The organism is Halobellus sp., from assembly GCF_042218505.1.
Taxonomy (GTDB): domain Archaea; phylum Halobacteriota; class Halobacteria; order Halobacteriales; family Haloferacaceae; genus Haloquadratum.
In genome coordinates this window covers 101738-156048 of record NZ_JBDGQZ010000017.1, presented here as the reverse complement: position 1 = coordinate 156048, position 54311 = coordinate 101738, and the positions used below count along the sequence as shown (strand labels likewise).

Here is a 54311-nt window from a genome sequence, read left to right as displayed (position 1 = left end):
GGGGCGTCGGTCCCCTCGTCGGCGACGGCCACGTACCACGGATACTCGTCGGCCGCGCGCTTTTCGCGAATCGTTCGTCGCATCCGCTCGACGGATGGGACCTCGGTTCGGAACGTCGCCGGCGAGTCGCGGACGTAGGGCGCGTAGATCTGCCGGAGGGCGGCCGCGTCCTCGGGCGTGGCGGCGCGAAGCCGAACGTCGGGATTGACGCTGTCGTCCATACCGTGCCGAGGCCGCCCGACGGTTACTGTTTTTCCGATTAGACGGCGGGCCCAGAGGGTCAGAGCGCGTACAGCGATGGGACCAGTGCGGGACCGACTAACAGTCCGAGGAGGTTGTACAGCGCGTGAAACAGCCAGGCGCCGACGAGGTTGTCGAAGCGGAGTTGGAGCCACGTGAGCACCGAGCCAAGGAGGGGGGCGTTGAGAACCCCGGCGTCGCCGCCGGTGAAGATATAACCGACGGCGAAGACGAACAGCGACGCGACGCCGACTGCCGTTGCACCCGGTCCGGCAGCCTCGATGTGGACCCTTCGCTCGCTGCCGAAGCGGTTCCGGTCCAGAGAGTGAGCGTTTTACCGCTCGGCCGTCTTTGCTCCGGTATGATTGATCCGGCCGACCTCTCTGTCACGCTCGTCGACGGGTACGTCGACGAGCCGGCGCACTTCGGCGTGCCGCCATACATTTCGACGTACCCGCGGTTCACGGCCGGTGCGATCGTCGACGCCGGCGTTCCGGAGTCGAACGTCACGTACCACACGATCGACGAACTCCGTGAGGACCGAAACAAGTGGGCCGACGTGGCCGACGCCGACCTCTTCATTTATCTCGGCGGGATGACCGTCCCCGGCAAGTACGTCGGCGGCACGCCCGCCGAACCCGACGAGGTCCGCGAACTCGCCTGGACCGCCGGGGGCACGTCGGTGATGGGCGGTCCCATCCGGTTCGGTGTCGGCGACGAGAACGCCGGTGCGCAGGAGATGCAGCGACAGGACCTCGATTACGACTTCCTCGCGATGGGCGACGTCGAGGCCGCCGCTCACGACCTCATCAGCAACGAGTTGGAGGGCTTCGAAAACCGCTACCGGGACAACGACGAACTCGACAGCTGGGCGGCACAGGGCGCGTTCGTCGTCGAACAGCATCCGAACCACCCGGACTACCTGATCTGTGAACTCGAGACCTCACGCGGCTGTGCCTACCGGTGTTCGTTCTGCACGGAGCCGATGTACGGCGATCCCGGATTCCGGGACCCCGAGTCGGTCGTCGGCGAGGTGGGAAATCTCTACGACCGCGGCGTCCGCCACTTCCGCCTCGGCCGTCAGGCCGACATCCTCGCGTACGGCGGCGACGGCGAGGCGCCGAACCCCGACGCGCTCAGCGAGCTCTACGGCGGGATCCGCGAGGTCGCCCCCGATCTGGAGACGCTCCATCTCGACAATATGAACCCCATCACGGTCGTGAAGTGGCCAGAGCAGGCCAGAGAGGGGATCCGGATCATCGCCGAACACAACACGCCCGGCGACACCGCCGCGTTCGGCCTCGAATCCGCCGACCCGCTCGTTCAGGAAAAGAACCAACTGAACGTCACCGCCGACGAGTGCTTCCGCGCAATCGAGATCGTCAACGAGGAGGCTGGCTGGCGGCCGGGGGAAGATCCCGCGGATGCGCCGACCCTCGGGGACAGCGGGACGTCACGCGGCTCGAACGCAGGCGGCGAAGCCGCGAACCGGCTCCCGAAACTCCTGCCGGGGGTCAACCTCCTGCACGGGCTCAAGGGAGAGCGCACGGAGACGTTCGAGCACAACCGACAGTTCCTCCAACGGGTCTACGACGCGGGGCTGATGGTCCGCCGCATCAACATCCGTCAGGTGATGGCCTTCGAGGGCACCGAGATGGCCGACGAAGGTGCAGCCATCGCCAGAGAGCACAAGAAGCGCTTCAAGCAGTACAAGCGCGAGATTCGCGAAGAGATCGATCAGCCGATGCTCCGACGGCTCGCACCCGTCGGGACCGTTCTGCCCGACGTACACCTCGAGTACCATCAGGACGGGCGGACGTTCGGTCGGCAACTCGGGACGTACCCGCTTCTGGTGGGCATTCCGGGCGAACGGGAACTCAAACAGACGATCGACGTCGCGGTCGTCGATCACGGGTACCGCTCGGTGACCGGCGTTCCGTATCCGCTCGATCCGAACGACGCCTCGATGGCAGAACTCACGGCGATTCCCGGTATCGGCGATCGGACGGCGGGTGACATCGTGATCAACCGCCCCTACGACTCCCCGGCGGCAGTGCCGTCTCCGGAAATCGATTTCGCGACGTTTACCGGTGGATATCCGACAAACGAGAAACCGAGTGCGGACTGAGACGAGTCAGTTACAGCTCTTCTTCGATGACTTCGCCGACGGCGAAGTTGGATTTGACTTCCGAGACTTCGATTTTCACGCGGTCACCAACCTCCGTATCGGGGACGATGATGACGTAGCCGCGTTCGACGCGGGCGATGCCGTCGCCCTGTTTGCCGATGTCTTCAATCTCAACGTAGCGTAGCTCGCCGGGCTCGACGGGCGGTTGCGGTTCCGAAGACGGCCGCTCGGTTTCGGTCGACTCCGACGACGAATCGGTCCCACGAGAGATGAGAGCGACGCGGTAGGTCTCGTCCGACTCGATGGAGCCGGTGTCGACTTCGCGCTTCGGTACTTCAACCACGTATCGGTCCTCTTCGGCGCGAACGTCAGCGTTGAACAGACACAGGAGTTTATCTGAGATTTCCACCGTGTAGACCTCCACGTGTAGTTCGCTGCGAATTGTTAAAGTAGTACCGCCCACTCCGGCCTTCTGTCGGCCGGTTCCCGGGCCGTCCGCGGGTCAGTCGCCCCTCAGCCGAAGTCACCGAACGTCGTCTGGAGCCCGGCCGCCATCGTCGATTTCCGGCGGAGCGTCCCGATGGAGACGGGCAAATGGTCGGTAACGCCACGAACCGCCCCGGCGAAGGTCTCGGCACTCCCGTGCTCTGCGGCGAAGGCGTCGCGGACGGCCTCGCGAACCTGCCAGACGCCAACTGGGCCCCAGTAGTCCTCGGAGACGTGCCTGAGGACGAGCGCTTTCGCCTGTCGCCCGCGATCGTCGAGGTGTTCGAGGACCGCTAGTCGGGCGGCGTGGTACGCGCCGGCCGTCTCCTCGACGTAGCCGGCACGGCCTTCCCTGCCTTCGCTGTCGGCAGCGAAATACATCCCCGCTTTCGGGTCGGGGTTCCAGACGCTGCCGGGAGCTTTCATCTCGACGAGTTCGTACTCCCACTTCCCGGGCGCGAGGATCACCCAGAAGGCGTTGCCGAGGAATTCGTTACGGTGGACCTCGACGCGTCCGATCTCGGGATTTGTGCGGATGCGTCCCCGGAGGTACTGTCCGACGGTGTCGTCGACGGCGGTGATCGACCACCGGGTCGGGACGAGGCGACGCTGTTCGGTCTGACCGAGCGCGCCCGCCGAGAGAACCGTGTTGATGTCGTAGACATCGAAGCCACGGCGGTAGAGGTAGGTCATCGCGCCCTGTGCGTTCCAGTCGTCGTCTTCGAGCGTCTTCTCGACGAGTCGGGGTACGTGCGGGTTCTCCGCCAGTTCGGCCGACTCGGCCCGGGCGCGCGGTCCGACCGGCGTGGCGACGTCTTCGACGCCGACGTCGAGGTCGACGTCCGGTCGCTCGTCGAGATCGATCTCGACGGTCACGGGTCGGTCCGCGATAGCGACCTCGCGCTGCGCGCCGAGAAAGCCGTTCCACGAGTCGGCGACGTTCGTGACCTCCTGGGGGCGATTGGAGTTCAGAAGCGACGTGCGCCGCGAGAAGACGTCGTCGATCGAGACGCCCTCGTCGTACCACGCGCCGGACGTCTCGAAGCGCCCGGCATCCTCGTCGTGGCCGACAGGTGAAAGCAGCCCCGTCGAGACGCGGGGGTAGTTCGAGGTGCCGACGAAGATCGACGGCGAGACGCCGCCGTACAGCGAGTCGCCCTGCACCGTCTCCTCGAATCGGTTCTGGAAGGTCTCGAGGTGATCGAGGATGTCGTAGGACTTCTCCTCTGCGAGTCGTCGACGCTCCGCCCGCTCGTTGCGCTCAATGTCGACGTACTCGTCTAAGTCCATCACCGGAGTGTGGGTCGCCAACGGATATGAACCTTCGGCGTTAGCGCCGCAGCCCCTGACTCGAATCGAAGACTATCTTGTATGAAAACCGAATTACTATACAATATGCGTCTCATCGGCGAGCGCACGCAGGGCATCCGCAAGCATCTGGGGCAGTTCTCGTTGCACGTCGTCCTGGTTTTCGCGACGGGACTCACGATCGGTTCCGAGCGCGCGGTGGTCCCCGTTCTCGGTCGGGACGTACTCTGGGTCGAGTCCGTTGCCGTGCTGTGTCTCTCCGGGACCATCGTCGTGCGGTGGATAAAAGAGGCGCGCTCGGAGTTCGGGACGCACGACCCGCCGGCACCCGCGCCGGAGTCGGGACCGGTCGTGGGCGATAGTGCGCCACCGAGTGCGTTCGTCGGCAACCGGGGGCGGTCCGCCTCGGACAGTGCGCCCGTGGTGTCAGGCGATTAACTGTGGATGCCCATCGCTTCGATCTGCTCTTGATACCGGTTCCGGATGGTGACCTCCGTCACTTGGGCGACGTCGGCGACCTCGCGCTGGGTCTTCTTCTCGTTGCAGAGCAGCGAAGCCGCGTAAATCGCCGCTGCCGCGAAGCCCGTCGGCGACTTCCCCGAGAGCAGGCCTTTCTCGGAGGTCGTCTCGATGATCTCGTCGGCCTTCGACTGCACTTCCTTCGAGAGGCCGAGCTCCGAGCAGAACCGCGGGACGTACTTCTTCGGATCGACCGGCTTCATCTCCAGACCGAGTTCCTGTGAGATGTAGCGGTACGTCCGACCGATCTCCTTGCGCTCGACGCGCGAGACTTCGGAAATCTCCTCGAGCGAGCGAGGGATCCCCTCTTTCCGACACGCCGCGTACAGCGCGGAGGTGGCGACGCCCTCGATAGAACGGCCGCGGATGAGGTCCTCGTTGAGCGCGCGCCGGTAGATCACGGAGGCGACCTCCCGGACCGACCGCGGTACGCCGAGTGCGGAGGCCATTCGATCGATCTCCGAGAGCGCGAACTGGAGGTTCCGCTCGCCCGCGTCTTTCGTCCGGATGCGCTCTTGCCACTTCCGCAACCGGTGCATCTGCGAGCGCTTGCGCGAGGAGATCGAGCGACCGTAGGCGTCTTTGTCTTTCCAGTCGATTGTCGTCGTCAGCCCCTTGTCGTGCATCGTCTGCGTCGTCGGCGCGCCGACGCGGGACTTCGATTGCCGCTCGGAGTGGTTGAACGCGCGCCATTCCGGGCCGGGGTCGATCTGCTCTTCCTCGACCACGATCCCCGTCGGCTCGTGGATGAGTTCTCCGTCTCCCGTACGGACGAGGTCTTCCTCGTCCATATCCTCTATGTCGATGTCGTCTTCTGCTTCGTCCGCCTCGTCTTCGCGTTCGCCCTGCCATCGCGTCCTGTCGACGTCCTGTTCCCGCTGGCGGGTGGGCCGTGTCATCGCATTTTTATATTCGCTATCTCGATACGCTTAAACCCTCTGCCGGTCTGCCGCCGTGCGGCCGTCGACGACCCACCGACGGATCGAACGCTTCTTTCGGCCGCTCCGTCTCCCTCCGATATGCCAAGCGTAGATCTGGACCCGGAGGTCGCTCGCGAGCGGCTCGAAGCTGCGGGCGTTGCGGTCGAACCGGGCAACACCGACCACGAGCGGTGGCGCGCCGAGCGCGGCAACGCCAACGCGGTCGCCTATGACGATACGGTCGTCGTCCAGGGGTCCCGGCCGACGGACCTGCTGGCGCTGCTCCGCGACGAACAGGGCGACCGCGCGCACGTCTACTTCGACGGCGCGTGCCGGGGGAATCCGGGGCCGGCGGCGGTCGGCTGGGTCATCGTCACGAGCGACGGCATCGTCGCCGAAGGCGGCGAGCGCATCGGTAAGACGACGAACAACCGCGCCGAGTACGAGGCGCTCGAGTGCGCGCTGGAGGCGGCTCGTGATTACGGCTTCGACGAGGTCGACGTCCGCGGCGACGCACAGTTGATCGTCCGGCAGGTCACCGGCGAGTACGACACCAACAACCCGGAACTGCGGAAGCGCCGCGTTCGCGCGCGCGAACTGCTCGAGGACTTCGACCAGTGGTCGATCGAGCACGTACCGAGAGCGGTAAACGACCGCGCCGACTCACTAGCAAACGAGGCACTCGACGATGGCTGACGACAGCGAGCGGACAATCGAAGGAGACAGCGACGCGCGACCGGCGGAGTCGTCGGTCGGGCGGCATCCCGACCGCGGCGACAACGCGGAGACCGCGGCCGATCCTGAGATTCCCGAGGACGCGATCGAGGAGGCCGAACGGCTGACGCGCCTCGCTAGGGAGGCCGCGGTGACAGAGGCCGCCGAGGCATACCGGGAACGCCGCGCGGACGTCGTGGACGAACACGACTTCACCGCCCGGGTTCGCGAGGAGGACGACACGCTCGTGCTCTATCCGGGCGAGTGGATCGAAGACGGCGTCGTCCAGTTCGAGGATATCGAGGACACCGACCGCGCCGTGGAAGTGTCGCTGTCAGGGCCCGACCACGGGGCCGAGTGGGAGACCGTTGAAGAGCGAAATCGAGAGGTCATCGAGGCCGTCCGCGAGGCGCACGGCCAAGTGCACGCGGCGAATGTCCGCGCGTTTGCCGATTTTATGGGGAACCACTACCTGAAGCCAGTCACCGAAGCGACGCTCGACGAACGAGAGGAGTTCCTCACGGAGTACTTTCCAAGAAATGCTTGGCCAACGCGTGAACAGGAATCGATCGTCACCGAGAGCGTCAATCTGGTCGTAGACGGCCTCGACGACGAAGTGCCCGGAACCTGAACTCGCGTGGTTTTTTATTGGTACGCGCCGATGAGGTCGGTGAGTTCGTCGGCCCGCTCCTCACTGTTGACGAACTTCTCGACCATCCACTCGAATTGATCGAGAAGCGCATCGTGACCCGCAGACGTCAGTTCGTACTGGTTCGTCCGCTTGTCGAGTTCACTCTTTTCGACCAGACCCATCTCGACGAGGTCGTCGAGGTTGGGATACAGCCGCCCGTGGTTCACTTCGGTCCCGTAGTACGTCTCGAGTTGCCGCTTGATCGCGAGGCCGTACATTGGTTCTTCAGCCAGAATGACCAGGATATTCTGCTGGAATGCGGTGAGGTCGCGAACCACGCTGCCGGTGTCAGTAACTGTTTGTGCCTCTGACATACCTGAAGCGAGGTAGCCGGGATATTTAAGACTTATTACCTGTTATGAGAACAACCGTCCTACACGGTGTATGGCCCTTCAGCGCTGTTATTCGACGTTTCGTCGCCGCCGACCGGCGACAGGAATACGATATTGGAGGATCCTGCGCGATTATCTGAAGAACCCCGGAATATTATTTATTGATCGATAGGGGAAGTGTTTCGTCACTTGGACCCTGATGTAACGGTCGCGGAACCTCTCTCTCGAAGCGATGCGAAAGGACTTTTTGCCCGTTCAGAGACAGAGCGAATATGACCAACCTCTGGGAAGACCTCGACACCGGTCCCGATGCGCCAGATGTCGTGTACGCCGTCGTTGAATGTCTGAAAGGCGAGCGGAATAAATACGAGTACGACAAGGACGTTCCGGGCGTAGTTCTCGACCGCGTTCTCCACTCGAACGTCCATTATCCCTCGGACTACGGCTTCCTGCCACAAACATACTACGACGACGAGGACCCCTTTGACATCCTCGTACTCGTCGAAGACCAGACGTTCCCCGGCTGCGTTATCGAGGCGCGCCCCGTCGCTCTGATGCGAATGGACGACGACGGCGAGAAGGACGACAAGGTCATCGCGGTCCCGGACGAGGACCCCCGATACGACCACGTCGAGAACCTCGACGACCTCACCGACCAGCAGAAGGACGAGATCTCCGAGTTCTTCGAGACGTATAAGAACCTCGAAGCCGGAAAAGAAACGGAGACGCTTGGTTGGGAGGACGCAGACGCCGCGAAAGACGCCATCGAACACGCGATGGACCTCTACGAAGAGCACTTCGTGTAACGCTCCCTGTTTTATCTGTTACGTTCGGACCGGCTCGCCGAGAAAATAACTGCAGTGCATATCCCTCGGTTCGAGGCATTCGTTATGCGTATGGGTAATCTTTTGCGCCCGGGTCACGTATAGACAGTCGTAATGTCAGCCGAAACGCCGCGCCTTGGCGTCGCCCACCCCACGGTCGTCCCCGGCAACCATCCGGGAATGGACGACGCGGATGAGGCTCCACCCAGCGAAGATCCGGATCAGGTCACCGAAGAATCATCGTAGCCGTTCCACCCTCCAGATCGGCGTGGACGCTGCGCGAACCCGACTGCCGAGGCTATCCTGCTACCTCTGCCCGGCGCTGTACAGGACTCACTCGGTTCGCGACAGTTCGAGTTGCTTCGCGGTGTCTGCGTCGGTCGGTTCGGATTCCAGCAGTTCGATCTCGGCCACCCACTTGAGGCTCTCCCAGCAGTCTGATCGGGGTTCGGTCCGCACCAACCGCGCCGGTCACCCGGAGTTCCCAGTTCCCCGGATCGACCGTTGTGGGCACGTCGTGTGATTCGAGTCCCGTCACGGCTGTATGTCAGTGTGCCCCGTGTAAAGTCGTTGCCGCGAACGCCTTCGGCCCGTGTCTCGTTCGCTGTCCGGTCTGGCGGATCACCAACTCACGGGGCGGCAGTGTTCGAAGCAGGTGCGAGCATCCGCTCTTAGGACAGACTGGAACTGCGAGGGGAACCGCTTTTACTCGCGCCGCGCCAACTGTGTGTGATGGCTACCTGCGATGAGTGCGGGAAGCACGAAAATATGCCGTACCAGTGTCGACGGTGCGGGGATACTTTCTGTGCTGAACATCGGCTCCCGGAAAACCACGACTGTCCGGGACTCAGCGAGTGGAACGATCCCTCCGGCGTCTTCGATAGCGGTTTCGACGACTCCGTGCAAAACCGCGGTGGGCAGTCCTCACAGCGTCTGACGGACCGCGTCTTCGGGACCGGCGGCCCGGTCGGCTACTTCCGCGGGAATATGAGTTACGTCTTTCTGGGCGTGATGTGGATCACCTTCGCGCTTCAGTATTTCATCTTCCCCTTCCTTCTCGGCGCGGGACCACGGAGCCTCCTCTGGCGGAGCGTATTTGTGCTCTCGCCGGGGCAGATCGAGTTCGTCTGGACGTGGATCACGTCCATCTTCGCCCACGGTGGCTTCACCCACATTGCGTTCAACAGCATCGCGCTGTACTTCTTCGGCCCCGTCGTGGAGGAGTACCTCGACACGAAGCGCTTCACGGCGCTCTTCTTCGGTGCCGGGATCGTCGCGGGACTCGCTCAGGTCCTGTCGACGCTCTTCACCGTCGGGCCGTTCGGCGCGGGCGTTGTCGGCGCATCCGGGGCGATTATGGGCATTCTCGGCGTGCTGACCGTGCTGAACCCCAGTCTGAAGGTCTACCTCTATTTCATTATCCCGATGCCGCTGTGGCTGCTCACCTTCGGCTTCGCGGCCTTCAGCATCGTCGCCGGATTCGGTGCTGCCGGCGGCGGCCTTATGGGCGGCAACGTCGCACACCTCGCGCACCTCGCCGGCCTCGTGATCGGACTCGCCTATGGCGCTCGCGTGAAGGGGCGCGTCGGCGTCCCCAACTCGCTGCAGTTCGGTCGTGGCGGCGGCGGGATGGGCGGTCCCGGCGGTCCCGGTGGCCCCGGCGGTCCCGGCCGCCGCTGAACCGATCCGATGGACCCCGCTCGTCCCGAGTTCGTCCCCGATGCGTCGGCCACCCGCGAGGAGATGGAGTCGCTCCAGCACGAGGTCGCTGCGGCCGCGATATGGGACGACGCGTTCGCGTTCGATCCCGAAGCGGTCTCGACCCGTTCCGAGCGGACGCTCGACGACACGGGTCGTCGCACGCGCGAGCCCCCACTCGTCGCCGGCATCGACCAGGCGTTCCTCGACGACCGAGCGGTGAGCGTCGTCGTCGTCCGCCGTGGCGACGCGGTCGTCGAACGCGCACACGCCGTCACCGACCTCGAAATTCCGTACATCCCCGGCCTGCTGGCGTTTCGTGAGGGCGGCCCGATCCTCGCGGCCGTTGCGGACCTGTCCTGTGAACCGGACCTGGTCGTCTTCGACGGGAGCGGTCGCATCCACTACCGACAGGCCGGACTGGCGACGCACCTCGGCGCGACGCTCGACGTGCCGAGCGTCGGCGTCGCCAAGGGGCTCCTGTGTGGAACGCCAGAGGACGACCTCGCGGAACGACCCGCGGGCTGGCGGACCCCGATCCGTGCCGACAGCGAGGTCGAGAACGCAGATCCGGGAACCGTCCTCGGTCACGCGCTCCAGTCGCGCCAGTACGACTCCCGGCCCATCATCAACCCCGTCTTCGTCAGCCCCGGCCACCGCGTGGGCGTTGGAACCGCGACCGATCTGGTGGAACGGCTCTGTAACGGCTACAAACTCCCGGAGCCGACGCGACTCGCCGACGCGTACGCCGACGAGGTGAAAGCCGATTCCGCCGCGGCACCCGAGGGGACCGACGAATCGGGCTCCTAACGCGCTTCTTTTGGTCTCCACAAGGCCCTTATCGCCCACTGCTGTCTATCGGTCCGTGATGCGACGAGTCCGAATCGGCGTCATCGTCCTCGTGATTCTGGTGCTTACAGCCGGCTGTCTGGGCGGGACGCAATCGGAGACTCCCGGATCGGCGACGTCGACCCCGACGGCCACCGTCGTTTCTGGGTCCCCGACGCCGACGCCCGATCCGACGCCGGGCGAGACCGACACGGACGAGTGGATGTCGACCGAACGGGCCGCCGAGATCCCCGACGGCGACAAGGTCGTCTCCGTCGAAAACCGATGGAACCGGAGCGTTGAGATCCGGATCCGCGTCGTCCGCGAGGCCACGAACGAAACCGTCTACGACGAGACGGCGACGTTCGAACCGGGCGCGGACCGCGAGGTGTACTCGCTCGCCGACGCCGATCCGGACGGCATCGAGTCCTTCCGCGTGATCGCGACCGCTCGCAACACGACCGAGAGCGTCACCGTCGAGACCAATACGTGTTACGGCAACGTCTACGTCGAGATCACTGACGACGGCGAACTCTACCCATACTACGCCATCTGTTGATCGTCCACGGGCGCCACTGAACGGCGGAGCACACGACTCGAAAACACTTATTCGTGCGCTCGCACTCCCAACGCGTATGAGCGAAATCGTTGTCAGCCTCCCCGACGGATCGGAACTCGCCGTCGCGGAGGACGCGACCGTGGCTGACGTCGCCTACGAGATCGGGCCCGGACTGGGACGCGACACGGTCGCGGGCGTCGTCGACGGCGAACTTGTCGACAAAGCCGATCCCGTCCACGACGGCGCGGAGGTCGTCATCGTGACCGACCAGAGCGACAAGTACCTCCGCGTCCTGCGGCACTCGGCGGCACACGTGTTCGCACAGGCACTCCAGCGACTGTATCCGGAGGCGAAACTGGCCATCGGGCCACCGACTGACGAGGGCTTCTACTACGACGTCGCGAACGTCGACCTCGACGCTGACGATCTCGAAGAGATCGAGGTCGAGATGGAGGAGATCGTCCAGGAAGACCTGCCGATCGAACGGGAACTTCGCCCCCGAGCGGAGGCGATCGAAACCTACGACAACAACGAGTACAAACGAGCGATTCTCCAGGAAGAGGCCGCCGGGGAGGATCCCGTTTCGTTCTACGCCCAGGGTGACTTCGAGGATCTCTGTCAGGGTCCACACGTCGAGTCGACCGGCGATATCGGCGCGGTGACGCTACTCAACATCTCCTCGGCGTACTGGCGCGGCGACGAGGACAACGAGACGCTGACGCGGGTGTACGGGACCGCTTTCGAGTCCGAATCCGACCTCGAAGAGTACCTCTCGCTGCGGGAAGAGGCCAAAGAGCGGGACCACCGGAAACTCGGACAGGAACTCGATCTGTTCTCGATTCCCGACGTCACGGGCCCCGGACTGCCGCTGTATCACCCGAACGGCAAGAAGATCCTCAACGAACTCTCCGCGTACGCGCGTGACCTCAACCTCGACGCCGGGTACGACCCCGTCGAGACGCCGCACCTGTTCCGGACGGAACTGTGGAAGAAGTCGGGCCACTACGACAACTACGTCGACGATATGTTCCTGATGGACGTCAACGACGAGGAGTACGGCCTGAAGCCGATGAACTGTCCGGGGCACGCGACGATCTTCGATCAGAAGTCGTGGTCCTACCGAGAACTGCCCGTCCGGTACTTCGAGAACGGCAAGGTCTACCGGAAAGAACAGCGCGGGGAACTCTCGGGGCTTTCGCGCGTGTGGTCGTTCACTATCGACGACGGCCACCTGTTCTGCCGACCCGCACAGATCGAACAGGAGGTCAATCAGGTGATGGACGCGATCTACGAGGTGCTGGACACCTTCGACCTGAGTGCCCACGTCGCGCTCGCCACCCGACCCGAGAAGTCCGTCGGTGGCGACGAGATCTGGGAGCAAGCCGAGTCCCAACTCCGCTCGGTACTTGAGAACCAGGGGATCGACTACGATCTCGAACCCGGCGACGGCGCGTTCTACGGCCCGAAGATCGACTTCGCCTTCGAGGATGCGCTGGGCAGAAAGTGGGACGGTCCGACCGTCCAACTCGACTTCAATATGCCGGAGCGATTCGGACTCACCTACACCGGCCAGGACAACGAAGACCACCGCCCGGTGATGATCCATCGCGCGCTGTACGGCTCCTACGAGCGGTTCTTTATGGTTCTCATCGAGCACTTCGATGGGAAGTTCCCGCTGTGGCTCGCGCCCGAGCAGGTCCGGATTCTGCCGATCAGCGACGACCAACTCGGTTACGCACACCGCGTGAAGACTCAACTCGGCGACTTCCGCGTCGAGGTCGAGGACCGGTCGTGGACGCTGGGTCGCAAGATCCGCGATGCGCAGGAGGACCGTGTGCCGTATATGATCATCGTCGGCGGCGACGAGGAAGAAGCGGGGACCATCTCGGTCCGTGACCGCAAGGAGCGCGAGCGCGGCGACGTCGACGTCGAGACGTTCCGGGCGCATCTCGAATCCGAGTACGAACAAAAGCGGATCGAACCCGACTTCATCGGCGAGTAAGGTCTGACGGCCGCTCTCTCAGTGACTCAACCGAGCGGAATCAGCGCAACCCCGAGCAGAACCGACCAGATACACTCTGAACGGGACTGCTCAGATTCGTTCTACAAAGAACTGACCAGATCCGTCCGCGCTCGACCTGCACCGATCAGTCGGCGTCGTGCCCGTAGTCCGCGCCGGCGGTTTCGTCATCGTACACGGCGTCAGTGCCGAGTTTGACCCTGACCGATCGGCCGCCCCTGCGACCGAGCAGTCGTGGGAAGCGCTTTCGGAGGCGGTATCGCAGACTATCCGGGTGGAAACTCACCGGTCCGATTGTCTGCCGGACGAGTTTACGCTCGATCATCACGAATCCCGTGAAAATGGCGAGGAAGCCGACGACCGTCTCCGGCGTGACGGCCTGCCCGAACACCGCCCACCCCGCGAGCGCGGCGACAATCGGCTGGAAGTATCCGACGAGGTTGGTCTCACTGGGGCCGATGCGTCCGTGGAGCGCGAAGTACAGGAGGAACCCAATCACGCCCGAAAAGACCGTCAGGTAGGCCAGCGCCAGGGCGGCCGTCGGCGTCCAGGTGACCGTCGTGATCGGCTCACCACGAGCGAGTGAGGCGCCGACGAGTATGCCGGCGCCGAACAGCATCGCCCAGGCCTGCATCGACACGTCCGCGAGCGTGGTTCGGAGCGGCGTTGAGAGGACGGCCCCGAACGCGAACGTCGCGGCCGCGCCGAACAGCACGGCGATGCCGGTGGCGTCCGCACCGAGCAGATTCGACAGGTCGAGGTCGGCGACGACGGCGACGCCGACGAGTCCAAGCAGGAAGCCGCCGACAGCAGTCAACTCGAGCGTGTCCTCAAGCAGCGCGGCGGCGAAGACGGCAGTCAGGATCGGCGAGAGGCTGACCACGACGGCCGCCACGGGTCCGGAAACGAACGTCTGGCCGATGTAGAGCAGGGCGTGATAGCCCGCGACGAGGAGGCCGCCGACGACGGCCACGTTCAGCCATTCGGTCAGCCCGTGGGGGCGGATGCGGTCGGTCGTCATCGCGGCGTACGCTAGCACGAGCACACCGGCGAGGGCGTAGCGAATCGCCGCGAAGAACAGTGGCGGCACAGTTTCCAGTCCAACTTCGATCGCCACGAACGACAGCCCCCAGATGGTCGCGAGGGCGACGAAAAGGAGGGCGTCGGGTGAGATAAATCGAGAAGTATCGCGTCGAATCATCAAGTTATCTTTTCTAAAGGCTGGAGTGATTTAAACTTATCTACAAAGTAATTATTAGCAACCGTTTAAAATACAGGTCTTGGCCGAAATATTGAATTAGCTGTGGGAATTTCTTCGTCCGCGGACAACTGCTCTAGCCGTTCGGCCTCATACACGGCGGGTAGCGTTCAAGTGCATTGACTGCCTATTGACCGAGAGACAGTGCAGGTGACAGATATCGCGGCTTCCACGGGGTGCAAATGACCGACGAGGGTCCGGTCGTCGTCGCCAAACGAGTCGACACCGGCGACAGCGCGGATCTGACAGAGATATCGGAGCTCGCCGGGGCGGCGGGCTACGAGGTCATCGCGACACTATCGCAGTCACGCAAAGAGGACGCCGCCTACCACTTCGGCGAGGGCAAAGTCGAGGAACTCGCCGCGCTCGTCACCGAGACCGGAGCGCAGGCCATCATCGTCGACAACCGACTCGGTCCGTATCAGACCTACAACATCGGGGGAAAACTCCCCGAGGGCGTCGAGGTAATTGACCGATTCACGCTCATCCTCGAAATCTTCGGTCAGCGGGCGAACACCCGCAAGGCCCAGTTGCAGGTCGAACTCGCGGAGTTGCGCTACGAACTCCCGCGCGCAGAGGCGAAGACTTCGCTGGCGAAGCGTGACGAACGACCCGGGTTTATGGGACTCGGTGAGTACGACGAGAGCCGTGAGCAGGATATCAAGGCCCAGATCTCCCGAATCAAACAGGAACTGGACGCCATCGCGGACAAAGAAGAGACCCGCCGCGAACAACGTCGGGAGTCGGGGTTCGATCTGGTCGCGCTGGCGGGCTACACCAACGCGGGCAAGTCGACGCTGATGCGCCGACTCGCCGACGACCTCGACGTCGGCGAGAACGAGGACTTACATCCGGATCTCGACCCGACCGCCGAGTCCGAAGACCGGCTGTTCACCACGCTCGGGACGACGACGCGCCGCGCCGACACCGGCACGCGAGACGTGCTCTTGACGGACACGGTCGGGTTCATCTCGGACCTCCCCCACTGGCTCGTCGAGTCCTTCGAGTCCACGCTGGATTCGGTGTACCACGCCGACCTCGTGTTGCTCGTCGTGGACGCCTCAGAACCCATCGCGGAGATGCGCGAGAAGCTCGTCACCAGCCACGACACGCTCTACGAGCGCAACGAGGCCCCAATTGTCACCGTCCTCAACAAGATCGACCGCGTCGACGACACGGAACTCGACGCGAAGCGCGACGCGCTTGACGCGCTTGCACCCAACCCCATCTGCGTCTCGGGGCTCACCGGCGAGAACGTCGAGAAACTCACGGACAGAATCGAGGCGGAACTCCCTGACTGGCGCGAAGAGCGCCTCCTGCTTCCGCTGTCGGACGAGGCGATGAGTCTGGTCTCGTGGCTCTACGACCACGGACACGTCCAGGAAGAAGAGTACACCGGCGAGGAGGTCATCGTCGAGTTCACCGCCCGCCCCGCTATCGTCAAGCGCGCCCGGGCGAAGGCCGGGGACGTCCGCGCGGCTCAGGAGCCCTCGGAGGCCGCCGCGACCGGCTCGGATCCGATCGAATCGGAACCGGGCGTCGACGGCCGATAGTTCCGGGAGTGGGTGCTGGCTCGCGGTCGAGCCCGTCTCCGAGCGGGCACGCTCCCGATTCCGCACTCAGTCGTCGCCAGCAATCTCCTGTTTCTCCTTCCGCACGACGTGAACGTTCTCGATTCGTGTGTCCGGATACTGTCCCGATTCGGTCTTCTCAGCGGCCTTGACCATATCCCAGACGACGTTCAGTCCGGTCGTGACGCCTTCCAGGGCCTCCATCTCACAGCCCGTCTTCCCGGTCGTTTCGACGATGACCGTGAGCACGATGCGGTCCTCGCGCACATCAAAGTCGGTGTCCACGTTCGTGATCGGGATCTGGTGGCACATCGGGATCGTCTCCCAGGTGTGCTTGACGGCCTGGACTGAACCCACACGGGCGGTGGCAAGGACGTCGCCCTTCCCGACCTCGCTGTCGCGGATCGCGCCGATCGTCGACTCGGTCAGGCGGATCGTCCCCCGCGCCACTGCCCGGCGGTTCGTGTCGGGCTTCGCGCCGACGTCGACCATCTGGACGTCGCCGGTCTCGTCGACGTGTGTCAGTTCCGTGCCGTCGTCGGCCACGGATTCCCGGGAGCTCGAGCCCGAATCCTCAGCGTTCGCCCTCTCGTCGCCGCTCATCGGTCTCCCTCCCGGAGCGCCGCAGGTAGCCGATCGACCAGGTCCGATGCCACCAGTCCGTACCCGTTGTCGTCGACTGCGGCGTCGCCCGCGCGCCCGTTTGCGTACGCGGCGACGGCCGCCGCCTCGAAGGGAGAGCGGACACACGCCAGCGCACCGGCCGCTCCCGCGAGGACGTCGCCGGTGCCGCCGACAGTCATCCCGGGATTCCCGGTCCGATTCACGCGCCGGTCGTCGCCGTCGGCGACCACGTCGTAGGCCCCCTTCACGAGGAGGACGTGACCGAGGTCGGCGGCGAACTCCGCAACGAGGTCGGCCCGCGCTCGCCAGTCATCGGCGGTTTCGCCGCCCATCTGCTGCAGTTCGCCCTGATGCGGCGTGCAGAGCAGCGTCGCGTCCGTCTCCACCTCCGGGACGACCTGGAGCGCGTCCGCGTCGACGATGGCGGTCCCGTCGTACGCCGAAAGGAAGTCGCCGACGGCGGCGAGCGTCTCCGCGTGGCTGCCGAGTCCGGGGCCGACCACGACCGCGTCGTGATCGGCTGCCAGAGACAGTACTCTGTCTACGTCCGCGGGCGTGAGACGCGTTCCATCGTACGGTCGGAGGATGTGGTTCTCGCTGTAACCCTGCACCTCGGAGGCGATCGACTCGGGACAGGCGACGCGGACGAGATCCGCGCCGGCTCTGAGGGCTGCGTGTGCGGCCAGTGCCGGCGCGCCGCTGTAGGGGCCGCCGCCTACGACGAGTACCTCGCCGAAGTCGCCCTTGTGGCTCTGTTCGGGTCGGCCCAGCGCGAGCAGGTCCCCGGGGCCGGTGAACCGCTCGGCGGCTTGGGGGATCCCGATCTCCGCGACGGTCACGTCGGCGTCGACAGACGCCAGTCCGGGCTTGTCGTCGTGAAACGTCACGACGTGGTCGGCGTCGACCGAGCGACCGGCGGCTTCTCCCGTATCGGCATCGACGCCGGAGGGCACGTCGACCGCGAGGACGGTCGCATCGGCGCGGTTGATCGCCTCGGCCGCGGTCGCCTCAGGCTCTCTGAGTTCGCCGGTGACTCCGGTGCCGAGCATCGCATCGACGACGATCTCCGGATCACCGAGTGCGATGTCGGCGGAGTCGGTCACAGTTTTCGCGTCGCACTCGGCGGCTTCGAGCGCGGTCCAGTTCTCGCGAGCGATCTCTGTCGCAATAGTTTCGGGCCGGCCGAGCAGGTGGACGGTCAGGTCGTATCCGTCCAGGAACCGGGCTGCGACGAGCGCGTCACCGCCGTTGTTGCCGCGTCCCGCGACGACGGCGATGGACGCCCCCGGGTCGGCCAATCGTCGAACCGCCCTCGCCACTGCGTTCCCGCTCGACTCCATCAACTGTTTGCGGGGCACGCCGAGCGCCTCGGCGTTGCGATCCACCGCGGCCATCCGTTCGCTCGTGATCATCGACAGCAGATCGGACCGAAACAGCCTAAAAAGCGACGGGTGGCCGGCGACTGCCGCAGCGTGATCGATCCGATCACGCGTGAGCGGACGTGTGTAAGAAATACGAAACGTTTAGGTCGGAGAACCCGATATGGATTGATATGTCGGGGTTATTGCCGTCCGAGACACAAAGCGAGGACGTCGAGGGCGTCGAAAACGTCCGGGTCCTCCCAATCGAAGACGAGGAGGCAGCGCGCCTGCTCAACTGTCTCTCCTCCGACACGGCCCGCTCGACGCTCTCGGCCCTCCACGACGATGCATCGACTGCCTCGGAACTCGCTGACGCCGTCGGCACGTCGCTGCAGAACGTCCGACACCACCTCCAGAACCTCCGCGACGCCGACTTGGTCCACGTGGTCGGCACGCGCCCATCGGTGAAAGGCCGGGAGATGAACGTGTACGCGCCCACGCGCGAATCACTTGTTGTTTGTGTGGGCGAGTCGTCGGCGACCGATCGTTCGTAGCCCACGGCTGACCCCCTCTCCCTCCGCCGCGGTATCGACTCTCAGTCGCTTCGCCGATAGTCGCGCAACCGAGGCTTCAAATACGAGGCCGGGACCACTCACCGACACCGATATGAACGCGGCGCAGCGACTCGATGACGTGAGTTGGCAGGCGGTCTTCGGCCACGACGAGCCATATCCAGAACAAGCCGACGGCATCGACGCCGCAATCGAGGCCGCTGCCGACGACGGTTTTCTCGTCGTTGAGGGCGCGTGCGGCACCGGCAAAACGATGCTCGCACTCACCGCTGGGGTCGACCGCGTCCGCGACCCCGACTCGACGTACGAGCGCGTCGTCGTGTTGACGAGCGTGAAACAGCAACTCCGGCAGTTCGAGGCGGATCTCCAGACGATCAACGGCAACCTCCCCGAAGACTGGCGACCCGTCTCGGGCCTGACGCTGGTTGGCAAGGCCGATGTCTGTCCCTACAGTCGCGCGAACGTGGCTGGCATCGACGACGAGACCGTGTACGATCGCTGTGAGGGGCTCCGCGACCGAACCCGGAACCTCGTCGGCGAGGACGGCGCTACCTCGGCCGGCGCGCTCGTCTCTGAGGCCCGCAGCACACAGACGGGCCTCCTCGATTCGGGGGCGACCGACGGCCCGGCGTACCTCTCTGCGGCCGGCGAACCGACGCCGTACCTCCCCGAGACTGCCGACTACGAAGACACCGAGTACTGTCCGTTCTACGCCACCTTCCTCGACGACCTGCCCGAAGACGGCGACCCGATCGAGGCGGTCCCGTTCGACCTGACCGACCGCGGACACGTCGATACGGCGGAACTCATCCAACTGAGCGCCGGCTACGGTACGTGCCCGCACTCGGTGATGGGGGCGGTCCTCCCGCACGTCGAGGTCGTGCTCGGAAACTACTACCACGCCTTCGACCCGCAGACGGTGGGGTCGTTCACCGGCGCGCTCGTCGACGAGGAGACGTTCGTCGTCTGCGACGAGGCCCATATGCTCGAACCGCGCGTCCGCGACCTGGTGAGCGATGGCGTTGGAATGGAGACGCTTCGAGACGCAGAACAGGAACTGACGCGGGTGATCCAACCCATCGCGTTCGAGCAGTCGGCGTCGGAATCGACGTCAACGGGGTCGGAGAACGCCGACGCGGAGTTGATCAGGGCGGAACTCGGCGACGCGGATGTGACTCTCTCGGAACTCCGCGAGGTCAGAACGTTCGTCTCGGACCTCCGCTCGGAGATCGATCGGCGCGTAAAAGCCCACCTCGACCGGGCGCTTCCGGACTGGCGGGCGGACCTCACGCGACTGGACGACGACGAACTCCCGCTCCGTGACCCCGAGGACCCTGCGGTCGACGAACTGACTGAGTGGGCCGCAGACGCCGGCTACGACAAGGGAACCTGGATACGCGCCGAAGCCGTCGGTGCGATCGTCGCCCGGATCCTGAACGAGGCCGAAGACGAGGACGTCCGCCGCGCGGCCCCCGCCGCCGGGCGCGCGCTGGCGAACTGGGCCCGGACCGACCACGTGTCGTACTTCCGCGAGATCGAACTGTCGCGCACCTGGGATGAGTCCGAGCGGGAGAACGCCTGGCGGCGCGCGTACAACGCCCGCTTGGCGCTTCACAACTGCGTGCCTGGCGAGGCGATCGCCGAGCGACTTGGGGAGTTCGGCGGCGGCGTGTTGATGTCGGCCACGCTGGAACCGATGGACATCTTCCGCGAAGTGACGGGCCTCGACGCGCTCGCCGCGGCCGGCCGCCCGATCGAAGAGCGGACGTACGGGCTGTCGTTCCCCGAGTCCAACCGGGCGTCTTTCGCAGTCGACGTCCCGAAGTTCACTCACGAGAACCGCGGCGGACGCGGGGAGTCGAACCCGACGCGTCGGGCACACGTCGACGCCGTCGCCGACATCTCGCGCTCACCGGGGAACGTCCTCGTGGGGATGCCGAACTACGCCGAGGCGGCGTGGATGGCAGAGTCGCTCCGCGCGGAACTCGACCGGCCGGTCCTCTTAGACGAGTCCTCGGGCGACGACGAGACGGAGGCGCTCAAAGCCGAGTTCTTCGGCGGCGAACCGAAGGTGCTGGTGACGAGTCTCCGGGGAACTCTCACGGAGGGCGTCGACTACCGGGGCGACCGCCTCGCCGCGGCCGCCGTCTGCGGCGTCCCGCTCATCGACACGTCGAGTCCACGGACCCGAGCGCTCCGGACCGCATACGACCGCCGGTTCGGTTCCGACGGGCAGTCGGGTCGCAGCGGATTCGAGACCGCACTCACGGTGCCCGCGATCCGGAAGGCGCGGCAGGCCATCGGGCGCGTCATCCGTGGGCCCGAGGAAGTCGGGATCCGCGCGCTCGTCGACGCTCGTTACGCCCGCGCGTCGTGGGACAGCGTTCGCGAGTATCTCCCGGAAGCAGAACGCGAGGAGTTCGGCCCGGTCAGTCCGGATCTGCTCGGCTACGGCGTCGAGCAGTTCTGGTCGGCCGCCGATTCGGAGTAACGATCGCTACTGGCCGTGTGCGGCCCGACACTCCTCAGAACAGAAGTGTTTCGAGCTGACATTCCCGCCTTCGACCCAGGTGACGACGCGGTGCGTCGGCGACTGGACAATCTTCTCTCCGCAGTTCACGCACTCGGGGGCGTCGGCTTCGTCGACGTCTTCACCAAGGTCCGAAGTCGGGTCTACCATCTCTCAGATTCGTTGGCGCGCCGGCACACTTGAGACTGTCGAACGAACGTGACATATCGGAGGCAACGCGCTGTCAGCACTCCGATCGGTGTGAGCCTCCAGCAACAGTAGCGGTTTAATATCGTCGGCGACGTTGCTTGGACTGTGGACTGAGATGTCCGACGCTTCACGAAACCCGGGAAACCGTGCTTCGACGGCGAGAGACGAACGCGACGCCGCGGCGGGCGACCGTCGGTTCGAACTCCGGAGCGTGGTCGTTCGGTACGAGCACCAACCCGACCGGTGTACGGTCTATCCGCGCCGGGAGAGTTGCTGTGACCGGATGGAGGCGTGGCTCGTTGCGGACGTCGACGCCTTCGTGTCACTCGACGAGTTGCGATAACGCGTAACGAGCCACTGCTCAACCCGAGCGGGCGTTCGCCTCCGCTCAGATATTGACGTCCTCGATCTCCTCGTTGACGATGAACCGTCCCTGTGGCGTGAGGTCGACTGGCGTCTCCTCGTCGGTGATGAGGTCGTCCTCGTGAAGCGACTCCAACCGGGCGTCGAGTTCGGCGCTGTCGATGTCGAGCAACGAGGCGAGGTCGATCTCTTCGCCCGTCGAATACAGTCCCACGAGGACCTCCAGTTCGTGTTCTTCGACGTCGACGTCGCGAACGTCGCTCTTGATCCAGTGATAGATCAAGCGGAGGTAGCGCCCCAGAATGTTCATCATCCGCCGCGAAGTCATCGAAATCTCGGAGGTGACGGTCTGGCCGTTCTCGACGTGCTGGACAGACAGCACCAGGAGTGTCTCGTTGTCGTTGGTGCTCCGCTCCATCACCTCGAAGAAGATGACCGACGCGAGGTCGATCGAAAACGGCTCCTCCTGGTCGGTTTTGATGTTGCCGCCGGTGAACGTCACCGACTCGTAATCGAGGTGGAGCCCGGTCTTCCGCGTCGGCGTATCCATCACTCGACCGCCGACCTTCGCGGGGTGCGTGACCAGCGCGGTCGAGCCGTTGAGAGTCGCGCGGAAGAGCAACAGCGAGAACTTCTCGATCAGTTCCCGATCGCTGCCGATGACCGTCGTCCGGCGGTAGTCGCCGTCGACGTACCCCACCATCACCGTGTAGTCGAAGAACTCCTCGACTTCTGGGGGCACCTGTCCGACTGCGATGTCGAAGATCGACGCGATCGGAACGGTCGTCCTCGTCTTCGAGGTCGCGAGAACGAGCCGCCGCTCGCTCATCAGCACCCGGCCCTTCACCGGATCGAACGCTGCGTCGCCGCCGGCGACGAAGTTCGCGACGAAGTCGACGATGATCGACTCGTCGTCGCCGGCTTTCGGCCGCGTTTCCGACGCCGAGTTCCCGCTCGACTGCGACTTCGAGCCACCAGTACGCTTCCCCGAGCCGGAACCGGACCGCCCTTCGCCGCCGTTCTGCTTCCGGTAGGCTTCGAGGACCTCCGACCGCTGCTCGGCGGCGTCCTCGTGTTCGGTCGTGCTGTCGGGTCGCCCGTCGCCCTCCTTCTCACCTCGGTCGCCGGATCCAGCGGCCGTCATACGCTGATCAGCCCCCCGGCGAGATACGAGGTCAGGACCGCGCTGCCACAGCCGATCCAGACCAGCACGACGAAGTGCAGGTACGCGTTCGTCTTGTGACCCCCGTCGACCATCCGGATCATCAGCGACGACAACACGCCGTTGAACAGGATGATGAGAGAGAGGAGATACTCGATGAGCGGGATGTCGTAGACGCCGGCGTAGATGAGTTTCCCGAACTCGAGTTGTTCGAGGTTAAGGTTCGTCGAGAACGTGGCGAGAATCTCGACGACCTCCAGGCCGATAAAGAAGGCGAACGCCGACGACGCGGTGATCCCGTAGAGGACACCGATCAGCGTCACCGTGGCCTGTTGACGCTGCCGGCGGAGCTTGATGACTTCGTTCATATTGCTCGAGATGAGTTCGCCGAGTTGCTTCGGCGTCCCACCCATCTGGCGGCCGACCAGATACATCTCGGAGAACTTCTGGATGAGATACGAACTGGTCTCCGCGCTAAAGAAGTACCACGACCGATCGGGGGCGACCCGCATATTGAGGCGGACGTACAGCCGGTTGATCTCCCGGGACAGCGCCCCGAAGTCCTTCTCGCGGAGCGTCTCGAGGACGGATCGGGTCGTGGACTGCTTCGCGCTCTCGGAGGCCCCGAGCGCGCGGATGAAGCCCGGATACTCCTCGTCACGCTCTTTGACCCCGTTCTCGTGGTGTCTGGCCACCAGACCGGGGACGGCGAGCGGCGTCACCGGAATGGCGATCAACAGCGGAATTGGCGTATCGAGCATCACCTGCTGGACCGACTGTCCGATCGGCGTCCAGCCCACCGTGCCGAGGGCCAACACGCAGATGAATGCCATACTCAGCGCCACGGAACCGTAGAGCGCGATGTCGATCTGTCGGTCCTTCTTCGTCCGGTACTCGTCCTGCTGGTACCACAGCGGATCGTACGGCGACATCGTTCGAATCACGAAGTAGAAGCCTAACTGGACGAACACGAACAGCACGATGACGGCCGCGATCGTCATCGTCGCGTTGGTCCCCGTCAGGATCGGGAGGACGATCGCGTTGATAATGGCGAACGTCATCGAGAGAATCATCGAGAGGTAGAGGTCTTTCATCACCTCGAGGTTGCCGAGAGCGCCCTCATAGACGGTGATGTACTTCTGGATCATCGTCTCCTGTTCGCCGAGGAGGAAGTCGTCCAGGCTCTGGCCGGCGTTCAGCGAGTACGCCAGTCGATCGAGGAAGTCACCGAGTTCTTTCGACGGAACGAGACGGGCCCGGCGTCGGAGCGCGTCGTCGAGCGACTGGTTCCACGTGTCGACGAGTTCGGTGATCCGTCGCATCTCCACGGCGAGTTCACCGTACTCCTCCTCGCGCCCGAGTTGTCTGAACACGGCCACTCGGTCGATGTTCGTCGTCGACAACACGGTCAGGTGCGTGATCACGAGATGCAGTTGGTTCTCCAGGCCGCGGCGCTGTTGTTCGACGAGCAGCCGCGGGTACAGCAGCCCTGCGAGTAGCATCAGGAGTCCGAGCAGGAAGATCGGTATCCGGACCAACACCGGCAGCGGGAGCGCGACCGCGCCTACGACGCTGAGGATGAACAGGAACACTGTCGGAAAGAGCACGCTGATCGCGTACTTCCGATTCCTCATCGGCATCCGCTCGTAGGAGTCGAGCACCGACGAGACGAAGTTCCGGACCTGATCCCGCTGTGCGCCGATCCCCACGTTCGATTCCGGGCCCGGTGCCGAGTCGTTGGTCTCGCTCATCGGCTCACCTCTGTTGGCCGTGACTCCTGGCTGTGGGTCATCCTTCGATCCTCGTCATATCGAACGGGAGGCCTTCCGTGCCGTCACGCTGGAAGTCCTGAATGAGCTCGTTGGTCTCGTGGTATCCGACGATGTTCTCCTGAATCGCCCGCCGGATGATCTCCGTTCGGAACTCGATGTCCTCGTAGATCTGTCGGGTGTCGTCGTACCCAAGCAGCGTGGCGATCTTTTCTTCCATAATGAAGGAGTTGTTCCGACCCTGGAAGACGATCTCGTCCTCGACGGGGTCCCAGTAGAACGCCTCCCGGGTGACGACGCCGCCCATCTCCTTGGAGTACCCTTCGATCTCCTGCACCGAGGTCACCCGCCGGAGCGTTTCGTTGCCCCGCTTCACACGGTTCTGGAACAGCGCAATGTCACAGTTCGACATAAACGTCTCCGGGACGTTGATCGGATCGCCGGTGAACCGCTGGATCATCGAGACGATGTCCGACGCGTGGAACGTCAGCATCACCGGGTGGCCCGTCTGGGCCGCCTGGAACGCCATTCGTCCCTCCTCACCACGAACCTCCCCTACGATGATGTAGTCGGGACGCGACCGCAGTGCCGCGGCGACCAGGTCGAACATATCGACCTCCGAATCCGCGCCACGACCCTCACGGGTCAGGAGTTGTTGCCAGGTGTCGTGTGGGGGCAGCACCTCGGCGGTATCCTCCGCGGTGTAGATCTTCGAGTCTCGCGGAATGAACGAGGTGATCGCGTTCAGCGTCGTGGTCTTCCCGGACGCGGTCTCCCCGACGACGAACACCGTCCGCTCGTTCTCCAGGGCGATCCAGAGGTACGCCGCTAACTCCGGCGAGAGCGTCCCCCACTTCGCGATCTGGAACACTGAGAGCGGTACGTCGTCGCCCTGACGGATCGTGAGCGACGACCCCTTCAGCGACACGTCGTCGGAGTAGATGATGTTGATACGCGACCCGTCCGGCAGCGTCGAGTCCACGATCGGGTGCGCGTCCGAAACGGGGTCACCGATCCGTTCGCCCATATTCCGAAGCCAGTTGTCGAACTGGTCGGCGGAGTCGAACTCGACGGTGGTCTCCAAGAGTCCGAACTCGCCGTGGTCGACGTCGACCTGGCGGGGCCCGATGACGTGAATGTCCTCGTTCGCCGGGTCACGCATAATCGGCTCCAACGGGCCGAGGCCGACGATGTCGCGGACGAGTCGGTACTGTACCTTATCGTACGTCTCCTCAGTCACTTCGAGCGGGCCAAGTTCGAGTCGCTGGACCAGTTCGTTCAATCGGCCGTTGTTCGCGCCTTCGAGCGTGACGATCTCCTCGAGCAGCTCCTTGATCCGCTCTTCGTACTCGGTGTCCTCGGCAGGAGCCGGCTTCTCGACCGACCGTTCGAGGAGTTTGTCCTTGACCTGGCCGAAGAGGTCGTGCTCGTCGTCGTCGAGTTCCGGTTCGATGGTGTAGTACTTCGTCGTCTCGCCGAAGTTGCCGTAGACCTGACAGTAGACCGGCCCGCCCAGGTGGTAGATGATGTTCGGCCGTCGCGATTCGTAGCCGTCCGGTTCGTCGACGAGCATCGGGAACTCGCCGGTAATCTGTCGAAAGCGTTTGAGATGATCGCGGAGGTGTCCCCACTTCTGGGCGTGGCGTTTCAGTTCGTTGTCGATGCTCGCAGAGCCGTGCTCGGTCGCCATCAGGCGACACTCCTGGACTCGATGACGATTCCGATGCCCGACCGGACCGAAAAGCCGATGCGGTCACCTACCTGCTGGCCCATCCCGGCGAAGCGCTTCACGAAGACGTTCCGGCGGACGTCGTTGCCGACCTCGACCATCTCGAGTTGCAAATAAACGTCGGCGATCGATCTGAACGGGCCGATCGCTTCGTCGTCGACCGTCGAGGGGTCGACGGTCAGTACGATTGTCTTCCCCTTCGTGGTGAGTTCGCGGAAGAACGAGATGATCTCCAATGCGGCCTGTCGCTCCTCGTTCTGCCTGACGAGCGCCTCGAACTTGGGATCGTTCCGGAGAATGGCGTCGAACGTATCGACGATGATGACGTCGCCCTCCCACATCGTCTCGGCCTCCATCATCCGCCGGAGGAGTTGCTTCCGCTCGTCGTCCTCGTCGCTGCCGGTCAGCGCTCCTGAGGCGTCGATCTCCGCTGGAATGAAGAGGATCTGCTCGTCGAGCATCGGTTTGACCACGTCGTAAGTCAGCGAGTGCATCTGATCCAGGAATCCGCGGACGCCGAGTTCCGTCGAAATAAGCGTAGTCACGACGCCTTCCTGCGTCATTCCGTAGGTGAAGCGCTGTGAGAGGACGCTCTTGCCGGCCCCGTAATCGCCCTCGATGAGGACGATCGATCCTTTGGGGATGCCCCCGCCGAGTTCTTTTTCGAGACGATCGTGATTTTTCAGGCCGAGCGAGTATTGATTCGTTCCCATAGATCAGACATTGAATCGGAAGCTCTCTTCGTCGCCGTCGACGGTCAGGGTGACCCGGTGGTCGCCGCTGCCGAGGTTCGAGTCGCCGATATCGACCCGCACGACGTCGTGGGGCGCCCAGGAGTTCGGGTCGCTACCGTCGACGGTCGTGACTGTGACGTTCGTCCGGTACTGTGCGTCCACGATGACGTCGAACGTCTCCGCCGTCGCCGGGATCGATCGCCTCCCCGTGTTCTTGACGTACAACGTGATGTTTGCGCCGTCGTAGACGTTCCCGTCGGCACTGCTGATGACTTCGATATCGGTCCTGATGTTCTCCGCCACATCCGCACCCTGGTCGTCGAGCGCGCCGCTGATGCCGGTCACCGTGTCGATCAGGACCCCGGAAACGCCTGCGGCGACGACGATGCTCGCGATGAACAGGATCAGACTCGGGACGGAGACGTCGGCCATCTAACTCACCACCTCCACCGTCGAGTTACTGGCGGCGATGCCGTTCTCTGCGACGAGCTTGACGTCCTCAGGCGGAGAGGTGTTGGTGACGTTCAACGTCAGCGTCTGGCCCGCCGCCCAGACATCGGTCTGAAAGTCGCCGTCGACCGACGTGGTGTCCGGGAAGACGTGGGAGTTGTTGACCAGGAGGCTCGTCCCCTCGACCGAGAGGGTCGTCGTGCCGGTATTGTTGACTTCGATCGAGAGGTTGCTACTCGACTCATCGTAGAGCACGCTCGTCACGTCGATGGCGGTGTTTCGGCGGTCGAGCAGCTCTTCGGACTCCCCGTCGCGGGCCTCGCTGATCTGCTCTACGTTCCCCGCCGCAGCCGTGTAGAACGTTCCCGAGGCGATCAGGATCCCCAGGAAAATAATAGCGGTCGAACCGCTAACGCCGAATCCCACGTGCACCACCTCCGAGCGCTGACAACTCTTCGAGGAGCCGTGCCTCGCTGACGTCGCCAGCGAGCCGACTGATGTACGTCAGGCTCTCTCTGTGGTGTTCGGCTCGCAGATCCTGCGGCCGTTCGGTCTCGCCGGCGGTAGCGGCGTTGCGGACGTGCTCACACATCGTTCGCTCGACGTTGCGGGTGATCCACCCGAGCGAGCGGTACTGGCGCAGGGCGCGAGCCGCGCCGATCGCACCGCCGACGTCGACGAGGAACCGCGTCCACTCCAGGGCGACCGACTCTGCCGTGTACCGCGCCGGCAGTTCCGCCAGATACGCGTCGGTGTCGGCAGGCGCGTCGTGTTGCGTCGTGGGTTCGGGTTCAGCCGTAGAGCCACCAGCGTCTGCTTCGGAGTGGGCGTGAGAGGACTCGGACGCGTCGGCGGTGCCATTCGTGGCTTCCGTTCCGGTCTCCTCGACCGCGTCCTCGAGGTCGTCCTCGAACAGGGAGTCGTCGGCGTCCATCTCTCCGGTGACGTCCATCCCGTCGAGTGTGTCGGTCTCCTCCTCGGCCGTCAGTTCACCGTCCTCCGTATCGTCCGCTTCGTCGCCGTCGTCTTCGAGGCCGTCGCCGACGTGATCCTGCATCTCGTCGAACTCCGCTTCCTCGGCCGCCGCTTCGGCCTCCTCCATCTCGTCCCAGCCCTCGTTCTCCTCGTAGTCGGACTTCAGTTCGTCGAAACTGGCCCCGCCGCCGGTGCCGTTGGTCTCCGCCTCGCCGTCGTCCTCGTCGAGCGCTTCGGCGGAGTCTATCCGCTCTTCGTCGGCGAGTTCGTCCTCCGCAGCGAGTTCGGCCTCGTCCGCTGCGGCGTCGAGGTCGCCGAAGTCCTCGTCGAAGAACGATTCGGCGTCCGCGCTGGCGACATCCGAGTCGAGGCTCTCTTCGGTCTCTTCTTCCATCTCGAAGAGACCGAACGCGCCGTCGCCCTCCAGCCCGCCCATCTCCCGCGCGTCGTCGACGAAGGGGTTGATGCCGCGCGTCACCATCTCGTAGATGTCGAGCAGTTTCCGGACGGTCTCGTCGAGTTCCTCGACGGTCTCACCGATCTGCTTGTTCTCCTCGCGGACGGTGTTCATCTCCGAGGTGGTCGAGCCGTTCCAGAAGCCCAACGTGCTGCAAGCCATCGACGACGTCGTCGGCGTCGAAGCATGAACCTCGACATCCAGTCGCTTCGGACGTTCAGCGACCTCGCCCACTCGGGAGCCGAAGAGGCGGCCGGATCGCTCACGACACTCACCGGGTTCGACGCGCGCGTCGCCGTCACCAAGATCGAAATGGCGACTCGATCCGACGTGGAACGGGAGTTCCGCGAGGGCGACCTCGTCACGGTTCACATCGGGTTTTCTGGGGCGATCGCCGGACACACGATCCTCGCGTTCGACCGCGAGCGTGCCGTCGAACTCGTGGACGCGCTCGTTCCCGGTGCCTCAGAGAACCCCGAGAGCGAACTGGCGACGAGCGGGCTGAAGGAACTGGGCAACATAATGCTCGGGGGGTTCATCGACGGCTGGGCGGACTTCCTCGGTGAAGGGATCGACATCACGACTCCGACGTACGTGGAGCTCGACGCCGATCGATCACTGGAGGACGTCGTCACGCACGAGGGGAGCAGCCGGGTCGACGCCGACAGTGCGGACCTCAGAACCCAACTCGACGCCGGGCACGTGTTGTCGTTCCGGAACCAGCTCGAGACCATCAGTCAAGAGGCGGGTTTCTACATCTATATGCTTCCCACCCACGACTCCGTCGAGACCATCGTGGACGCCGCCGGCAAAAGTGACGAGACGATCCCCGTCGAGACGTTCACCTCGTTCTCCGAGATGATCACCGAGGGCGCAGGTCAGGCCTCCCAGGACCTGACGGCGATGACCGGGATCGACACCACCGTCGACGTGAGCCGACTGAGTTTCGTCCCCGTCGAGGGCGTTCCGATGGAGTTGACCGACGAGGCGAGACGGGGCGTCGTCCTCGAATTCAGCGGGACCCCGTCGGGCTACATCGCGATCCTGTTCGACCACGACTCGGCCGAAAGCGTCGCAGACGCACTGATGCCCGGAATGGACTCCGACCCTGCGATGCGGCAGAGTGCCATCCAGGAGATCGGTAACATCGTCACCTCTGGCTTCCTCGACGGGTGGGCGAACGCGCTTGAGACGACAATCGAAATCTCGCCCCCGACCCACGTAGACGACATCGCCTCCGCCATCGTCGATCCGCTCGTGACCGAACTGGCGCGAACGCAGGACTACGCGTTCCTCATCGATTCGGCAATCGTTACGCCCGACGAGACGTTCACGTGCGACATCTACGCGCTGCCGGACGAACGCGAACTGCGTGCAGCGTTTGATCAACTCGCGCCCGAACAGCAGGCAAACTAAGATCCGCGTGTCTCGCCTCACTCCACTGCGCGCGCGATCATCTGAGCTGCCGCGTGCGCAACGCGCTCTCCGAGAAAGCCAATGAAGGTATACACCTCTGACCAATCGAGCGAGCGATCGACGTCCGAACGCGTCAAAGTCGGCGTCGCCGACTACGCTGTCACGGAGTCGGGCGCCGAACTCGTGACCAGTGGGCTCGGTTCCTGCGTCGGCATCGCGCTCGTCGACCCGGTCGCCGGCGTCGCGGGACTGGCTCACGCGATGTTGCCCGCGGCGAGCGACGGCCGGAGCCAGACCGATGGCGGTGGCCCCGGCCCGTCGGTGAACGAGGCGAAGTACGTGGATACCGCCGTCGGCGGGCTCTTACGCGAGATGGTAGCGGCCGGTGCGGACCGATCTCGCATCGAGGCGCGGATCGCCGGTGGGAGCGCGATGTTCGAGTTCAACGCGGGTGACGGCGCTGTCGGCCAGCGGAACGTCACGGCCACAAAAGCGGTCCTCGCGGAACACGGCATTCCGATCATCGCCACCGACGTTGGTGGCGATCACGGCCGGTCGCTCTCGTTCGACGTCTCCAGTGGCACCCTCTCGGTGCGGCGGGCACACGGCGACACGCGCGACCTGTAGACCCGTTCTCTCGATTGATAACTCAAGGGGCACGTTTATGCCCGGGCTCTCGGTTGGTGCTGGTAAGACCGAGCGGCGGGCGTACGCCGCGAGTACCCCAGGCCAATGACCATCGATCCCGACGACTACGATCTCCGAGAACTCAGGCGCATTGCCGACCAACGACGGAAGGAACAGAACGAAGACGGAGCCACGCGAGAGGGAGACGACTCCTGCCCGAGGCCGAGTGGACGACGCCGGCGCGGCCGGCGCAACGGCCGCAACACCGACCGTCGTGACAGCGATGGACACCGGCGAGACGGCCGTCACCGAAACGGTCGGGCGGATGACGAAGAGGAGGGGCGACGGCACGTGGGTTCCAGCGGTCGCCGGTACGACGGGCAGGCGGACGACGACCGTCGGAACGGGAGCGACGACGAGATATCTGTCCGTCCGCGTGAAGACGTCTCACCGCCGCGTCGCGGCCGATCCGCTCACGCCGATGCTCACGCCGACGTCGTGCGGGCAGACCGGATCGCGAGCGATCTTGGCTTGGGCGGCGTCGAGAGCCACTCGTGGGGACGAGGTGAGAGTCGCCGTCGTCCCGACCCGGGATACGCCGACGGTCGTCCGCGCTCTCTGAACGGGGGCTACGACACTGCCGACGACGTCGGGCGCTTCCAGTTCGACACGGAGGTCCGCGAGCGCCCCCGCGGACGGGCCGGCGAGGCGCTCCGACAGAACCAGTTGGAGCAGTTGTTGGTCCGAGAGACGGCCTCGGTCGGCAGCCTAGACAAACCCTACCTCTCGTCGCTTCCCGACGCGTACGCGGCTGAACGGATCGTCTTCGATTGGCTGGAGTTCCTCGCTCTCAAGGGCGGCTACAAACGGACGATGGATGCGATCCGGTATTATCACACTGTCGACTGGCTGACCGAGGACGTCGAGACCGAACTCCAAGACTACCTGGTCGGCTTCTCCGGGGAGGTCACAAATACCTCGGAGTTCGACGTCGATGACCACCACCTGAGTCTGGTCTACATCGCTCGTCTGGCGTCGATGGAGTGACGCCTCCCTGATCTGTCAATATCCATACCAACAGGATTTTTTATTCGTTTGGTGTCGGTTCTCGTATGGCAGACGAGGAGGCAGACGAGACAGATGAGCAGGCAGGCGATGAGGCAGACGAAGCCGTCGATTCGGGACCGACCCCCGTCGGCGTCAAACTCGGGAGCACGCGAACCGTTCTCCAGTACGTTCGGGATGGTGAACTCAACACTGTCCGGACGTTGACGTGTCTGGCGACGTTCGAGGATGCGCTCACCGGCGAGGAGAAGGTCCTCTTCGGCGAACAGGCTGCCCGGGAGTATCCCGATACGGTGGAGTATATGCTGCGCTCGGGGCTTCCCGAAGACGACGATAGCGCCACACTCGCCTCGAAGTTCTTCAACGAGGTCGTTGCGAGCGAACATCTCGATGCCAACAGCGCGGTCGTCTACGCGATTCCGACCATCGACAACGAACCCGGCCTAGCGAACCTCAACCGCGTGATCGAGGAGAGTCCCGTGGGCAACGCGCTGGTTCGGAGCTTCCCGGAGTCACTCTGTGGAGCGATCCCGGCGTTCGGCGACGACCTCGAAGCCATTGACGAGGTGTTCGCTGCGATCAATATGGGCTCGACCAACCTCGAAGCCTCCGCATACCGTCACGGCGAACAACTCTCGCCGTTCGTCTCGGGTGCGGTCACCGGCAACGAGGTCGACCGTCGGATCGCTAATGCGGTCGAAGAGGAGACGCAGGGCCGCGTCAACGTCGATCTGACGACCGCTCGTGAGTACAAAGAGGAGCACGCCGACTTCGACGACTTCCAGCCGTTCACCGACGTCATCCAGCAACCCGGCGGCGGCGCTCACGAGTTCACGATCGAGCGCTCGGTGATGGAACCCCTCTCAGACTACGTCGACGACGCCGTCGACGAGGTCGCCAACAACTTCCTCGCACAGTTGGCGAACGATCATATGAAGCCCTACCAACTCGCGCTCTCGAAGCCCATCGTCCCCACCGGGGGTATGGCCTGCATCCCCGGTATCGTCGACGTCTTCGAGGATCGACTCTCTGATGAACTCGACCGGGAGATAGACTGTATCGCCGCAGAGCGGCCGGACCTCGCTCCTGCAGAAGGCGCGCGTCGGATCGCCGAACGACTCACGGCGTGACGCGCCGAGCCGGCTCGGTTCCCGCTCGATGAGAGCCACCCGAACGCCATAGTCACTCCACTACCTCGGTTCAGATATGTACGAACGCATCCTCGTTCCCACAGACGGTAGCGATTGCGCAGACAACGCAGTCGATCACGCGATCGACATTGCGGCCCAGTACGACGCCGAACTGTGTGTGCTCTCGGTCGTTGACACCCGCGATATGAGCCACAGCGCCCCCGCGATCAGTCCACAGCAGGTCGAACAGACGCTGCGAGAACGCGCGGAATCGGTTGTCGAAGCGGTGGCCGAGCGCGCGACTGACGCGGGCCTCGAAGCCGTCACGGCGGTCGAACCCGGCGTCCCCGACGACGTCGTGGTCGAGTACGCTATCGACCACGACTGTGACCTCGTCGTGATGGGAACGCACGGTCGCACCGGTCTGGAACGGTACCTCCTCGGCAGCGTGACCGAGCGGACGGTCCGGCGGTCGAGCGTCCCCGTACTGACGGTCCGTGGGACCGACGACTGAGCGCGCCCCGGTGAGTTATTTTTCGAGACCCACCCTCGAAGAGTCGGCACCAAGATTCGACTGTGGCGGTGAGGACGATATATATAGGCTTCAGCGCCAACAGTGCTGTATGGAACTGCGCCGCCTCCTTCGCGGACGTGTCGAGTGGTCGCGGCTGGAGGCCGTCGTTCGCGAGATCCGCGATCGGTACGACCGAGAGGCGGCACACGTGCGGTTTCTCGACGCGGACAACTGGCTGTCGACGCCGATGGTGATCGACGATCGGTGGTTCGTGAAAGTGATCTCTCGGCAGAACTCCGTGGTCCACGCGGTCTTTACCACGGGACGGAACCTCGGGGCGTTCTCCTCAGGTACTGAGGGTTTCTTCGAGCATTTCGCTGATCCCGTCGAGATGGCCGAGCACGAACTCGAGGCGACAGAGCGGATGCAGGAGATCGGGCTCAACGCCCCCGAACCCATCGAGGCGTTCGAGGTCGACGGACTCGGCGTGCTGGTGCTCGAATATCTCTCGGCGTTCCGGACGCTTGACGAACTCGACGAAGCGGCCGAAGCGGACCTGGCCCCCGCGCTGTTCGAGGCGCTTGCGAGGATGCACGACAACGACCTGCTCCACGGTGATCTCCGCGCGGAAAACGTCCTCATTTGCGACGGCGAGATCTATTTCATCGACGCGACGAACGTTCGCGAGGACGGCTCGCAGGACGCGAAATCCTACGACATCGCCTGTGCGCTCGGCGCGCTTGAACCGCTGATCGGTGGGAAACGGACCGTCGAAGCCGCCACAACAGCCTTTCGGCCGGACGAACTGCTGGCCGCTGCACGCTTTCTTGACTTCGTCAATATCCGTCCGGACCACGACTTCGATGCGGCCGTGATCCAGGGCGAGATCGAAAAGCGAGCGTCGTCGCCGTAACTGATCAGTCGGTCCAAACGAAGGCGAAGGCGAGAGCGGAGCGTACAGTCACTCCCCCTCCGGGGTGAGGGAGCGCTGAACGCGGTGGGCCGCAGCGGACCCCGAACACTGCGGCAGTGTGTGGCGGGTGTGTGCCGACTTCGACGAGAAAAGCGTCGGTCGTCGGCAACAGATGATAATGCGGGATCATCAATAAACCCTCCGGGATAGGTCGTCGGTGAAACGGCTATGGGTCAGTCTCGACAGACTGCCTGAGTTCCCGTTGGAGGTTCCCTAGCTCCGTATCGAGGTTGCGTTTGAAGAATCCCTCGACGCCAGGAACGCGGCCGTCGACGACGAACTCGTTCACTAGTCGCGCCCCCATCGCGGTCGGTTCGATCGTATGTTCGCCGGTTACACGCAGCACCGACGACTTCCCGACGAACTTGACGTGTTTCGGTGGGTCGCGGGTCACGTCCTCGGTCTCGACACGCGCGGTCGAACTAATGAGCGGGATCGGCAGTTTCACGTGCCACGTCGCCGATCCGGTCGACTCGTCGACTTCGTATCGCTCGACGACGCTGATGGCCTCAGCCCGCTTGCCAGGATCGGCGATGAAATCCCACACGGCTTCTGGTGAGGCTTCGAACTCGAAAACCCGCCGAACGCGAACCGTCATACTGTTGGGTGGGAGCCAGAGAGCAAAAAGCCCCTGAATCCACGTGACACCACGGGAGCAATTCGGTTCACGCAGCGGGCTCAGCTCTGTGTGACGCGCCAGGTGGTCGACCGGGCTCGGCCCCACTTCTCGATGTCGACGTCCTCGGATTTCTCGGCCAACCGCGGTAGTCGGACGCCCACTTGCTTGGCAGAGAGTCCGATCGCGTCGGCGATGTTCTTCGCCCGGAAGTATCGCTCACCGGCGGCGACGCTCTCGCGGAGGTAGGTGACGATCTGTCGCTCCTCCTCGGTGAACTCACTCATCGTATGTTATCTACGGACGGTCCGTTCTTAAGCCTCTCGTCCATTTCGGCGCGCCCTCATCCGAAGAGGTGCGTCGCCGACACCGACAGAGACGCTGCAACAGTAGCAACCAGAAAGCCGACCGCAGCGATGAGTTGGTCGCCGGTCAGTCCAGCGACGAACATCCCGACGACCCCCAGGAGTGCGATGATCGCAAAGAGAACAGTCAGGCCGAAGCCCTTGTCCGAAGCGGCGGAAGCGGTCTCCATACCGAAGCGTCGCTCGGTCCCGACTTAGTTCATACGACTTGGGGGTCACGTCATCAGGATATTTACCTCTCGACCGATTCCTGCGGGACGATGCCGACGCTATCGCTCTTCGGTCGGATCCGATCGCTGGTCGTCGTTCTCCTCCTCGGCGGACTCATCGTCGGGGGCGCATTCGCCGTGGGCGTCATCGGCGCGCCCAGCGTGGCCGGCGTCGAGAACCGATTCGGTCCGGTGAACGAGACGACGACGGTCGTCGAGACGAACCTCACCGTCTCGAACCCGAACCCCATCGGGGTCTCTCTGGGCGGTGTGACCGTCGGATACGACGTGTCGTTCAACGAGGTCACACTCGCCAGCGGTGTCGAAGACGGTGTCTCGGTCGGGACCGGGAACTCCACGCTGACGTTCCGGACGACCGCGCGCAACGAGCGAATCCCTCCGTGGTGGGTCTCACACGTCAGGAACGACGAGCGAACGACCGTGACCGTCGATGCGTCCGTCCGCTCGTCTACGCTCGGCCGGACGGCTGACCCGCCGAACGTGACGAGGGAAATCGAGACGGACCTGCTCTCGCAGTTCAACTCCACTGAGACCCGCTCGATCGACGCGAATCAGCCCCTCGTCTCGGATCCCGTGCTCTACGTCAACGAGACGACCGCACAGTGGGGAACCGTCAGCACCCAGCGGACGCCGATGAACCTCACCTTCGTCGTGTACAACCCGAAGCCGTACCCGATTGCCATCTCACAACTGGAATACGACGTCACGATGAACGAAATCGAAGTCGGTAACGGCACGACCGAGTCCGAGTACGTGATCCCGCCGAAATCGACGGAGACCGTCGAGGCGACCGTTACGATCCGGAACGATCGCATCGACGAGTGGTGGGTCACCCACCTGGAACGCAACCAGGTGACTGACTTGCGGATCGCGTTCGCTGCCCGACTCGAACTCAGCGACAGGAGCGTCCGAGTCCCACTGGACTCGCTCACCTACACTCGGAGAATCGAGACGGACATCTTCGGCACGAAGCCGAGCGATGGAAACGCCACAGGATCGTCGGGGACTTCGACGCCGACCGCCGAACCGGAGACGGAGCAACAGACTGATGAGGAGACCACTGAGACGGACGCGTCGACTACCGCGCCGACACCGACCGCGACGCCCGGTTCGACGGCGACCGATACGTCGGGGGCGGATGGCACGGCGACGACAGACGGCGGGACGGCGACTGACAGCGGGACCGGGACGACGACCGACGGTGGTCTGATCGAACTCTGATCCCGGTCTATCCGATCGTGACGTGTTCGGACTCCTCGTTCAGCGCGAGATTTGCCGCGATCTCGGCGTTCCGCATCGCGTACTGGGCGGTCTGCTGGAGGCTCACGAGGACTTCGCGCACCTGGAGCAGTTCGTCGTTATCCATCTCCGGGAGGTCGCCGAGGATCTCCTGTTCGCGGTCGCGAAGTTGTCGGAAGAGCGTCCGGCACTCGACAGTCTTGTCGTAGTCGCGCTCGACGACCGCCTGGACCGCCGTCCGGGTGAGTTCGTCGACCTGATCGGTGAACTCGCGGATCCGGCGCATCGTCTTCGAGTCCACGTCCAGGGTGTGACCGTCGGCGTCCATCACGATGTTGGCGATGTCTTCGGCGTTGTCGGCGGTGAGTTCGAGATTTTTCGCCACCGAGCGATACCCGATGAGCGGGAAGCCCTCCTCTAAACCGATCGCCCGAGCAAGATTGGGGTTCTGATAGGCCGTGAAGATCAACCGCAGCAGGAGGACGAAGATCTTGTTCGCCTGCCGCTCGCGGTTCAGTGCGCGTTGCGCGAGATCGGTATTACCGTGTGCGAGTGCCTTGACCGCCTCGCCGCGCATCGTGCTTCCGGTGTTCTCGAGTCGTTCGAGCAGATTGTCGAGGCTGAAGTCCTCGGGATCGACCGAGCAGCGGATGGCGATCCGGTCGGGCGTCTCTTCGATGACGCCCAGTCCCATCAGTTGCGTCTCCGCCTTGTAGACGGCGTTGATGTGCTCGGAGTCGAGTGCGCCGTCGCTTTTGTCGATGTGGATCACCCGTCGCCCCAGGACGTACTGGGCGACGATGGCCCGTTCGAGGGAGTCGGCGTCGAGACTGTCCGCCCGGATTGTCGCTGAGGCGTCCTCCTGACTGGCCGACTCCGGCAGGACGGTCAATGTACCCTTTCCACCCATTCGCAGGGACACCTCGTCGCCCTTGTTGACATTGTGCTCTTTCGCCCATTCGGCTGGAAGCGTCATCGCTAGCGTCGAGGGGCCCAACCGTTGGACCTTGCGTGTCTCCATATGCCATCCCTGGCTTCCCGTGACCTTAATGGTCACCATATGTTACTTATATCTATACGAATCTTAACAGGGGTATTAAATCGTCGTGGAAGACCGTCGATTGATACCGATGGGCTTCCGGTTCCAAGCAGTCACGCGATCCGCATCATTCGCCGCTCGATTCGACCGATCCGAACCTTCGTCCACCCGCTGAGTTTCGCGTCGAGGTCGGGATCGTCGGTGTCGACGCGGAGTGCGCCCACGGTGTCGAGTTTCGCCCGCGACGCCACGATTTCGAGATCACACCGTCGGATGACCGCCGGCGAGAGTTGCGGATTCCCGCGCCCGAAGACGAAGCCCTGACCGCCGATCGGCGAGACGACGACGACGTTCTCGCCTGCCGGGCCGAGTGCGTCCAGAATCTCCGATTCAGTCGCATCCAGCGCGAGTACCTCGCCGTCGCGCCAGACGTCCACACCGAGCGGCGACCCGTCGAACCCGAGTTCGTCTTTGATCGCCCCGACGGTGCTGCCCGGTCCGAGGACGAACGTCTTCTCGCTCGCGCGGATGTCATCGGCGACGCCCGACGCCAGCGCCTCGACGTTGCCACCCCCGAGTTGCTTGGAGGATTGGAGTTCCTCCGAGACGGGCACCAGCGGGACCGCCCGCAGTTCCGGGTGGACCTCTCCCTCCCGATACTCGTCCTCGTCGATGTCCATCACCTCGCGGCGCTCGGTCCGCTCGAACGACCGCACGACGCGCGCGGCGTCCTCCGGCGAAACGGCGAACACCGACGAGTAGACTTTCACGCCCGCCGGCACGCCCAGCATCGGCGTCTCGCTGCCCTCTACGGCGTCTGCGACGTCTGCGGCGGTCCCGTCGCCGCCGACGAACAGCACGAGGTCGACGCTGGCGTCCAGAAACGCGTCCACCGCCCGCGCGGTGTCGCCGGCGGTCGTCTCTTCACCCGCCGGTGTGCCCACCACGTCTGCTTCCACCCCGACCTCGCGCGCGATATCGCCGCCCATCTCGCCGCTCCAGGTGAGCAGTTCCATCGCGTCGGTGCCGTGTTCTGTGAGCGCCTCGAGGGCCCGTCTCGCCCGGTCGGGAGCACGCGGCTCTGCACCCCGCCGGCGCGCCTCCTCAACCTTCCCGTCGGTGCCTTTGAGCCCGACGCGACCGCCCATTCCGGCGATCGGATTGACCACGAAACCGATTCGCATACTCGGTGGGAGTACCGGGGCGTAGAAAAGTTCCCGGTCGGGGTCTCCAACGTTTTCGCGGATGCGGTCGGCCTCTGATGACCTCCGCGCGGTCGGCCTCCGACTTCCGATCGCACGCAGTCGAGCGATCGAATGAGCGAAGGCTCGCGAACGCCCCGATAGTATGAACGTTTAAGAACGCTGCCGGGGAATCTCGGAGTATGCTCCCGCTCGCACTCGCCGGCGAACCGTTCCCGATTGCGGAGACCGGGGCGGTCGTGTTGCTCCTGAGCCTCGCGATGGTCGTCGTCTGGATCCGGCTGCTGGGCCGTTGAGTCGACTTTCCTCCGATTACTCCTCGTTTTCGACTAATTCGACCTGCTCTCGCAGCCACGCCGCGGCTTCTTCGGCGACGGCCTCCTCGGTCGCGGTGAGTTTGATCCGCACCGACTCACCCGGATAGCTCCCCACGGTGATGTCGAACCGCCGCCGGAGTTCGCTCAGGCGGTCGATCAGTTCGCTCTCCGGTTCGGCGACGTCCACGACTGTCGAGTGCGTGCGTTCGCCCGAGAACTCCCCGGCCACTCGCTCGAACATCGTCTTCATCTCGCCGGGCACGCCGGGGAGCACGTAGATCCCCTCGACAACCGCACCGGGTGCCACGCCGGCCTCGTTGGGGAGCATCCGGGCCCGCGCGGGGAGGTCGGTGGTACCATCGACCAACGACGCTGCTGCGTAGCCGCTTTCTTCTGTGAGCCATCGCTGGGCTTCTTCGTGCGGTTCGACGTCCCGGCCGACGGCGGCGGCGACCCCTTCCATCGTCACGTCGTCGTGCGTCGGGCCAAGTCCACCAGTCACGATGACCGCGTCGTACTCGGCGCGGTACTCGTTGATCACACGGGCGATGTCTGCCACCACGTCGGGGACGGTCGTGATCCGCCTGACGCTGACGCCGCGGTCGTTCACCTGCTCGGCCAACCACGAGGCGTTTGTGTTCACTGTGTCACCCGCCAGGATCTCGTCCCCGACGGTGACGATTGCGACTTCCATACCCTGCCTACCGCCGAAACGGACAAAAACGCCTCGGCACTATGCCGGAGAAGTCGAGCCGCCGGCCTGCCCCGTCAGCCCATTCCCGGTGGCGGGCCGTCGTCGTCGTCGACTTCGGTCTCGACGTCGATTCCCATCTCCGTCCGTTCCTCTCTGAGTTCCTCGATCTGTCGGCGGTAATAAAAGAGGCCACCGAGTCCGACGAAAACGACGAGTGCGGCGACGCCGCCGAAGACGTAGAGATCACGCTGGAGGTAGAACTGCACCGAGACCGTATCGACGGTTACGGGCTCGTCCCAGACGATGTGCAGACGGTTCTGGTCGTCGACCGAAGTGGTGAACCCTCCGGGCCTGACCTGCCCGAAGACCGGGAAGTCGATGCGGCGGTTCTCGGGCAACACGACCTCGTAGGTCCCGTCGACGTACGTCGGCAGCGTGAACCGCTTCGGCGTGCTCTCGCTCGTGAACGCCAGCGACCCGCCGCGCGGCGGCGCGTCACCGGGCAGAGAGACAATCGTCTTGTCGCGCGTGGTCCGGATCTCGCCGCCGCGGTCGCGGATCTCGCTTCCGGGGATAATCGTCCCGTTGGGATACCGGTATCTGACTGCCTGCACCGACAAGGGATTCGTCCCGCCGAACCCATCGCGGCGGAACAGTTCGATCGTCGATTTGTTGGTCTCCATCACCGTGCGGAACTCGGTGTTCGACTGAACGGTGAGGTGGACCGTCTCGTTGTCCGCCCACTGATACTGGGCGGCGGGGTCGCTATCGATCTGATCCTCGGAGACGGGTCCGGTGCCGATACCGAGGCAGCCGCTGGTGACGGCCAAGAGGGCGAGACATACGGTCGCGAGCAGGAGTCGCCGGTTCATAGGTGTGTGTCGCGCTCAGGTCAGAACGCACTTCAGTTCCGAACGGAGGTGCGAACCGATGCTGGCGAGCAGCCCCGGCGGGTCGGTGTCCTCCGGACAGATAATGCTCTGTTCGAGTAGTCCTAGGCGCTTGACTGTAACGATGTCGGCCGCGTGGCCTGCACGGTTGACCGTCGCACGGACTTCCCCACGCGTCGCACTGTTGACGTTGACACGCCCGCTGCCATCCTCGCGGGTCCACTCGTAGAGACGGTCGCGCTCCGCGTCCGCGAGTCGCGCGGGCTCGCCGTAGACGAATCGGAGCGGGAGATGCTGGACGGCGCCGAAGCGATCGCGGATCTGCGTTGCGGTCCCGGTGCCGAGGCCGAGTTCATCAGTCGGGATTCGAACCGTCGCCCCGTCGCCGACGTCGAGCGTCCACCCCTCGTCGTCCCACGATTCGAGCGTCCCGACGTACGTCTCGCCGGTCTCGAACTCGGGGGTGACCTCGCTCCACGACTCCGCGAGGACGTTGGCGGCGGCCGTCGCGTCTTCGCCCTCGAGGTCCACCGCGATGAAGTCGTCGTCGCGGACGCGTACCGACCACTCGACGGCGAGTTCGCCGATGTCGTTGTCGAGCAGCGACCCGAAGCTATCGAGCGCCCGGGTCCGGGCGTCCCCGCTCACGTAACACTTGGTTGCGAGAACGACCATCAGTCGTCCCGACCTACGTCGACGTTGAGTTCGTCGCGAAGTTCCTCGATACGACGCTCCATCGCACCGACCATATCGTCGTTCTCCATCGGTTCCAGCGGCGCGCCGGTCTCGGGGCACTGGAAGCCTTGCTCCATCGCCTCCGAAAACTCGAAGCGGATCCCCGCGGGTTCCGAGAGATAGAACTCGTGGGTCCGCTCGTACGCTAAGCGCTCTTCGAGCGCGTCTAGCAGTCGCTCCATCTCCTCGCGGAGGTTCTCGGGAATATTCTCATAATGGAACGTCCAGAGGTAGGTGAGCCACCCGGAGTCCTCGTCGCGTACTCGACGGTACTCCGCCAGATCGTTCTCGTAGAGAATGAAGAGCGCCCGCCGGACGTCGTTGAGTTCGAGACCCAGTTCCTCTGCGAGCTCCTCGTCAGTCACCTCACCATCGGGGGGTGCCGCGGCCACCGGCATCCCCGTCGGTCCGACTAGCTCGTGGAGGTACTTTTGGATGACAGGGTCGTTCAGCAGCTCCTCAAAAGCCATTACGAATAGTTCCGCCACTCAGTCGTTTTAAAGTTGCGGATGGCTCGAGTTGGTGTCGCCGCCCCCCGCTATTTGGATGACTCGCTCGCGTCACCCTCGCCTCCCCTCCCACTGGGATGCTCACCGGCGCTAACCTTGTCGGGGTCGACGACCTGCTTTCCGCAGTCCTGCGGGAGCACCCGTCTGTCTGCATCGGTCCACTCTTGTGTCAGTTCCTGACCCTCGAACAGCCGATCGAGGAAGACTGCGAGCCCTGCTACCTCCGAGTGGGGCTGGTTCGTGACACCGACGTTCCAGTCGGCCGCCTCGTACACCTCGAACGGCACCTTCTCGCCGCCGACAACGACGAGCAGCGGCTGATCCCGGTGGGCCGCCCGGACGGCGGCCTCTACGTCCTGAATACGCTCGCCGTACATCGTCAGATGGACGACGGTGCCTTGCCACCCGCTGATCGTACCGTCCAACTCCGTGGTCCGTTCGACGGTGAACGGGCCACCGAATCGCCCGGTGATGTCTTCGACGGTCTCCTCGGACTGGCTGGCGTTGTCGGGGAAGATCACCCGATCAGCGCCGAGCGCTCGGGCGGTGAGCCCGACGTGGGTCGTCATCCGGTCGTCCCGTCCGGGCCGGTGGCCGTACCGGAGGACGGCCACCTCAGATTCGTCTTGCATACTCGGGTCGAGACGGTACGGGCGCTAAGGACCTTCGGATGCCGCGCCTTCCGTGTCGAGCGCTGGACCCCTAGGATATGTTCAAATGCCCCTTTGAGCCTTCACGAAGCATTTTATCACCCTGGATAGTCTTCGAGTATGGTACGACGCACGCTCGGCATCGTCGTCGTCGCATTGGTCCTCCTGGCCGGCTGTTCGGGTTCGCTCTCCAGTTCCGCTGCGGAGACGCCTCAAGCACAGTCGTCGTCAGCCAGCACGATCGAAGTCTCCGGCTCCGGAAGCGCCAGCGGGCAACCGAACCGCGCGGTCATTCGCGTCGGCGTCGTCGCGACCGCAGACAACGCTGTGACCGCCCGCCAGCGACTCGCCGAAAACGTCTCGCAGATGCGGCAGGCGCTCTCCGAACTGGGTCTCTCCGACGGGCAGGTCACGACGCAACGGTACGACATCGGTCGCGACTACCGACCACCGCGCGGTGAGGACAAAAAGCGACAGGTCCAGTACCGCGCGTCCCACGAGTTCGAGATCTCGCTCTCCGACGTCGATCGGGTCGGTTCGGTCATCGACACCGCAGTCAGCAACGGCGCGACGGACGTTGACGATGTCTCGTTCACGCTTTCGGCTGATCGCCGCCAGCGTCTCGAACGCGAGGCCCGGCAGTCGGCGGTGACCGACGCCCGACAGAAGGCCGAGACCATCGCGGAGTCGGCCAACCTCACGATCACCGACGTTCACGTCGTCCGCGTCCAAGGCGACTCGCCGCGTCCCCGCGCCCTGGAAGCGGCCGCCACGGCGGCCCCCGGCGCGAACACCGGTACCGACGTCGAGAGCGGTCCTGTGGACGTCATCGCGACCGTTCAGGTCGTGTACAACGCCACGGCCGCCTGACCGAATCTATCACCCCCGCGATCCGAACGGGACGGTTTTATTCGCCCACGGCATACCTGTCGCCGTGCAGTTCGTCGGCTACGATACGAGCGAACCCGGGCTGTTCCTCAGTAACGCGAACGGCGATGGGAGCGATGCGAGGGCGTCGCCCGCGAACGTAGATTTCGTGTCGCTGGCACCTGGAACGGAACTCGCGTACACGCTCGGTGAGCGCCACTGCGCCGGGACCGTCACCGAGGAGGGTCACCTCGCCTGTTCGGAGCCGACTGCTCCATACTGCGCCCAGCACGCGTCAACGTGGGTCTGTGCGAAGTGCACCGGCACGTGTCTGAAAGACGAGATGGACTGCGTCGAACCACACGCTATCTACCTCGCGGCGTTTGCGCCGGACGTGTTCAAAGTGGGTGTCACGAAGGAGTGGCGACTCGAAACTCGCCTCCGCGAGCAGGGCGCAGACCGCGGCGCGTTGCTCGCTGTCGTCCCCGATGGCCGGATCGCCCGCGAACGCGAGGCCGAGATCGCCACAGGGATCTCAGACCGGATCCGCGTGCCGACGAAACGCGCGGGTCTCCACCGGGACGTCGACGAGAGGGCGTGGCACGCGCTCCTGTCCGAGTTCGATGTCGACGCCGACGACCGGTTCGACTTCGGGTACGACCTGGGTCTCACCGATCGGCCGGTCGCCGAGACAATCGCCACCGGCACTGTCCGCGGCGTGCAGGGACGCCTGCTCGTGCTTGATCACGCCGGGAGCGCGTACGCGGTCGACCTCCGCGATCTGGTCGGGTACGAGGCCGCGCCGGAGGCCACGACGCGCGACGTGCAGGCGAGTCTCGGTGCCTGGGGGTAAACGCCCGGTCAACGGACCTGCGTCCCGTTGTACCCGGATTAAACGGTCCAAATCCGGGTGAATCCCAGGGTCACGGCCTTCTGGTTCAATAACTCTTCGACCCCTGGTCTCGGGTGTTATGAACCGCAACGCAATCGCGACCGTCCTCGTCGCGGCACTGGTGCTTCTTGCCGGTTGTTCCGGCGGCCTCACCGGCTCGCCCGACGGGACCACAGCGACTGACAGCGCAGCGCAGCCGACCGGTAGCACGACGACTGCCGGGACTGTGAACTTCTACGTCAGCGACCAACAGAACGCGATCAGCGACTTCGAGCACCTCAACGTCACAATCACGCGCGTCGGACTCAAACCTGCGGCCGGGGATGCCGGCGGCGCGGCGGACGACAGCGCGGAGAATGACACCCAGAGGGCGACCGATAGCACCGAAACGACGACTGACGCCGACGAGGCGACATTCGAGGACGAGGCCGGTAGCGAGTCCGAGGAGTGGGTCGAGTACGAGGTCGATAACCGGACGGTCGACCTGACGCAACTCCAGGGCGCGAACGCGACGCGCCTCGCCTCGTTCGACGTTCCGAACGGCACCTACGAGAAGGTCTTCGTCTACGTCTCCGAGGTGAACGGGACCCTGAAGGACGGGAGCGACCAGCGCGTGAAACTCCCCAGCGGCAACCTCCAACTGAACTCGGCGTTCACCGTCGGTAACAGCGGGGAGGTCGACTTCGTCTTCGACATCACCGCTGTCAAAGCCGGACAGAGCGGGAAGTACGTCCTGAAGCCGGTCATCTCCGAGTCGGGTACCAACGTCGAAATCGACCCTGTCGAGAAGGCGGACGATGGCGATGACGCAGACGACAGAGGCGACGAGCGCACCGAGCGTGTTCTAAACGCCAGTCTCGTCGGGAACGTCACTCGTGGAGAGAATGCGACGCTCAGCGTCACGCGGAACGGAAGTTCGGTCCAAAACGCCTCGGTCTCCGTCGGCGGTGCGCAAATCGGGAGCACTGCCGCCGCCGGGACGATCACGGTTCCCGTCTCCGAGAACGCCGAAGAACTCGAAGTGGTCGTGACAAAAGGCGACACAGAAGCCGAAGTCACAGTCGAACTCGGCGACGAAGTGACGGCATCCGAGACACAGACGCAGAAAAATAGCGGTTCCGGTAATTCGAACGCCGTCAGTTACTCAGCACGCTTGAAACGGTGACTTCCGCAAGACGGTGCGCAATTCCGTCAGTTCCTCGCGCTTTTTGCAAACGTCGTGCCCCCGAGCCCGCACGTCACGCAGTCAGAGAGCCAGCACTGATCGGTGTACTGTCGTATGAATGGTGGACAGCGGGATTGCCCGGCGTTCCGGCACGGGGAATCCCGGTCGCCTCCTCCACCCCGCGATCCTCCGAGCGACGAACGTTCACCGGTCCGCTGCTCGCTTCCGCGCCTGACGGGTTGCCGGCGTCGAATCGCAGTGAGCCGACCCTGCGGCCGGCGACCACGAACCGCCGTCCCCGAAGGACGAGGTTTCTACGTTGGCTTCCGGGGCCCGTGCCGGTCTGACCGGACGCCCCCGGCTTCGGTCCCTGCTGAAGGCCAAATCGCAGGTGACGAGCAGGGCCTAGCTGCCCGACCTAGTCCGTACCGAAATACACCGGGGCCACATAAGGGGCTTTCGACTCAGAGACCCCCAGGATCGCCGGACGTCGTCAAGGTTCGGGCGTCGTGCTCAGTACATCACACCGCGGGCGAAGCCACCCGCAGCGACCGCGACGATGGCCGTTCCGGTGACGACGACCCAGCGGTGGTCCTGGATCCAGGCGTACTCCGCCGGGAAACTGAAGAGCAGCGTGGCGTCGATCGAAAACGCCCACAGCAGCGAGAACAGCAGCATCGCGAGCCCGGCGACCAGAGCGAATCCAGCGAGCGTCACCGGGTCTGACCGCTCCTGACCCCCAGCGAGAAACACCACGACGTCGATCAGTGCAAGGACGCCGACAATCGAGACACCGATCGGGCCAGCGGCGTAGTACTCGGCGACGCCGCTACCCGGCGCTGATATCACTACCGCGGGCACGAACACGATGCTCGCGAGGAGGAGTGCGGCGAGTGCACCCACCTTCGGAGCCAACGAATCGAGAGCCACCATATCGGCTCTCGGACTGGCGGGTGCCTAAGCGCTTCGAGACAATGCGACCGGAGTGAAGGGAAACCGGTAAGCCACCGCCCGAACGTGTGCGATTATGGAGCGCGTAGCAATCATCGGCGCGTCGATGACTCAGTTCGGGCAGCGCGAGGAGTGGATCCGCGGGCTGCTCGCGGAGGCCGGGAGCGCCTGTCTCCACGACGCCGGGGTCTCGGCCGACGCCGTCGATCACCTGTACGTCTCGAATATGGCGAGCGGCGAGTTCGAGGGCCAGACTGGCGTCCCGAACGCTCTCGCACACGATCTCTCGGCGGTTCCCGCCTATACCGCCCGAATCGACCAGACCTCGTCGTCCGGCGGGGCTGGCGTGTACGCCGCCTGGCAGTCGGTCGCCTCGGGAGCGTCCGAGATGACGCTGCTCGTCGGCGGCGAGAAGATGACGCACCGCTCGACGGCCGAGGCGACGGACGTCATCGCGTCGCTGACGCATCCCGTCGAGTACAAACACGGCCTGACGCTGCCCTCGTTCGCGGGGCTGACCGCGCGGCATTACCTGGACAAGTACGACGCCCCTCGCGAGTCGCTGGGGAGGGTCGCCGTGAAGAACCACGAGAACGGCATCGACAACCCACACGCGCAGTTCCGCAAGGAGGTCGACCTCGAAACGGTGTTGGAGTCGCCGATCGTCGCCGATCCGCTCCGGCTCTACGATTTCTGCCCGATCACGGATGGTTCGGCAGCGCTGCTGCTCTGTCCCGAGTCGGTCGCACGCGAGTACGCCGACGAGTACGCCCTGATTACGGGGATCGGCGGCGCGACAGATACTCACGTGGTCCACGAACGCGCGGATCCGACGACGATGGGTGGCGTGGTCAACTCCGCCGAAGTGGCCTACGAGATGGCCGACGTCGGCCCCGACGACGTCGACGTGGCTGAACTCCACGATATGTTCACTATCCTGGAGTTCCTCCAGTCGGAGGACCTCGGCTTCTTCGAGAAGGGCGAGGGCTGGAAAGCCGTCGAGGACGGCGTCACCGACCGAGACGGCGACCTCCCGATCAACACTTCCGGGGGACTGAAATCCAAGGGTCACCCCCTGGGCGCGTCGGGGGTCGCGCAGGTGTATGAGGTCTACAGACAGGTCCTCGGCGACGCGGGACCGCGCCAGGTCGACGCCGAGACTGGCCTCGCCTGCAACGTCGGCGGGTTCGGGAACTGTGTGACGACCGCGATTCTGGAGGGCCGATAATGAGCGACGAACACGACACGAACGATGGCGGCGAAACCGATCCTGTGATGGAGGCGTACCGCTACCCCGACGGAAGCATCACCTACCCCGGCCACCCGTCGGGGCCGGGCGGACAGGAACCGACTGACACGGTCGATCTCAGTGAGTACATCGCAGAGGTGGTCACCTGGACGACGTCCACGGCGACGCCGCCGGGCGTCCGCGAACCCAACACGATCGCTATCGTCGAGTTCGACGTCGACGGCGAACCCGTCCGGGCTATCGGGCAGGTCGCGAGCACGGAGATTGACATCGGCGACGACGTCCGGCCGGTGTACTGCGAGGAGCTCCGTGATCCCGAGGCGGGCATCCGCGAACCCGCGAGCCAAGAGTGGGACGGCTTCCGGTTCGAGCTGATCGAGTGACAACGCCGGGGCCGCCCGATATGCACGCCTTTCACGTCGCGGAGTGTTACCTCGGTTATGAGCAGCGAACTCTCGTATCGACGTCTCGGCTCGACGGGAACGTCGGTGTCGGAACTCTGTTTCGGAACGTGGCGCTTCGGCCGCGAGGCGAACGGCGTCGTCGAAACGTCGAAGAACGAGGCTCACAAACTCCTCGACGCTTTCGCCGACCGCGGCGGGAACTTCATCGACACCGCCAACGTCTACGGCACGCCGAGCGGTCGCAGCGAGTCCTGGATCGGTGACTGGCTCGCCGGGCGAGACCGCTCTGCGTACGTCATCGCCTCGAAGGTGTATTTCGACTTTGACCCCGACGATCCGAACGGCTCTGGACTGTCGCGCACGCACATTCGCGAGCAGATCGAGGGGACGCTCGACCGACTCGGGACCGACTACCTCGATCTGTATTATATCCACCGCTGGGACGAGGAGACGCCAATCGCGGAGACGCTGTCGACGCTCCATCGCCTCGTCGAGGAGGGGAAGATCAACTACCTCGGCGCGTCGACGATGGCGGCCTGGCAACTCACCAAGGCGCTGTGGACCTCGGACGTCAACAACTGGGAGCGCTTCGAGGTCACCCAACCGCTGTTCCACGCGGGCTACTACGAGGACGTGAAGGAGTATCTCGACGTCTGTGGCGATCAGGGCCTGGCCGTCTGTCCGTACTCGCCGCTGGCGGGTGGCTTTCTCACCGACAAGTACGAGCGCGCTGATCCCGACGACCCAACGGCGGTCGTCGCGCCCGACGGGTCGCGCGCTTCCATCGACGATCAGTTCGATCGGTTCTACCTCTCAGAGCGGGGGTGGCACGTTCTGGACGCCGTTCGCGCCGTGGCCGGCGAAGTCGATGTCTCGGCCGCACAGGTCGCGCTCCGCTGGCTGATGGACTACCCCGACGCGACTGTCGTCCCGATCGTCGGCGCGCGGACCGTCGATCAACTCGATGAGAACGTCGGTGCGGCCGACGCCGACCTCTCGCCATCCCAGTGGCAGCGAATCCTCGATGCCCGCTACGCCGAGGACGGTCGCCGCTGGGGCCACCGCTGAATCGGAAGGCATCCGCCCCTCAGATCGTGTCGCGGACGCGTCGCGTGATCACGTCGACGTCGTACTCGTCCTCGGCTTTGTCCCAGACGACGTCGCCGTCGACGGCGACAGTCAGTACGCCGCGATCACCGGTCACGAGCGCGACCCGGTCCAGTCGGTCGCCGAACTGGTCTAACAGGGCGTGCTGGATCTCCTCGGCCCGCTCTAAGAACCCACACGGGACGCAGTACTCGATTTCGATTGCACTCATATCTCTGTTTTCGAGGCCATAGCCTGTTAAGCGCGTCGCGGAGACAGGGGGTCACTAGGTACCTTTATGCCAATTGGTACCAAAGTGCTAAGCCGGTATGTGCTACCACTCGCAGCGACTATCGGCGCTGGCTGGGCAGGGGCACGATGCCGAGCGTGATGGGCGCGGCACGACCGACGAGTCAACGACCCTCGCTGACCCCGACGACGTTGAGGACGCCACTATGGACGAGGCGGCCAAAACGGACCGCACTCCAGTCGACCACCGCGGCGATGGCGACCCGAAGCCGGTCGGATTCGCCTGATTCGCGGCACTCGTACCTCATTTTTCGCTCGTCAAACGGCCCAGCCGTCCGCCGACGACCGGCCGCCAGTACAGCAGCGCCACCGTCAGGAGGAACACGACCGTGGAGATGTCGTACGAGAAGTCGAACGCTGCTGCCGCCACGGCAGACCCCCCACCGAGAACGCCTGACAGAAGCGACGCGATAACTGGCCACGAACACGAGACACAGGAAAAGAGGCCGACGACGCCCGAAACTGCTGCGCCAGCGGCGTCGATCACGGTCGCGTACACTAGGTATGCGAGCGCCAGATACCCGACGATTCGGGCCGGCATCAGCACTAGTGCGGCCCACGGCGTCGAGACGATTGGTGCCGGCCCCCATCCGGGAGCGAGCGTTGCGAGTCGAACCTCGAACTCGCCGGCGCCAGGGCGCATCGCGGTGACAACGACGCCACCGACGACCGCGAGCGCGACGAAGTAGACGCCGGCAGTGGCGAGTGCGCGCCGTCGCGTGCGCTCGTCTGTCGGTCGTGCCTGGACTTTCCAGAGCACCAGCAACCCGACGAAGATCCACAGCAGCCCGTAGACGGTGTATCGCGGCTGGATGATCGTAATCTCCGCAGCAAGCACATACGCCACCCCCAGGATTGCGATGCTGTTTCCGAGCAGCGCTGCGTGGAGGACGTCGCGGGTCGGTAGACGGGACGTCGCCTCTGCGAGCGCCATTCTCAGACGACCAGGGTATCGACTACGACGGCCAGCAGGAGCGCTCCGAGATACGCGTTCGACGCGTGGAATGATCGGAGCGCGGCCGATTCGGTCTGTTCGTAGTGCAGCCGGAGGGTGAAGTAGAGGAACGCCGCCCCGAAGGCAACGCTCGCCAGCGCGTACACCACTCCGAGCGCCTCCATTGCGGCCAACCCGCCGGCGGCGACGAGCGTCGAAGCGAGGTAGTACAGGATGTGCTTGCGGGTCTCCGTCTCGCCGCGGACGACCGGCATCATCGGGAACCCGCCGCGTTCGTAGTCGTCTTTGTACGCCAGCGCGAGGTTATAAAAGTGCGCGGGGGTCCACAAGAAGATGATCGTCGCCAGCGCGACCCCGCCGAGTCCGATCTCGCCGCTCACGGCGACCCAGCCGATGAGTGCCGGGAGCGCCCCCGCCGCCCCGCCGATCACGGTGTTTTGCACGGTGTTCGGCTTCAAAAGGAGCGTGTAGACGATGCTATAGAAGACGATCGCGGCCACGCCCAAGACGGCCGCGAGCAGGTTCACCCACGCGAACAGCGCGACCGAAGCGACCGCCAGAGCGAACCCGAATATGAGCGCGTTGCGGACGGGGACCAGATCGGTCGCGAGCGGCCGGTCGCTGGTCCGTTGCATCCGGCGGTCAATGTCGCGCTCGAGCACGTGATTGAACGTCCCCGACGCTCCGATCGAGAGGACGCCGCCACCGAGCGTCGCGAGGACGACTTCGACCGTCAGCCCCCCCGTGGTCGTCGCCGCGAGCGCCATCCCCGCGGCGGCGACCAGACAGAGGAGCCACATCAGTCGGGGCTTGGTCAGTCGAACGTACGCTTTCAGCGTTTCGAGCATCCGCGCCCGCGGGTCGGTCGGAATGTTCGGGTCGTAGTCGTTCTCGACCGGCGGCGAGAGGTCGACGTCCTCGACTGCTTCTTCGGTTGGATCGCCCGTTTCTCGTTCGAGAGACCACGCCAGCGACGCGACGAGGAACGCGAAGATACCCAACCCGATGGTCAGGTGGACAGCCGAGAGCGTTCCGCCCGCGCCGCCGATCGCGACGACGGCACCCAGCGCAGCCTGGACCGGGTACAGCACGCTGGCGAGTATCATCGGAGCCAGCACCTGGCGACTGGCACCGGCGCGCACACCAGCGATCAACGTCACCACGCCGAGCAGGCCAATCAGGACCGCCGCGATGCGGTGGCCGATCGCCAGCCACCCGACCGCCGACGTCGGCGTCGCCCACCCATCGCCGCAGACAGGCCAGGCCGCACACGCCGCAGCGGCGTCAGTCAGCGCAGTCGTCGCGCCGACGAGGAGGAGGAAGTAGACGCCGATGGCTGTCGCCGCGAGGAGGCTGTGGAATCTGTTGTGCGTTGCGCTCGGGGCCACGAGAGTCACCTACACGAAATTGGGAATCACTGTATTTAGGAGCCCCGCTTTCGCTTCCTCGATCCCCGGTGATGGCCTAAGTCAGCAACTATTTACGTTGCTCTTCCTAAGCCCGATTTGATGCGAAAGACGCGCCTGGCACTCGTTTCACTCCTTACGGTGGTGGTGATGGGGCTGCTTGCGGATCCCGTTGCCGCGTATTCGTCCGCCAGCGAGGCCCTCATCAAGGGATTGAATCAGAAGCTTCTGTACGTCGCAATCCCCATCACGATCCTCGTCGAGGGGATTCTCATTTATACTGTGGTGAAGTTCCGGAACAACGACGAGGCGTCGCCGACCCAAGAGAACCGACGCTTGGAGATCACTTGGACGATCGCGACGGCAGTCATCCTGCTGTTCGTCGGCGTCGCCTCCTACGGTGTCCTGGCCGACCAGAACGTCTCCTATCAGCCACAGGCCGAGAACGCCGCCGGCGAACCCGTCGAGAGCGACCCGGTGGTCGTTCGCGCGGAGGCCTACCAGTGGGGCTGGAGTATGTCGTACCCCGAAGCCGGAAACTTCTCGACCGGGACCAAAATCGTCGTTCCGGTCGACCGACCAGTACAGATCCGTGTCACGTCACGCGACGTGATACACGGCTTCCACGCGCCCAGTTTGGGACTCAAGCAGGACGCGATGCCTGGACAGGTCAACACGATCAGAACCGTCCCCTACGAAAAAGGGACCTACCAGGGCTACTGTTCGGAGTACTGCGGCGTCGCCCACTCGCAGATGTACTTCACGATCGAGGTCGTCTCTCAAGCGGAGTACCAGCAGTGGCTCGACGAACAGCAGAGTAGCGACCAGTAACGAGTCCGCGCGTCACGTTTTTTGCCGCTATCGAACATTCGCTGTGATCCTCGGGTTCGATGAACCCGCTCACTCGATTCCACAGTTCCTACTCGTCTGCTCTCGCGTCCAAAATCCGGTCGACGATTCGACCGGTCGAGAGGAGTTCGTCAGCGTACCGTGGTTCGCGAGCGGATGCCCGCTCGACCTCGCAATCGATGCCCCGAGACGCGAGCGCGTCCCGGATACCGTCGGCGTCGTGGTGCTGATCGTGACCGAGCACGATGAGGTCGGGGCCGATCCGCTCGATCGGGACGAAGATGTCTTCACGGTGACCGAGGTGTGCCTCGGTCACGACTTCGAGCGCGCCGACCACGTCGCGCCGCTGTCGGTCCGGTAGCACCGGCGGTTCCTTGTGCGTGACGTTCTCCCGCCTGGCGACAATGACGTGCAACTCGTCGCCCATCCCCGCGGCCTCCGAGAGGTAATGCACGTGGCCGGGGTGAATGAGATCGAACGTCCCCTGCGCCACGACGCGGCGGGTCACCGGAACCACCCGCCGCCGTCCGAGTACTCGCCGGTCTGCGTGTAATCGATGTCGAGATCGTCCTCGGTGAAATCGAAGAACTCCTCGGGGTCCGGAAGATCCACGTCGATGACGTCCAGTTTCCGGGTGTCGCCCTGCTGATCGAAGGCCTGCCAGTCGGTGGGGCCGTACGGGTGACCGAGGATGATGTGTACCCGGCCCTGCCCGAAGGTGTCGAGGTCGGCGTCGCTCGGCCGGAGGACGCCGTTCGGATGCGAGTGGATCGACCCAACCGAGTGGCGATCGTTCGGAATCATATTGCTGTCGACAGTCGCGCTCTTCGGATCCGATCGGGTCCCCGGGACGATCAACACCTCCGTGATCAGCGTCCCCGAGCGGTCGAGATCGAAGTTACTCGCCGGTTCACCGCGAAGGAACCCGATATACTCGTCCGGGTGCGTCTCGCTCG

62 protein-coding genes, 1 other RNA gene and 1 pseudogene (1 of these 64 cut by a window edge) are annotated in these 54311 nt (G+C 64.3%); 29 read left to right on the top strand and 35 right to left on the bottom strand.

Annotated elements, in window-relative coordinates:
• Nucleotides 1-221, bottom strand: partial view of a GNAT family N-acetyltransferase gene (locus ABEI27_RS05670; RefSeq protein ID WP_375798433.1) — the start only. 388 nt of this gene lie to the left of the window's left edge; 221 of the gene's 609 nt are visible here — the first part of the coding sequence; its start codon is at nt 219-221; the stop codon falls past the left edge of the window.
• A gap of 59 nt (nt 222-280) precedes the next feature.
• Nucleotides 281-523 carry a type II CAAX prenyl endopeptidase Rce1 family protein gene (locus tag ABEI27_RS05665; RefSeq protein ID WP_375798447.1) on the bottom strand — a complete coding sequence of 81 codons (243 nt, stop codon included), beginning with the start codon at nt 521-523 and terminating at the stop codon, nt 281-283.
• A gap of 78 nt (nt 524-601) precedes the next feature.
• Between ABEI27_RS05665 and ABEI27_RS05660 the strand changes: the two genes are divergently transcribed.
• The gene (locus ABEI27_RS05660) at nt 602-2368 is read left to right on the top strand and encodes a radical SAM protein (RefSeq protein ID WP_375798432.1); all 1767 of its coding nucleotides are present in this window, start codon (nt 602-604) and stop codon (nt 2366-2368) included.
• Between the two features lie 10 nt (nt 2369-2378).
• Here ABEI27_RS05660 and ABEI27_RS05655 read toward each other — a convergent pair whose 3' ends face one another.
• Entirely contained in the window at nt 2379-2777 is a 399-nt protein-coding gene (locus ABEI27_RS05655) for a TRAM domain-containing protein (RefSeq protein WP_375798431.1), read from the bottom strand.
• Nucleotides 2778-2881: 104 nt separating this feature from the next.
• Entirely contained in the window at nt 2882-4144 is a 1263-nt protein-coding gene (nreA, locus tag ABEI27_RS05650; RefSeq protein WP_375798430.1) for a DNA repair protein NreA, read from the bottom strand.
• Between the two features lie 105 nt (nt 4145-4249).
• Here nreA and ABEI27_RS05645 point away from each other — a divergent pair.
• Nucleotides 4250-4438 (top strand): annotated as a pseudogene (locus tag ABEI27_RS05645) (hypothetical protein); the annotation flags it as partial.
• Nucleotides 4439-4596: 158 nt separating this feature from the next.
• On the opposite strand, the gene ABEI27_RS05640 reads toward ABEI27_RS05645, so the two are convergent.
• Nucleotides 4597-5580 (bottom strand): transcription initiation factor IIB family protein, encoded by a 984-nt coding sequence (locus tag ABEI27_RS05640; RefSeq protein ID WP_089763831.1) that lies wholly within the window; start codon nt 5578-5580, stop codon nt 4597-4599.
• 120 nt (nt 5581-5700) lie between these two features.
• On the opposite strand from ABEI27_RS05640, the gene rnhA reads away from it, so the two are divergent.
• Nucleotides 5701-6297: a ribonuclease HI gene (gene rnhA, locus ABEI27_RS05635; RefSeq protein ID WP_375798429.1), complete on the top strand. Its 597-nt coding sequence runs from the start codon at nt 5701-5703 to the stop codon at nt 6295-6297.
• Complete coding sequence (locus ABEI27_RS05630) at nt 6290-6946, top strand: rnhA operon protein (RefSeq protein WP_375798428.1); 657 nt, start codon at nt 6290-6292, stop codon at nt 6944-6946. The genes rnhA and ABEI27_RS05630 overlap by 8 nt, the downstream gene beginning before the upstream one ends.
• A 14-nt stretch (nt 6947-6960) precedes the next feature.
• Here the strand turns inward: ABEI27_RS05630 and ABEI27_RS05625 are convergent, their stop codons facing one another.
• A complete protein-coding gene (locus ABEI27_RS05625; protein ID WP_375798427.1) occupies nt 6961-7320 on the bottom strand; it encodes a PadR family transcriptional regulator in 360 nt (119 codons plus the stop codon).
• 290 nt (nt 7321-7610) lie between these two features.
• On the opposite strand from ABEI27_RS05625, the gene ABEI27_RS05620 reads away from it, so the two are divergent.
• Complete coding sequence (locus tag ABEI27_RS05620; protein ID WP_375798426.1) at nt 7611-8144, top strand: inorganic diphosphatase; 534 nt, start codon at nt 7611-7613, stop codon at nt 8142-8144.
• A gap of 132 nt (nt 8145-8276) precedes the next feature.
• Nucleotides 8277-8408 (top strand): hypothetical protein, encoded by a 132-nt coding sequence (locus ABEI27_RS05615; protein WP_375798425.1) that lies wholly within the window; start codon nt 8277-8279, stop codon nt 8406-8408.
• 87 nt (nt 8409-8495) lie between these two features.
• Here the strand turns inward: ABEI27_RS05615 and ABEI27_RS05610 are convergent, their stop codons facing one another.
• On the bottom strand, nt 8496-8621 hold the full coding sequence (locus ABEI27_RS05610) for a hypothetical protein (protein ID WP_375798424.1): 126 nt from the start codon (nt 8619-8621) through the stop codon (nt 8496-8498).
• Nucleotides 8622-8894: 273 nt separating this feature from the next.
• Between ABEI27_RS05610 and ABEI27_RS05605 the strand changes: the two genes are divergently transcribed.
• The 4 genes from ABEI27_RS05605 (at nt 8895) to thrS (ending at nt 13249) form a co-directional block, all read left to right on the top strand.
• On the top strand, nt 8895-9842 hold the full coding sequence (locus tag ABEI27_RS05605) for a rhomboid family intramembrane serine protease (RefSeq protein ID WP_375798423.1): 948 nt from the start codon (nt 8895-8897) through the stop codon (nt 9840-9842).
• 9 nt (nt 9843-9851) lie between these two features.
• The gene (locus ABEI27_RS05600; RefSeq protein ID WP_375798422.1) at nt 9852-10670 is read left to right on the top strand and encodes an endonuclease V; all 819 of its coding nucleotides are present in this window, start codon (nt 9852-9854) and stop codon (nt 10668-10670) included.
• A gap of 58 nt (nt 10671-10728) precedes the next feature.
• A complete protein-coding gene (locus ABEI27_RS05595) occupies nt 10729-11247 on the top strand; it encodes a hypothetical protein (protein ID WP_375798421.1) in 519 nt (172 codons plus the stop codon).
• Nucleotides 11248-11323: 76 nt separating this feature from the next.
• Nucleotides 11324-13249, top strand: coding sequence for a threonine--tRNA ligase (thrS, locus tag ABEI27_RS05590; RefSeq protein WP_375798420.1), 1926 nt, complete (start codon nt 11324-11326; stop codon nt 13247-13249).
• Nucleotides 13250-13394: 145 nt separating this feature from the next.
• Here thrS and ABEI27_RS05585 read toward each other — a convergent pair whose 3' ends face one another.
• Nucleotides 13395-14468 (bottom strand): DMT family transporter, encoded by a 1074-nt coding sequence (locus ABEI27_RS05585; RefSeq protein ID WP_375798419.1) that lies wholly within the window; start codon nt 14466-14468, stop codon nt 13395-13397.
• Nucleotides 14469-14707: 239 nt separating this feature from the next.
• Between ABEI27_RS05585 and hflX the strand changes: the two genes are divergently transcribed.
• Entirely contained in the window at nt 14708-16078 is a 1371-nt protein-coding gene (gene hflX / locus ABEI27_RS05580) for a GTPase HflX (RefSeq protein WP_375798418.1), read from the top strand.
• Nucleotides 16079-16144: 66 nt separating this feature from the next.
• On the opposite strand, the gene moaC is transcribed toward hflX, so the two are convergent.
• Together moaC and ABEI27_RS05570 are read right to left on the bottom strand one after the other, a co-directional pair.
• On the bottom strand, nt 16145-16699 hold the full coding sequence (moaC, locus tag ABEI27_RS05575) for a cyclic pyranopterin monophosphate synthase MoaC (RefSeq protein ID WP_375798417.1): 555 nt from the start codon (nt 16697-16699) through the stop codon (nt 16145-16147).
• The gene (locus ABEI27_RS05570) at nt 16696-18132 is read right to left on the bottom strand and encodes an NAD(P)H-hydrate dehydratase (RefSeq protein ID WP_375798416.1); all 1437 of its coding nucleotides are present in this window, start codon (nt 18130-18132) and stop codon (nt 16696-16698) included. Before ABEI27_RS05570 ends, moaC begins: the two co-directional genes overlap by 4 nt.
• Before the next feature lie 140 nt (nt 18133-18272).
• On the opposite strand from ABEI27_RS05570, the gene ABEI27_RS05565 reads away from it, so the two are divergent.
• Together ABEI27_RS05565 and ABEI27_RS05560 are read left to right on the top strand one after the other, a co-directional pair.
• Complete coding sequence (locus ABEI27_RS05565; protein ID WP_375798415.1) at nt 18273-18635, top strand: ArsR/SmtB family transcription factor; 363 nt, start codon at nt 18273-18275, stop codon at nt 18633-18635.
• Between the two features lie 112 nt (nt 18636-18747).
• The gene (locus ABEI27_RS05560) at nt 18748-21144 is read left to right on the top strand and encodes an ATP-dependent DNA helicase (RefSeq protein ID WP_375798414.1); all 2397 of its coding nucleotides are present in this window, start codon (nt 18748-18750) and stop codon (nt 21142-21144) included.
• A 6-nt stretch (nt 21145-21150) separates the two neighbouring features.
• On the opposite strand, the gene ABEI27_RS05555 is transcribed toward ABEI27_RS05560, so the two are convergent.
• Nucleotides 21151-21333, bottom strand: coding sequence for a hypothetical protein (locus ABEI27_RS05555; RefSeq protein ID WP_375798413.1), 183 nt, complete (start codon nt 21331-21333; stop codon nt 21151-21153).
• A 154-nt stretch (nt 21334-21487) separates the two neighbouring features.
• Here ABEI27_RS05555 and ABEI27_RS05550 point away from each other — a divergent pair, with 154 nt between their 5' ends.
• Nucleotides 21488-21715, top strand: a complete 228-nt coding sequence (locus ABEI27_RS05550) for a hypothetical protein (RefSeq protein WP_375798412.1) — start codon at nt 21488-21490, stop codon at nt 21713-21715.
• A 45-nt stretch (nt 21716-21760) separates the two neighbouring features.
• Here ABEI27_RS05550 and ABEI27_RS05545 read toward each other — a convergent pair whose 3' ends face one another.
• From ABEI27_RS05545 to ABEI27_RS05515, 7 genes are read right to left on the bottom strand one after another with little or no spacing between them, the layout of a single operon-like run.
• The gene (locus ABEI27_RS05545) at nt 21761-22879 is read right to left on the bottom strand and encodes a CheF family chemotaxis protein (RefSeq protein WP_375798411.1); all 1119 of its coding nucleotides are present in this window, start codon (nt 22877-22879) and stop codon (nt 21761-21763) included.
• Nucleotides 22876-24648, bottom strand: a complete 1773-nt coding sequence (gene flaJ / locus ABEI27_RS05540) for an archaellar assembly protein FlaJ (RefSeq protein WP_375798410.1) — start codon at nt 24646-24648, stop codon at nt 22876-22878. The genes ABEI27_RS05545 and flaJ overlap by 4 nt, the downstream gene beginning before the upstream one ends.
• Before the next feature lie 37 nt (nt 24649-24685).
• Entirely contained in the window at nt 24686-26356 is a 1671-nt protein-coding gene (locus ABEI27_RS05535) for a type II/IV secretion system ATPase subunit (protein ID WP_375798409.1), read from the bottom strand.
• Nucleotides 26356-27108 carry an ATPase domain-containing protein gene (locus tag ABEI27_RS05530; RefSeq protein WP_375798408.1) on the bottom strand — a complete coding sequence of 251 codons (753 nt, stop codon included), beginning with the start codon at nt 27106-27108 and terminating at the stop codon, nt 26356-26358. The genes ABEI27_RS05535 and ABEI27_RS05530 overlap by 1 nt, the downstream gene beginning before the upstream one ends.
• A gap of 3 nt (nt 27109-27111) precedes the next feature.
• On the bottom strand, nt 27112-27561 hold the full coding sequence (locus tag ABEI27_RS05525; RefSeq protein WP_375798407.1) for a flagellar protein G: 450 nt from the start codon (nt 27559-27561) through the stop codon (nt 27112-27114).
• Nucleotides 27562-28005 (bottom strand): fla cluster protein FlaF, encoded by a 444-nt coding sequence (locus ABEI27_RS05520; protein WP_375798406.1) that lies wholly within the window; start codon nt 28003-28005, stop codon nt 27562-27564. It lies immediately after the preceding gene.
• The gene (locus ABEI27_RS05515) at nt 27989-29173 is read right to left on the bottom strand and encodes a FlaD/FlaE family flagellar protein (RefSeq protein WP_375798405.1); all 1185 of its coding nucleotides are present in this window, start codon (nt 29171-29173) and stop codon (nt 27989-27991) included. Before ABEI27_RS05515 ends, ABEI27_RS05520 begins: the two co-directional genes overlap by 17 nt.
• 24 nt (nt 29174-29197) lie before the next feature.
• Between ABEI27_RS05515 and ABEI27_RS05510 the strand changes: the two genes are divergently transcribed.
• The 6 genes from ABEI27_RS05510 (at nt 29198) to ABEI27_RS05485 (ending at nt 34676) form a co-directional block, all read left to right on the top strand.
• A complete protein-coding gene (locus ABEI27_RS05510) occupies nt 29198-30427 on the top strand; it encodes a chemotaxis protein CheC (RefSeq protein ID WP_375798404.1) in 1230 nt (409 codons plus the stop codon).
• Nucleotides 30428-30508: 81 nt separating this feature from the next.
• The gene (locus tag ABEI27_RS05505) at nt 30509-31054 is read left to right on the top strand and encodes a chemotaxis protein CheD (RefSeq protein WP_375798403.1); all 546 of its coding nucleotides are present in this window, start codon (nt 30509-30511) and stop codon (nt 31052-31054) included.
• A 105-nt stretch (nt 31055-31159) separates the two neighbouring features.
• A complete protein-coding gene (locus ABEI27_RS05500) occupies nt 31160-32101 on the top strand; it encodes a FlaD/FlaE family flagellar protein (RefSeq protein WP_375798402.1) in 942 nt (313 codons plus the stop codon).
• Between the two features lie 65 nt (nt 32102-32166).
• Nucleotides 32167-33249 (top strand): hypothetical protein, encoded by a 1083-nt coding sequence (locus ABEI27_RS05495; protein ID WP_375798401.1) that lies wholly within the window; start codon nt 32167-32169, stop codon nt 33247-33249.
• Nucleotides 33250-33325: 76 nt separating this feature from the next.
• Nucleotides 33326-33763, top strand: a complete 438-nt coding sequence (locus ABEI27_RS05490) for a universal stress protein (protein WP_375798400.1) — start codon at nt 33326-33328, stop codon at nt 33761-33763.
• 109 nt (nt 33764-33872) lie between these two features.
• Complete coding sequence (locus tag ABEI27_RS05485; RefSeq protein WP_375798399.1) at nt 33873-34676, top strand: RIO1 family regulatory kinase/ATPase; 804 nt, start codon at nt 33873-33875, stop codon at nt 34674-34676.
• A 226-nt stretch (nt 34677-34902) separates the two neighbouring features.
• Here ABEI27_RS05485 and ABEI27_RS05480 read toward each other — a convergent pair whose 3' ends face one another.
• The 3 genes from ABEI27_RS05480 to ABEI27_RS05470 form a co-directional block, all read right to left on the bottom strand.
• Nucleotides 34903-35334: an SRPBCC family protein gene (locus ABEI27_RS05480; protein ID WP_375798398.1), complete on the bottom strand. Its 432-nt coding sequence runs from the start codon at nt 35332-35334 to the stop codon at nt 34903-34905.
• An 80-nt stretch (nt 35335-35414) separates the two neighbouring features.
• Nucleotides 35415-35639: a hypothetical protein gene (locus tag ABEI27_RS05475; RefSeq protein WP_375798397.1), complete on the bottom strand. Its 225-nt coding sequence runs from the start codon at nt 35637-35639 to the stop codon at nt 35415-35417.
• Nucleotides 35640-35695: 56 nt separating this feature from the next.
• Nucleotides 35696-35887, bottom strand: a complete 192-nt coding sequence (locus tag ABEI27_RS05470) for a hypothetical protein (RefSeq protein ID WP_375798396.1) — start codon at nt 35885-35887, stop codon at nt 35696-35698.
• A gap of 90 nt (nt 35888-35977) precedes the next feature.
• Between ABEI27_RS05470 and ABEI27_RS05465 the strand changes: the two genes are divergently transcribed.
• Nucleotides 35978-37168, top strand: a complete 1191-nt coding sequence (locus ABEI27_RS05465; RefSeq protein WP_375798395.1) for an LEA type 2 family protein — start codon at nt 35978-35980, stop codon at nt 37166-37168.
• A gap of 7 nt (nt 37169-37175) precedes the next feature.
• On the opposite strand, the gene ABEI27_RS05460 is transcribed toward ABEI27_RS05465, so the two are convergent.
• From ABEI27_RS05460 to ABEI27_RS05430, 7 genes are all read right to left on the bottom strand, one after another.
• The gene (locus ABEI27_RS05460; RefSeq protein WP_375798446.1) at nt 37176-38207 is read right to left on the bottom strand and encodes a PhoU domain-containing protein; all 1032 of its coding nucleotides are present in this window, start codon (nt 38205-38207) and stop codon (nt 37176-37178) included.
• Between the two features lie 131 nt (nt 38208-38338).
• On the bottom strand, nt 38339-39409 hold the full coding sequence (locus ABEI27_RS05455; RefSeq protein WP_375798394.1) for an ATP-NAD kinase family protein: 1071 nt from the start codon (nt 39407-39409) through the stop codon (nt 38339-38341).
• 330 nt (nt 39410-39739) lie between these two features.
• On the bottom strand, nt 39740-40438 hold the full coding sequence (locus tag ABEI27_RS05450; RefSeq protein ID WP_375798393.1) for a competence/damage-inducible protein A: 699 nt from the start codon (nt 40436-40438) through the stop codon (nt 39740-39742).
• Between the two features lie 74 nt (nt 40439-40512).
• Nucleotides 40513-41310 (bottom strand): DUF5803 family protein, encoded by a 798-nt coding sequence (locus ABEI27_RS05445; RefSeq protein ID WP_375798392.1) that lies wholly within the window; start codon nt 41308-41310, stop codon nt 40513-40515.
• 15 nt (nt 41311-41325) lie between these two features.
• Entirely contained in the window at nt 41326-42003 is a 678-nt protein-coding gene (locus ABEI27_RS05440; protein ID WP_375798391.1) for a DUF2110 family protein, read from the bottom strand.
• The gene (locus ABEI27_RS05435) at nt 42003-42533 is read right to left on the bottom strand and encodes a transcription factor (protein ID WP_375798390.1); all 531 of its coding nucleotides are present in this window, start codon (nt 42531-42533) and stop codon (nt 42003-42005) included. Before ABEI27_RS05435 ends, ABEI27_RS05440 begins: the two co-directional genes overlap by 1 nt.
• A 68-nt stretch (nt 42534-42601) precedes the next feature.
• The gene (locus ABEI27_RS05430; RefSeq protein WP_375798389.1) at nt 42602-43204 is read right to left on the bottom strand and encodes a tRNA (cytidine(56)-2'-O)-methyltransferase; all 603 of its coding nucleotides are present in this window, start codon (nt 43202-43204) and stop codon (nt 42602-42604) included.
• A gap of 138 nt (nt 43205-43342) precedes the next feature.
• Here ABEI27_RS05430 and ABEI27_RS05425 point away from each other — a divergent pair, with 138 nt between their 5' ends.
• From ABEI27_RS05425 to ABEI27_RS05415, 3 genes are all read left to right on the top strand, one after another.
• A complete protein-coding gene (locus ABEI27_RS05425) occupies nt 43343-44092 on the top strand; it encodes an SIMPL domain-containing protein (protein WP_375798388.1) in 750 nt (249 codons plus the stop codon).
• A gap of 64 nt (nt 44093-44156) precedes the next feature.
• On the top strand, nt 44157-44942 hold the full coding sequence (locus ABEI27_RS05420; RefSeq protein WP_375798387.1) for a DUF2797 domain-containing protein: 786 nt from the start codon (nt 44157-44159) through the stop codon (nt 44940-44942).
• A 118-nt stretch (nt 44943-45060) separates the two neighbouring features.
• A complete protein-coding gene (locus ABEI27_RS05415) occupies nt 45061-46146 on the top strand; it encodes a DUF4382 domain-containing protein (RefSeq protein ID WP_375798386.1) in 1086 nt (361 codons plus the stop codon).
• Between the two features lie 121 nt (nt 46147-46267).
• Here ABEI27_RS05415 and ffs read toward each other — a convergent pair.
• Nucleotides 46268-46575, bottom strand: an RNA gene (ffs, locus tag ABEI27_RS05410) — signal recognition particle sRNA.
• An 84-nt stretch (nt 46576-46659) separates the two neighbouring features.
• Complete coding sequence (locus ABEI27_RS05405) at nt 46660-47079, bottom strand: hypothetical protein (protein ID WP_375798385.1); 420 nt, start codon at nt 47077-47079, stop codon at nt 46660-46662.
• Between the two features lie 94 nt (nt 47080-47173).
• Between ABEI27_RS05405 and ABEI27_RS05400 the strand changes: the two genes are divergently transcribed.
• From ABEI27_RS05400 to ABEI27_RS05390, 3 genes are read left to right on the top strand one after another with little or no spacing between them, the layout of a single operon-like run.
• Nucleotides 47174-48325 (top strand): thiolase C-terminal domain-containing protein, encoded by a 1152-nt coding sequence (locus tag ABEI27_RS05400; RefSeq protein WP_375798384.1) that lies wholly within the window; start codon nt 47174-47176, stop codon nt 48323-48325.
• The gene (locus tag ABEI27_RS05395) at nt 48325-48729 is read left to right on the top strand and encodes a nucleic acid-binding protein (RefSeq protein WP_375798383.1); all 405 of its coding nucleotides are present in this window, start codon (nt 48325-48327) and stop codon (nt 48727-48729) included. Before ABEI27_RS05400 ends, ABEI27_RS05395 begins: the two co-directional genes overlap by 1 nt.
• Nucleotides 48730-48786: 57 nt before the next feature.
• Nucleotides 48787-49818: an aldo/keto reductase gene (locus ABEI27_RS05390; RefSeq protein WP_375798382.1), complete on the top strand. Its 1032-nt coding sequence runs from the start codon at nt 48787-48789 to the stop codon at nt 49816-49818.
• Nucleotides 49819-49837: 19 nt separating this feature from the next.
• Here the strand turns inward: ABEI27_RS05390 and ABEI27_RS05385 are convergent, their stop codons facing one another.
• Nucleotides 49838-50068, bottom strand: coding sequence for a SelT/SelW/SelH family protein (locus tag ABEI27_RS05385; protein ID WP_375798381.1), 231 nt, complete (start codon nt 50066-50068; stop codon nt 49838-49840).
• 97 nt (nt 50069-50165) lie between these two features.
• Between ABEI27_RS05385 and ABEI27_RS05380 the strand changes: the two genes are divergently transcribed.
• On the top strand, nt 50166-50372 hold the full coding sequence (locus ABEI27_RS05380; protein WP_375798380.1) for a hypothetical protein: 207 nt from the start codon (nt 50166-50168) through the stop codon (nt 50370-50372).
• Between the two features lie 17 nt (nt 50373-50389).
• Here ABEI27_RS05380 and ABEI27_RS05375 read toward each other — a convergent pair whose 3' ends face one another.
• The gene (locus tag ABEI27_RS05375; protein WP_375798379.1) at nt 50390-51079 is read right to left on the bottom strand and encodes a hypothetical protein; all 690 of its coding nucleotides are present in this window, start codon (nt 51077-51079) and stop codon (nt 50390-50392) included.
• Nucleotides 51080-51081: 2 nt separating this feature from the next.
• Entirely contained in the window at nt 51082-52488 is a 1407-nt protein-coding gene (gene cyoE, locus ABEI27_RS05370) for a heme o synthase (protein ID WP_375798445.1), read from the bottom strand.
• Between the two features lie 120 nt (nt 52489-52608).
• On the opposite strand from cyoE, the gene coxB reads away from it, so the two are divergent.
• Entirely contained in the window at nt 52609-53337 is a 729-nt protein-coding gene (gene coxB / locus ABEI27_RS05365; RefSeq protein WP_375798378.1) for a cytochrome c oxidase subunit II, read from the top strand.
• Nucleotides 53338-53425: 88 nt separating this feature from the next.
• Here coxB and ABEI27_RS05360 read toward each other — a convergent pair whose 3' ends face one another.
• Together ABEI27_RS05360 and ABEI27_RS05355 are read right to left on the bottom strand one after the other, a co-directional pair.
• Nucleotides 53426-53863, bottom strand: a complete 438-nt coding sequence (locus tag ABEI27_RS05360) for an adenylyltransferase/cytidyltransferase family protein (RefSeq protein WP_375798377.1) — start codon at nt 53861-53863, stop codon at nt 53426-53428.
• Nucleotides 53860-54311: Mov34/MPN/PAD-1 family protein (locus ABEI27_RS05355; RefSeq protein WP_375798376.1), on the bottom strand; the 452-nt coding region annotated here is incomplete at its 5' end. The genes ABEI27_RS05360 and ABEI27_RS05355, both read right to left, overlap by 4 nt.

Bases quoted from the DNA above. Each gene is read 5' to 3' on its own strand.
- ABEI27_RS05660 (WP_375798432.1), top strand. From the start codon at position 602: ATGATTGATCCGGCCGACCTCTCTGTCACGCTCGTCGACGGGTACGTC.
- nreA (WP_375798430.1), bottom strand. From the start codon at position 4,144: ATGGACTTAGACGAGTACGTCGACATTGAGCGCAACGAGCGGGCGGAG.
- ABEI27_RS05640 (WP_089763831.1), bottom strand. From the start codon at position 5,580: ATGACACGGCCCACCCGCCAGCGGGAACAGGACGTCGACAGGACGCGA.
- rnhA (WP_375798429.1), top strand. From the start codon at position 5,701: ATGCCAAGCGTAGATCTGGACCCGGAGGTCGCTCGCGAGCGGCTCGAA.
- ABEI27_RS05630 (WP_375798428.1), top strand. From the start codon at position 6,290: ATGGCTGACGACAGCGAGCGGACAATCGAAGGAGACAGCGACGCGCGA.
- ABEI27_RS05625 (WP_375798427.1), bottom strand. From the start codon at position 7,320: ATGTCAGAGGCACAAACAGTTACTGACACCGGCAGCGTGGTTCGCGAC.
- ABEI27_RS05620 (WP_375798426.1), top strand. From the start codon at position 7,611: ATGACCAACCTCTGGGAAGACCTCGACACCGGTCCCGATGCGCCAGAT.
- ABEI27_RS05615 (WP_375798425.1), top strand. From the start codon at position 8,277: ATGTCAGCCGAAACGCCGCGCCTTGGCGTCGCCCACCCCACGGTCGTC.
- ABEI27_RS05605 (WP_375798423.1), top strand. From the start codon at position 8,895: ATGGCTACCTGCGATGAGTGCGGGAAGCACGAAAATATGCCGTACCAG.
- ABEI27_RS05600 (WP_375798422.1), top strand. From the start codon at position 9,852: ATGGACCCCGCTCGTCCCGAGTTCGTCCCCGATGCGTCGGCCACCCGC.
- ABEI27_RS05595 (WP_375798421.1), top strand. From the start codon at position 10,729: ATGCGACGAGTCCGAATCGGCGTCATCGTCCTCGTGATTCTGGTGCTT.
- thrS (WP_375798420.1), top strand. From the start codon at position 11,324: ATGAGCGAAATCGTTGTCAGCCTCCCCGACGGATCGGAACTCGCCGTC.
- ABEI27_RS05585 (WP_375798419.1), bottom strand. From the start codon at position 14,468: ATGATTCGACGCGATACTTCTCGATTTATCTCACCCGACGCCCTCCTT.
- hflX (WP_375798418.1), top strand. From the start codon at position 14,708: ATGACCGACGAGGGTCCGGTCGTCGTCGCCAAACGAGTCGACACCGGC.
- moaC (WP_375798417.1), bottom strand. From the start codon at position 16,699: ATGAGCGGCGACGAGAGGGCGAACGCTGAGGATTCGGGCTCGAGCTCC.
- ABEI27_RS05570 (WP_375798416.1), bottom strand. From the start codon at position 18,132: ATGATCACGAGCGAACGGATGGCCGCGGTGGATCGCAACGCCGAGGCG.
- ABEI27_RS05565 (WP_375798415.1), top strand. From the start codon at position 18,273: ATGTCGGGGTTATTGCCGTCCGAGACACAAAGCGAGGACGTCGAGGGC.
- ABEI27_RS05560 (WP_375798414.1), top strand. From the start codon at position 18,748: ATGAACGCGGCGCAGCGACTCGATGACGTGAGTTGGCAGGCGGTCTTC.
- ABEI27_RS05555 (WP_375798413.1), bottom strand. From the start codon at position 21,333: ATGGTAGACCCGACTTCGGACCTTGGTGAAGACGTCGACGAAGCCGAC.
- ABEI27_RS05550 (WP_375798412.1), top strand. From the start codon at position 21,488: ATGTCCGACGCTTCACGAAACCCGGGAAACCGTGCTTCGACGGCGAGA.
- ABEI27_RS05545 (WP_375798411.1), bottom strand. From the start codon at position 22,879: ATGACGGCCGCTGGATCCGGCGACCGAGGTGAGAAGGAGGGCGACGGG.
- flaJ (WP_375798410.1), bottom strand. From the start codon at position 24,648: ATGAGCGAGACCAACGACTCGGCACCGGGCCCGGAATCGAACGTGGGG.
- ABEI27_RS05535 (WP_375798409.1), bottom strand. From the start codon at position 26,356: ATGGCGACCGAGCACGGCTCTGCGAGCATCGACAACGAACTGAAACGC.
- ABEI27_RS05530 (WP_375798408.1), bottom strand. From the start codon at position 27,108: ATGGGAACGAATCAATACTCGCTCGGCCTGAAAAATCACGATCGTCTC.
- ABEI27_RS05525 (WP_375798407.1), bottom strand. From the start codon at position 27,561: ATGGCCGACGTCTCCGTCCCGAGTCTGATCCTGTTCATCGCGAGCATC.
- ABEI27_RS05515 (WP_375798405.1), bottom strand. From the start codon at position 29,173: ATGGCTTGCAGCACGTTGGGCTTCTGGAACGGCTCGACCACCTCGGAG.
- ABEI27_RS05510 (WP_375798404.1), top strand. From the start codon at position 29,198: ATGAACCTCGACATCCAGTCGCTTCGGACGTTCAGCGACCTCGCCCAC.
- ABEI27_RS05505 (WP_375798403.1), top strand. From the start codon at position 30,509: ATGAAGGTATACACCTCTGACCAATCGAGCGAGCGATCGACGTCCGAA.
- ABEI27_RS05500 (WP_375798402.1), top strand. From the start codon at position 31,160: ATGACCATCGATCCCGACGACTACGATCTCCGAGAACTCAGGCGCATT.
- ABEI27_RS05495 (WP_375798401.1), top strand. From the start codon at position 32,167: ATGGCAGACGAGGAGGCAGACGAGACAGATGAGCAGGCAGGCGATGAG.
- ABEI27_RS05490 (WP_375798400.1), top strand. From the start codon at position 33,326: ATGTACGAACGCATCCTCGTTCCCACAGACGGTAGCGATTGCGCAGAC.
- ABEI27_RS05485 (WP_375798399.1), top strand. From the start codon at position 33,873: ATGGAACTGCGCCGCCTCCTTCGCGGACGTGTCGAGTGGTCGCGGCTG.
- ABEI27_RS05480 (WP_375798398.1), bottom strand. From the start codon at position 35,334: ATGACGGTTCGCGTTCGGCGGGTTTTCGAGTTCGAAGCCTCACCAGAA.
- ABEI27_RS05475 (WP_375798397.1), bottom strand. From the start codon at position 35,639: ATGAGTGAGTTCACCGAGGAGGAGCGACAGATCGTCACCTACCTCCGC.
- ABEI27_RS05470 (WP_375798396.1), bottom strand. From the start codon at position 35,887: ATGGAGACCGCTTCCGCCGCTTCGGACAAGGGCTTCGGCCTGACTGTT.
- ABEI27_RS05465 (WP_375798395.1), top strand. From the start codon at position 35,978: ATGCCGACGCTATCGCTCTTCGGTCGGATCCGATCGCTGGTCGTCGTT.
- ABEI27_RS05460 (WP_375798446.1), bottom strand. From the start codon at position 38,207: ATGGAGACACGCAAGGTCCAACGGTTGGGCCCCTCGACGCTAGCGATG.
- ABEI27_RS05455 (WP_375798394.1), bottom strand. From the start codon at position 39,409: ATGCGAATCGGTTTCGTGGTCAATCCGATCGCCGGAATGGGCGGTCGC.
- ABEI27_RS05450 (WP_375798393.1), bottom strand. From the start codon at position 40,438: ATGGAAGTCGCAATCGTCACCGTCGGGGACGAGATCCTGGCGGGTGAC.
- ABEI27_RS05445 (WP_375798392.1), bottom strand. From the start codon at position 41,310: ATGAACCGGCGACTCCTGCTCGCGACCGTATGTCTCGCCCTCTTGGCC.
- ABEI27_RS05440 (WP_375798391.1), bottom strand. From the start codon at position 42,003: ATGGTCGTTCTCGCAACCAAGTGTTACGTGAGCGGGGACGCCCGGACC.
- ABEI27_RS05435 (WP_375798390.1), bottom strand. From the start codon at position 42,533: ATGGCTTTTGAGGAGCTGCTGAACGACCCTGTCATCCAAAAGTACCTC.
- ABEI27_RS05430 (WP_375798389.1), bottom strand. From the start codon at position 43,204: ATGCAAGACGAATCTGAGGTGGCCGTCCTCCGGTACGGCCACCGGCCC.
- ABEI27_RS05425 (WP_375798388.1), top strand. From the start codon at position 43,343: ATGGTACGACGCACGCTCGGCATCGTCGTCGTCGCATTGGTCCTCCTG.
- ABEI27_RS05415 (WP_375798386.1), top strand. From the start codon at position 45,061: ATGAACCGCAACGCAATCGCGACCGTCCTCGTCGCGGCACTGGTGCTT.
- ABEI27_RS05405 (WP_375798385.1), bottom strand. From the start codon at position 47,079: ATGGTGGCTCTCGATTCGTTGGCTCCGAAGGTGGGTGCACTCGCCGCA.
- ABEI27_RS05400 (WP_375798384.1), top strand. From the start codon at position 47,174: ATGGAGCGCGTAGCAATCATCGGCGCGTCGATGACTCAGTTCGGGCAG.
- ABEI27_RS05395 (WP_375798383.1), top strand. From the start codon at position 48,325: ATGAGCGACGAACACGACACGAACGATGGCGGCGAAACCGATCCTGTG.
- ABEI27_RS05390 (WP_375798382.1), top strand. From the start codon at position 48,787: ATGAGCAGCGAACTCTCGTATCGACGTCTCGGCTCGACGGGAACGTCG.
- ABEI27_RS05385 (WP_375798381.1), bottom strand. From the start codon at position 50,068: ATGAGTGCAATCGAAATCGAGTACTGCGTCCCGTGTGGGTTCTTAGAG.
- ABEI27_RS05380 (WP_375798380.1), top strand. From the start codon at position 50,166: ATGTGCTACCACTCGCAGCGACTATCGGCGCTGGCTGGGCAGGGGCAC.
- ABEI27_RS05375 (WP_375798379.1), bottom strand. From the start codon at position 51,079: ATGGCGCTCGCAGAGGCGACGTCCCGTCTACCGACCCGCGACGTCCTC.
- coxB (WP_375798378.1), top strand. From the start codon at position 52,609: ATGCGAAAGACGCGCCTGGCACTCGTTTCACTCCTTACGGTGGTGGTG.